General features: G+C 50.8%; 39 protein-coding genes (1 of these 39 cut by a window edge). 13 read left to right on the top strand and 26 right to left on the bottom strand.

Annotation, left to right across the window (positions count from 1 at the left end; genetic code table 11):
• From ACTJJS_RS11070 to ACTJJS_RS11040, 7 genes are all read right to left on the bottom strand, one after another.
• Positions 1-1,195, bottom strand: partial view of an aminotransferase class III-fold pyridoxal phosphate-dependent enzyme gene (locus ACTJJS_RS11070; RefSeq protein WP_440663740.1) — the 5' portion only. It extends 1,109 nt beyond the left edge of the window; 1,195 of the gene's 2,304 nt are visible here — the first part of the coding sequence; its start codon is at positions 1,193-1,195; the stop codon falls past the left edge of the window.
• A 10-nt stretch (positions 1,196-1,205) separates the two neighbouring features.
• The gene (locus ACTJJS_RS11065) at positions 1,206-3,152 is read right to left on the bottom strand and encodes an MGH1-like glycoside hydrolase domain-containing protein (RefSeq protein ID WP_440663739.1); all 1,947 of its coding nucleotides are present in this window, start codon (positions 3,150-3,152) and stop codon (positions 1,206-1,208) included.
• The gene (locus tag ACTJJS_RS11060; RefSeq protein ID WP_440663738.1) at positions 3,145-6,255 is read right to left on the bottom strand and encodes a glycoside hydrolase family 2 TIM barrel-domain containing protein; all 3,111 of its coding nucleotides are present in this window, start codon (positions 6,253-6,255) and stop codon (positions 3,145-3,147) included. Before ACTJJS_RS11060 ends, ACTJJS_RS11065 begins: the two co-directional genes overlap by 8 nt.
• A gap of 77 nt (positions 6,256-6,332) precedes the next feature.
• Positions 6,333-7,856, bottom strand: a complete 1,524-nt coding sequence (locus ACTJJS_RS11055; protein ID WP_440663737.1) for a RagB/SusD family nutrient uptake outer membrane protein — start codon at positions 7,854-7,856, stop codon at positions 6,333-6,335.
• Positions 7,857-7,866: 10 nt separating this feature from the next.
• Positions 7,867-11,163, bottom strand: a complete 3,297-nt coding sequence (locus tag ACTJJS_RS11050) for a TonB-dependent receptor (protein WP_440663735.1) — start codon at positions 11,161-11,163, stop codon at positions 7,867-7,869.
• 119 nt (positions 11,164-11,282) lie between these two features.
• Complete coding sequence (locus tag ACTJJS_RS11045) at positions 11,283-12,293, bottom strand: FecR family protein (RefSeq protein ID WP_440663734.1); 1,011 nt, start codon at positions 12,291-12,293, stop codon at positions 11,283-11,285.
• A gap of 53 nt (positions 12,294-12,346) precedes the next feature.
• Complete coding sequence (locus tag ACTJJS_RS11040) at positions 12,347-12,988, bottom strand: RNA polymerase sigma factor (protein ID WP_168872988.1); 642 nt, start codon at positions 12,986-12,988, stop codon at positions 12,347-12,349.
• A gap of 189 nt (positions 12,989-13,177) precedes the next feature.
• On the opposite strand from ACTJJS_RS11040, the gene ACTJJS_RS11035 reads away from it, so the two are divergent.
• Entirely contained in the window at positions 13,178-14,797 is a 1,620-nt protein-coding gene (locus ACTJJS_RS11035) for a M28 family metallopeptidase (protein WP_440663733.1), read from the top strand.
• A gap of 6 nt (positions 14,798-14,803) precedes the next feature.
• Complete coding sequence (locus tag ACTJJS_RS11030) at positions 14,804-15,592, top strand: zinc-dependent peptidase (protein WP_440663731.1); 789 nt, start codon at positions 14,804-14,806, stop codon at positions 15,590-15,592.
• On the opposite strand, the gene ACTJJS_RS11025 is transcribed toward ACTJJS_RS11030, so the two are convergent.
• From ACTJJS_RS11025 to ACTJJS_RS11010, 4 genes are read right to left on the bottom strand one after another with little or no spacing between them, the layout of a single operon-like run.
• Positions 15,593-16,306, bottom strand: coding sequence for a hypothetical protein (locus ACTJJS_RS11025; protein ID WP_440663730.1), 714 nt, complete (start codon positions 16,304-16,306; stop codon positions 15,593-15,595).
• A gap of 49 nt (positions 16,307-16,355) precedes the next feature.
• Positions 16,356-17,873: a hypothetical protein gene (locus ACTJJS_RS11020; protein WP_440663729.1), complete on the bottom strand. Its 1,518-nt coding sequence runs from the start codon at positions 17,871-17,873 to the stop codon at positions 16,356-16,358.
• Positions 17,812-18,810: a FecR domain-containing protein gene (locus ACTJJS_RS11015; RefSeq protein WP_440663728.1), complete on the bottom strand. Its 999-nt coding sequence runs from the start codon at positions 18,808-18,810 to the stop codon at positions 17,812-17,814. The genes ACTJJS_RS11020 and ACTJJS_RS11015 overlap by 62 nt, the downstream gene beginning before the upstream one ends.
• A gap of 18 nt (positions 18,811-18,828) precedes the next feature.
• The gene (locus ACTJJS_RS11010; protein WP_440663727.1) at positions 18,829-19,371 is read right to left on the bottom strand and encodes an RNA polymerase sigma-70 factor; all 543 of its coding nucleotides are present in this window, start codon (positions 19,369-19,371) and stop codon (positions 18,829-18,831) included.
• A gap of 134 nt (positions 19,372-19,505) precedes the next feature.
• Between ACTJJS_RS11010 and ACTJJS_RS11005 the strand changes: the two genes are divergently transcribed.
• On the top strand, positions 19,506-20,708 hold the full coding sequence (locus ACTJJS_RS11005; RefSeq protein WP_440663726.1) for a cytochrome-c peroxidase: 1,203 nt from the start codon (positions 19,506-19,508) through the stop codon (positions 20,706-20,708).
• Between the two features lie 73 nt (positions 20,709-20,781).
• On the opposite strand, the gene ACTJJS_RS11000 is transcribed toward ACTJJS_RS11005, so the two are convergent.
• The 7 genes from ACTJJS_RS11000 to ACTJJS_RS10970 form a co-directional block, all read right to left on the bottom strand.
• Complete coding sequence (locus ACTJJS_RS11000) at positions 20,782-21,255, bottom strand: MEKHLA domain-containing protein (protein WP_168872981.1); 474 nt, start codon at positions 21,253-21,255, stop codon at positions 20,782-20,784.
• 10 nt (positions 21,256-21,265) lie between these two features.
• Positions 21,266-23,005 (bottom strand): thiamine pyrophosphate-dependent enzyme, encoded by a 1,740-nt coding sequence (locus ACTJJS_RS10995; protein ID WP_440663725.1) that lies wholly within the window; start codon positions 23,003-23,005, stop codon positions 21,266-21,268.
• 318 nt (positions 23,006-23,323) lie between these two features.
• Positions 23,324-23,974, bottom strand: a complete 651-nt coding sequence (locus tag ACTJJS_RS10990) for a hypothetical protein (protein WP_440663724.1) — start codon at positions 23,972-23,974, stop codon at positions 23,324-23,326.
• Positions 23,975-24,176: 202 nt separating this feature from the next.
• The gene (locus ACTJJS_RS10985; RefSeq protein WP_440663722.1) at positions 24,177-27,548 is read right to left on the bottom strand and encodes a DUF1080 domain-containing protein; all 3,372 of its coding nucleotides are present in this window, start codon (positions 27,546-27,548) and stop codon (positions 24,177-24,179) included.
• Positions 27,549-27,612: 64 nt separating this feature from the next.
• On the bottom strand, positions 27,613-28,884 hold the full coding sequence (locus tag ACTJJS_RS10980; RefSeq protein ID WP_168872977.1) for a Gfo/Idh/MocA family oxidoreductase: 1,272 nt from the start codon (positions 28,882-28,884) through the stop codon (positions 27,613-27,615).
• A gap of 457 nt (positions 28,885-29,341) precedes the next feature.
• Complete coding sequence (locus ACTJJS_RS10975; RefSeq protein WP_440663721.1) at positions 29,342-30,208, bottom strand: ROK family protein; 867 nt, start codon at positions 30,206-30,208, stop codon at positions 29,342-29,344.
• A gap of 1,035 nt (positions 30,209-31,243) precedes the next feature.
• Positions 31,244-33,643, bottom strand: coding sequence for an ABC transporter permease (locus ACTJJS_RS10970; protein WP_440663720.1), 2,400 nt, complete (start codon positions 33,641-33,643; stop codon positions 31,244-31,246).
• 768 nt (positions 33,644-34,411) lie between these two features.
• On the opposite strand from ACTJJS_RS10970, the gene ACTJJS_RS10965 reads away from it, so the two are divergent.
• Entirely contained in the window at positions 34,412-36,349 is a 1,938-nt protein-coding gene (locus ACTJJS_RS10965; protein ID WP_168872974.1) for an SPFH domain-containing protein, read from the top strand.
• Positions 36,350-36,439: 90 nt separating this feature from the next.
• On the opposite strand, the gene ACTJJS_RS10960 is transcribed toward ACTJJS_RS10965, so the two are convergent.
• Positions 36,440-36,847 carry a DoxX family protein gene (locus ACTJJS_RS10960; RefSeq protein ID WP_440663719.1) on the bottom strand — a complete coding sequence of 136 codons (408 nt, stop codon included), beginning with the start codon at positions 36,845-36,847 and terminating at the stop codon, positions 36,440-36,442.
• Positions 36,848-36,983: 136 nt separating this feature from the next.
• Between ACTJJS_RS10960 and ACTJJS_RS10955 the strand changes: the two genes are divergently transcribed.
• Positions 36,984-37,367, top strand: coding sequence for a winged helix-turn-helix transcriptional regulator (locus ACTJJS_RS10955; protein ID WP_440663718.1), 384 nt, complete (start codon positions 36,984-36,986; stop codon positions 37,365-37,367).
• Here ACTJJS_RS10955 and ACTJJS_RS10950 read toward each other — a convergent pair.
• Positions 37,364-38,251 (bottom strand): NAD(P)-dependent oxidoreductase, encoded by an 888-nt coding sequence (locus ACTJJS_RS10950; protein WP_440663717.1) that lies wholly within the window; start codon positions 38,249-38,251, stop codon positions 37,364-37,366. The genes ACTJJS_RS10955 and ACTJJS_RS10950 overlap by 4 nt on opposite strands.
• A gap of 162 nt (positions 38,252-38,413) precedes the next feature.
• Between ACTJJS_RS10950 and ACTJJS_RS10945 the strand changes: the two genes are divergently transcribed.
• The 5 genes from ACTJJS_RS10945 (at position 38,414) to ACTJJS_RS10925 (ending at position 44,899) form a co-directional block, all read left to right on the top strand.
• Positions 38,414-38,764 (top strand): hypothetical protein, encoded by a 351-nt coding sequence (locus ACTJJS_RS10945; protein WP_440663716.1) that lies wholly within the window; start codon positions 38,414-38,416, stop codon positions 38,762-38,764.
• 168 nt (positions 38,765-38,932) lie between these two features.
• On the top strand, positions 38,933-39,394 hold the full coding sequence (locus ACTJJS_RS10940; RefSeq protein WP_440663715.1) for an Mpo1 family 2-hydroxy fatty acid dioxygenase: 462 nt from the start codon (positions 38,933-38,935) through the stop codon (positions 39,392-39,394).
• A gap of 59 nt (positions 39,395-39,453) precedes the next feature.
• Complete coding sequence (locus tag ACTJJS_RS10935) at positions 39,454-42,315, top strand: TonB-dependent receptor (RefSeq protein WP_440663714.1); 2,862 nt, start codon at positions 39,454-39,456, stop codon at positions 42,313-42,315.
• A gap of 333 nt (positions 42,316-42,648) precedes the next feature.
• Positions 42,649-43,497, top strand: coding sequence for an AraC family transcriptional regulator (locus tag ACTJJS_RS10930; protein WP_440663713.1), 849 nt, complete (start codon positions 42,649-42,651; stop codon positions 43,495-43,497).
• A 73-nt stretch (positions 43,498-43,570) separates the two neighbouring features.
• Positions 43,571-44,899: an amidohydrolase gene (locus ACTJJS_RS10925; RefSeq protein ID WP_440663711.1), complete on the top strand. Its 1,329-nt coding sequence runs from the start codon at positions 43,571-43,573 to the stop codon at positions 44,897-44,899.
• Between the two features lie 126 nt (positions 44,900-45,025).
• Here the strand turns inward: ACTJJS_RS10925 and ACTJJS_RS10920 are convergent, their stop codons facing one another.
• From ACTJJS_RS10920 to ACTJJS_RS10905, 4 genes are all read right to left on the bottom strand, one after another.
• Positions 45,026-46,603, bottom strand: a complete 1,578-nt coding sequence (locus tag ACTJJS_RS10920) for a DHA2 family efflux MFS transporter permease subunit (protein WP_440663710.1) — start codon at positions 46,601-46,603, stop codon at positions 45,026-45,028.
• A 159-nt stretch (positions 46,604-46,762) separates the two neighbouring features.
• Positions 46,763-47,890, bottom strand: coding sequence for an HlyD family secretion protein (locus ACTJJS_RS10915; protein WP_317166432.1), 1,128 nt, complete (start codon positions 47,888-47,890; stop codon positions 46,763-46,765).
• Positions 47,891-47,915: 25 nt separating this feature from the next.
• Positions 47,916-49,277, bottom strand: coding sequence for a TolC family protein (locus ACTJJS_RS10910; protein ID WP_440663709.1), 1,362 nt, complete (start codon positions 49,275-49,277; stop codon positions 47,916-47,918).
• Positions 49,267-49,899, bottom strand: coding sequence for a TetR/AcrR family transcriptional regulator (locus ACTJJS_RS10905; RefSeq protein WP_440663708.1), 633 nt, complete (start codon positions 49,897-49,899; stop codon positions 49,267-49,269). The genes ACTJJS_RS10910 and ACTJJS_RS10905 overlap by 11 nt, the downstream gene beginning before the upstream one ends.
• Before the next feature lie 531 nt (positions 49,900-50,430).
• Between ACTJJS_RS10905 and ACTJJS_RS10900 the strand changes: the two genes are divergently transcribed.
• The 3 genes from ACTJJS_RS10900 (at position 50,431) to ACTJJS_RS10890 (ending at position 53,346) form a co-directional block, all read left to right on the top strand.
• Positions 50,431-50,910: a hypothetical protein gene (locus tag ACTJJS_RS10900; protein ID WP_440663707.1), complete on the top strand. Its 480-nt coding sequence runs from the start codon at positions 50,431-50,433 to the stop codon at positions 50,908-50,910.
• 306 nt (positions 50,911-51,216) lie between these two features.
• Positions 51,217-52,014 carry a helix-turn-helix domain-containing protein gene (locus ACTJJS_RS10895; RefSeq protein WP_168872961.1) on the top strand — a complete coding sequence of 266 codons (798 nt, stop codon included), beginning with the start codon at positions 51,217-51,219 and terminating at the stop codon, positions 52,012-52,014.
• Positions 52,015-52,089: 75 nt separating this feature from the next.
• Positions 52,090-53,346, top strand: coding sequence for an aminopeptidase P N-terminal domain-containing protein (locus ACTJJS_RS10890; RefSeq protein WP_440663706.1), 1,257 nt, complete (start codon positions 52,090-52,092; stop codon positions 53,344-53,346).
• Between the two features lie 91 nt (positions 53,347-53,437).
• Here the strand turns inward: ACTJJS_RS10890 and ACTJJS_RS10885 are convergent, their stop codons facing one another.
• Positions 53,438-55,369: a hypothetical protein gene (locus ACTJJS_RS10885; RefSeq protein WP_440663705.1), complete on the bottom strand. Its 1,932-nt coding sequence runs from the start codon at positions 55,367-55,369 to the stop codon at positions 53,438-53,440.
• A gap of 22 nt (positions 55,370-55,391) precedes the next feature.
• Entirely contained in the window at positions 55,392-57,251 is a 1,860-nt protein-coding gene (locus ACTJJS_RS10880) for a family 16 glycoside hydrolase (protein ID WP_440663704.1), read from the bottom strand.
• Positions 57,252-57,671 lie beyond the last annotated feature (420 nt).

Genomic DNA, 57,671 nt, shown 5'->3' with positions numbered 1-57,671 from the left:
CTACCGGGTGGCAGTGCCCTACGTGGCAGGGGTTGTTCACACAGTCGATATAGGTACGGCCTTTATCATCGTAGAGATATTGTAATGCGCCACGGATGATCTTCAGTGGCTCTTTATAGCTGATGCTCAGGTTACGGCCGATGTGCGCCTTACGCTCCGCCAGCAATGGCGCGTAGTCGGCGGTGTCGTTGATCACCGGCGCAAAGCCGCAGGCAGTACGGAAAGCCTGTTGCATCGCCAGCGGATTGACCGTGATCAGGTGGAAGAGCAGTCTCCACGCGCCATTTTCCGTGATGAAATGAAATTCATTGTCGCTGCCTGTTGCTGCTTTTTCTGCGGAGGTAGTCACGCTGATGCATAAACGTGCAGCGATCAGGTAATACAACAGGTCTGTTTCTTCCGGCGTAAGCGGATATGCTTCATGGTACCCTTTCACCACTGCCACGGCAGCTTCCAGCGGGTTTGTCGCTTCCAGCATGGCATAGGTGCAGGCGATGGCCACATTGTTGATCAGCTGTGTATATACCATATCGCCGAAATCAATCAGGCCGCTGACCAGGTCATTTTGTACGAGGATATTGTAGTCGTTGGCGTCGTTGTGGATATAAGCCTTGCGCAGACGATGTTTCACCGGCTGCACTTCTGTTTCAAACTGCAACAGGAAATAGGCAGCCAGCCGTTTCTTTTCCGGGTCTTTGATGCAATGCAGCAGATCGCGGGCATCGAGCGCGTGCGCCAGGTCCCAGCGGATATCGCGGTGCATGGCCGGATGTGAGAAGTTCTCCAGTGTTTTGTCCATTTTCCCGAGAAGACTTCCCCAGGACCCATACAGATCGCGTGTGCCCTTCACCGTTACAACCGGCTGTCCTTCTAGCCAAGTGTATAAACGGATATAGTACAGTTCTTCCGGCGTGGCAATACGGGTAACCGGTTCATCTTTCACATTGCGCACCACCTGTTGAAAGCGGCCTTTGGTATCACCATTGGCCAGATGTTCCAGTATACGCACCTGCGCATCGAGGAAAGCGGGATGCTGGGACTCGCCGGCAATTTTGCATATCCAGGCGTTACCCTGTTCATCTGTCACATAAAAATTGGCTTCATCATAGCCTTCCAGTTCTCTGGCGGTAACGGTAAGACCGTAGTGCTCCTTCAGCAGGTTAACCACCCCGGTGGTAGAAAATGTATAAAACATAGCGTTTGTATTAAAATTTGTCGGCCAGCAGCATCAGCACATGCGCTGCTGTCCAGCTGAAATTCTCCGCATTGAGGCCTTTGCCTGTACGCGGGTGATAGTTCTCGTGCAACGGCTGGTCATCTTTCATGCCGCCGGCGTGTTGCCATAGTTTGTTGACCAGCGTTTGTGCGGCGGCCTGCTGCTTATATTGCTGCAAACCTTTTACACCAAAGTAAAACTGGTCGATCCATACCGGTCCGCGCCAGTACCCGCGTTGCGGGTCAAAAGCTTTTTCGCTGGCGTCCAGCACGGGCAGGGGCACTAAAGTATTAAAAACAGTGGTATCCAGCATGTATTGTGTCATCTTTTTTACGCGGGATGCCGGAGCGATGCCCGCCCACAGTGCTACCCAGGCTTCCGGTCCTTTTACGCGCACCAGCGCTCCGTTCAGACGACGGTCATAATAATATCCACTGGCAGTATCGAAGAAAAGTTGGTTGATCTGTTGGTTTAAGATGGTAACCTGTTTGCGGAAGGCAGCCGCCGCAGCTGGTTTGCCTAACACGATCGCCATTTGTGCGAGTACCGTTTTTTCCTTAGACAGATAGACATTGAGATCGACTGACTCCTGGTCGAGCGACCAGGCGCCGGGGCTGTTTTGCAGCATCTTTGCTTTATCGAAGCGCACGGCGTTGTCCATGCCGCTTTCCCAGGCTGCCGCGATGCGGGTGCCGTCCGTAGAGCCAAACTCACAGAGGCCGTTGCGGTCGTGGTCACGCTCCGCGTACCACCAGTGGTGATAACGTTCCAGCGCGGGGAACATCTCATGGAGGAAAGCGGTGTCGCGGGTGGCGGCAAACACTTCCCACACGGCCCAGGCGGCCAGTGGCGGCTTGGTATCGCGGAAGTTGTTCTCTGTGCTGTCTGCATACACGCAATCTGGCACCATACCGTTGACGGTTTGATAATCGAACAGTGAGCGGATATTGTCCTTCGCCAGTGCAGGCGCAAAGTAAGCCAGTCCTACGGCCTGCTTCCAGCTGTCCCACGACCAGAAGCCATAGAAACCCTGGTACGACGCCGAAGGGAATACGCCATCGTGCCGTAAATGCCCGGAAGCACTACGCCAGTTGGTGAGCAGCGTGATCATACTTTTTACGGCCAGCCTGCTTCGGAAGCTGTCTTTTTCATTAAAAGGCATGCGGCGGAACAGCTGTTGCAGATAGCCGTTCCAGCGTTGTTCATTATGTTGCAGCACGATGTCAAACTCCCGCTCCGAAGTCGTCACCATATTCCCTTCCGGCCAGAAGCCCTGTGTTTGCAGGTCTTCCAGTTGACCGCCTGCCGGTATGGACACATTTCTGGCGGCCGTGTATCCATCGGCGGTAGTCCGTATGTCCCATGGAGCCAGAGCACACCAGTGCAGCCGGAAAACATGTTTAGTACCGGCCAGGCCTATACGTACAGCATTACCTTCGCGGGAAAACTGTGCTCTTTTCAGCAACGCAGCTCCCTGCCATTGCAGCCGCAGCTGCAGCGGTTGCGCACCGTTATTACGAATAATGGTTTGTACTGCGGTTTCGCGGTTACTGCTAAACACCAGCTGCATCTGTACTTGCACCTGCCCTGAACGAAAGCCCAGTTTTAACATGCCCGGATAATAATGCGTGGCCGTTGTGTCCTGCTCCAGTGGCAGTTCCCGGCCATCGGCGTACAGGTGAAGCTGTGCGATGGAGGTAGACAACCACTCCCCTTTCATGTCCATCAGCAGGGGACCGGTGAAGCCGGTAGCTGCGCCGGCCACCGGCAACGCATAGGCATGCCAGGCGCCGTTATCTGAAAAGAAAGAAGCAGCGATGCGGTTGGTATCTTTTACTGTATAGTGGATGTCCAGCACATCCGCAAAATGGTCCCGTTGTGCGCTGGCCGTTTGTTGCATCAGCAGTAACGCCAGCAGCCATTTGATTTTATTCATATCTCTCTTTCGCCTTTTCTGTTGGTTCTTCGCCAGCCCCTAAAGGTCTTAACGTAAATTGATATTGATAAGGTTTGTACACCAGCGTATAAGGCGCATGAGGCTTTGCCCCCCAGCTATTATCACCGCCCAGGCCTGCCTGTTGGAAGTCGATGTTCCACCAGATCAGCGGGTCGTTGTTCATGGAGCCGCCATGTACATTGTGTTTACGGTTGAAGTTGAGCCGGTCCATATCGAAGTGCAGCACGCCCATGTTCAGCAGGGAATCGGTGCGGGCCATCCATCCGTTGCCGGAGGCGGAACGCAGCGCCAGCCAGTGTACATCGGAGCGGTAGCCGCTTTCCTGCGCGCGGGGATAGGGATGGAACAGCGAGTCCGCCGGCAGCGTGTATACGTCTACATCAGCAGCATACTTACGGTCCTGGTAGTTATCGAATGGGCCGCGGCCTAGCCAGGTCACTTTGTCCAGCGCAGGATTGAGCACCATGCGCATGCCCATGCGAGGCAGCTCAGGCATGGTAGTATCACCAGGCTGGAAGTTGACTTTTACGTTCACGTCTCCATTGGCGAAAATCGTATAGTCTACCTCGAAAGTGGCGGCCACCAGCGGCAATGCGTGTTTGGCAAGTATCTGCACCTGCTGCCTGTCCTGCCGTACAATGCTGGCAGACAACAAGCGGGTACTGTCGCCGGCATGTTGCCATACTGCACAGCGCATCTGTTGACTGTTACCGATGTCGTTATCAGTGGCGGCGCGCCAGAAATGTGGCTTCAATGCTTTTTGCATATAGGCGGTGCCGTTAGCAGTAAACTGCTCCAGCCAACCGTTTTTAATGGTAGCAGTAAAAGCGGGGTTGCCTATCTCCCAGCCACCATCCAATTGTTTTACCTGTAAGGCAGTCCCGACAATCGGCTGTTTTTTTACCGGCGCATACCACGGCAGCTCAAACTGATCGGTGGCCAGCGTGAAGCCGGCAGGCAACATGCCGTCCGCTTTCTTCAGCGCGGCTTTCAGGTGCAGGAAATAACGCACACCTGGCTGTGGCTTCACTACCGGCAGGGCTATACGCAGGGTGTCCTGTTGGTGAGGCAGCAATGGCCGGTGCGGCAAATCAGCTGAAGCGAGCACTTTCCCATCTCCCTTCAGTACCCAGGTCAGGCGGATATTTTCGAGCTGGTTAAAGTCATACCGGTTGGTGATCTGCACGAGATCGGCGGACAAACCAACGGTGGCAAACTGCACCGGCTGATATACTTTCTTTACTTCAAATGCCTGCGGATGCGGCGTACGGTCGGCAGCCAGCATACCGTCTGCACAGAAACTGGTATCGCTGGTAGCGCCCACGGTGCCCATATCAGCGCCGTAAGCCCAGATAGCCCTTCCCAGCGAGTCGCGCTGCAGGAAAGTCTGGTCAGAGAAATCCCAGATAAAACCGCCCTGCAACTGGTCATATTTATTGATCAGGTCCCAGTCATCGCGGAGGTTACCGCCGCTGTTGCCCATCATGTGTGCGTATTCGCACTGGACCAGGGGCCGGTCGCGGTACTCTTTCACATACTCCTGCATCCAGGCGATGGATTTGTACATGGGCGCCACGATATCGGTCCATGGTGTATTACGGGCCGGCTCATATTGTACCGGACGGGTATTATCTCGTTGTTTGGTCCATTTGTAGGTGTTGATGAAATTGTCGCCGAATTCACTTTCATTACCGAGTGACCAGGTGATGATGCTGCAATGGTTCTTGTCACGTTCCACCATTCGGCGTGTACGATCGAGGTAGGCCGCCTGCCATTCGGGTTTATCGGAAAGGGTTTTCAACGGGTGCATGCTCATGCCGTCGCACTCGATGTTGGCTTCGTCCACTACATAAAGACCGTACTGGTCGCAGAGCGCGTACCATTCTTCCCGGTTGGGATAGTGGCTGGCCCGCACCGCGTTGATGTTGTATTGCTTCATGGTGAGGATGTCTTTCAGCATTCCTTCACGGTTTACCACCTTAGCGGTGTGCATATCATGCTCATGGCGGTTCACGCCTTTGATGGTAATAGGCTGACCGTTGACCATCAACAGGCCTCTTTTAATTTCCACGGTACGGAAACCGATAGCGTGCGTAATGCTTTCCACCGGGCGGCCTTGTTTGTCTTCCAGTGTGATGAGCAGCTGGTATAGGTTGGGCTGTTCCGCTGTCCAGGATTTAACGCCAGGCAGCAGCTGTTGCATATGTAACATGCTGTCACGACCTATGGGCAATACTTTGGTAAAAACGGGCGCACCGTTGTCCTGCAAGGTTACGCGGATACGTTTATCCTTGTCCGTTGCAACGGGTATTTTATTAAGTGCCAGGTCCAGTTGCAGGGAACCGTCTTTGTAATTATTGACCAGCAATGGTTTGGCGAAGAAATCATAGATAGATAAAGGAGCACGGGCTACCAGGTACACGCTGCGTTCTATGCCGCTCAGCTTCCACATGTCCTGCCCTTCGAGGTAGGAGCCGTCGCTGAAGCGGAACACCTGCAGTGACACCGAATTATTGCCTGGCTGTAGCAGCGGCGTCACGTCAAATTCGGCTGGCGTTTTACTGTCTTTGCTGAAACCGGCGTATTTACCATTTACCCATACGTACACAAATGCGTTGGCTGCGCCGATGTGCAAAATGGTCTGTTTGCCTTTCCAGGTGGCGGGCAGCTGGAAACTGCGGCGGTAAGAACCGACGGGATTTTCTTCTTTAGGGACAAACGGCGGATTGGGCGTGAAAGGGTATTCCACGTCCGTAAAAATATAAGGGGCATAACCTTCCGTTTGCCAGTTGGCAGGCACACGGACCGTTTTCCAGTTTGTTACATCATAAGCGGGTTGTTCGAATCCCTGTGGCCGGGCAGCTGGATTGGCTGCGAGGTGGAATTTCCAGATGCCGTCCAGCGAGAGGGTGAAAGGCGAGCTGTCGCCTTTTATGGCGGAAGCGGCGTCCGGGAAAGGAATAAAATGTGCGTGCGGGAAAAGCGTATGCTCGGAAGGTTTCTGCGGGTTTTCCCAATCGTTGGACTGGGCCAGCAAAGTAGCGGGCAAACACATCAAAGCAAGTAATACAGTTTTCATCATGGTACCGTTGTATAAAACCACCGGCGGCTGCGAGGCCGCCAGTGGGATCATTTAACCGTTATGTATTCTAAAAATTACTATTGTGCCAGTGGGTTGTTCAGCGTTTCCTTCAGTGGCAGCGGGTAATAGCTTTTATCCAGGGTGAAGGTCCTGCCGGCTTCCTGCATCTGTTGCGTCAGCAGGCCCCAACGGCGAAGATCGTAGAAACGGCTGCCTTCCAGGGTGAACTCCATCACGCGCTCATGTACCAGCTGCTTGAACACATCGGCGGTGCTAGTCAGGTTCAGTGGCGGCATAGCAGAACGGGCACGCACATCGTTGATCTCCGCCATCGCTGTAGCGGTAACGCCGATGGCGTTCTGCGCTTCGGCGTACAACAACTTCACATCTGCGTAGCGGATGATCGGGATATTGATAGCGTTGGCGTTTCCCAGTTTATCGAGGCTGGCCGGTATCCATTTACGGAAAGCGATGGTGTTGTTTTCAAACACTTTACCATACGTATAGCCGTATACGCGGGGATTGGCGGCATCGTTAAAATAATCATCGTTAAAAAATACGGTATTGTATACACGATGATCATAGAGTCCGTCGGTGGCCACTTTTCCTTCTTTCAGCATTTCGGTCAGCAGCCGCGGAGCGCCATAGATCTCACCATAACCGCCCAGTTCAGAAGCGGCCATCCAGTCGCTGAGATAGGATTTGTAGTAAGCGCCGTTGGACTCGTCCATGGTTTGTTGCAGTTCAAATACTGACTCCGCGGTATTGGCCGTGGTACCGTTGAACATAGACAGGTAGTTGGGCACAAGGCTATATTGTTTGGAGTCGATCACTTTCTTCAGCCACGCAGAGGCCTCAGTGAAGTAAGTGTTAGCGTTGGCTTTGTCTTCACCGGCACGATAGATGAGCGCTTTACCAAGGTAAGCCTGGGCAGCGCCTTTGGTGGCACGGCCCAGTTCCGTGGCGGCTCTTTCGCTGCGCAGCGGCAGGTCTGGTTCTGCAGCTTTCAGGTCAGCGATGATCATGTCCCATACTTCAGGACGGGTAGAGGGGGCTTTCGGCAGATCTGCTTCACCATTAGGTACTTTATCACGGATGATCACTTTCTCGAAGTTGGTGATCAGCTTAAAATAATAATAGGCGCGCAGGAAGCGGGCTTCCGCCAGGATCATTTTTTTGCTGGCATCATCGATCTGTTTATCGGTCATCATGCTGACATTCTCCAATACCTGGTTGGTGAAGTTGATGCCGCGGTAGTTGTCCCGCCACAGCAGGTCGATAGCATAGTTACCGGAGTTATAGCTATAGTTATAGATCTCCATCCACCAGCTGTAGTTGTAGGCGTCGGCGCCTGGCTCTACATAATCTTCGCGGTAGTATTCGCGGCAGGAACGGGCCTCCACGAAGTTATCCCAGCCGGCGAAGCTTTCTATCCTGGAATAGGCCGCGGCCAGGCCGGTGAGGGCGCGGTCGCGGGAGGTCCAGAAGTTATCCGATGTGAGCTTGTCGGGCGATGCCTGTTCAAGCAGCTCTTTTTTACAGCCGGTATTAAATACCATGGCTGCGGATAATAAGGATATATATAACAAAGATTTTTTCATAACCATTTTTTTAGAATTCCAGCTGTGCGCCAGCCATCAATACTTTGTTTTGCGGATACATCAGGCGGTCCAGGCCACTGTTGAGAATGTCTGTACGGCCAATCTCAGGATCTGGTCCTGAGTATTTGGTGAACGTGAGGATATTCTGTGCGCTTACGTACAGGCGTAACCGTGTGACTTTTATCTGTTGCAGGAGTTGCGGCGAGAAAGCATAACCGAGGGTTACGTTTTTCAGGCGCAGGTAGCTGCCGCTTTCGAGGAAGCGGGTGGATTCGCGGTTATTGTAGTTGGGATCGCCCAATACGGCGCGAGGCACGTCGGTGTTGGTATTCTGCGGCGTCCATGCGTTGAGGGTGCTTACGTCGAAGTTACGGCCGGCGTCCATGCCTTGCAGTTCATATTTATTGCCGTTGTAGATTTTGTTACCGCCTACGCCCTGCCAGAAGAGCTGGAGGTCGAAACCTTTCCAGGCCACGCTCATATTCAGGCCATATTCAATTTTCGGAAAAGAGCTGCCTTTGTAGGTTTTATCTGCGTCGTTGATCACGCCGTCGCCGTTGCTGTCTTTAAAGCGAACGTCGCCCGGTTTGGCATCCGGCTGCAGCAGTTCACCTTTGCTGTTTTTATAAGCCGCCACTTCAGCAGCCGACTGGAAGAGGCCATCCGCTTCATACAGGTAGAAGGCGCCCACTTCGGTGCCTACCTGCGTGGTGTTAGGAACGGGACCGGTGCCGTATTTGAGGCCGGTGCCATACAATTTCTGTCCGTCGTTGGCGAGTGCCAGTACTTTGTTTTTCACCTGGCTAACGGTACCGGTTACACTGTAGCTCCAGTCGCCTTTTTTATCAGCCCAGGTCATTTCCAGTTCCCAACCGCTGTTTTTGAAGCGGCCTACGTTCAGGATCGGGTTGTTCAGTCCATTGCTGGGGGCCAGCTCTCTTCTGATCAACACGTCGGAAGTGATGTTATTGAAGTAGTTGAACGCACCGGTAAGTTTGTTTAAAATAGCGAAGTCGAAACCTGCGTTGCGACTGGTATTGGTTTCCCAGCGCAGGTCTTTGTTACGCAGCTCCCAGGCGGCGCCGCCGGGCCATGCTGTGCTGCCGGAGCCCTGTACAGAGCCACCGCCCCACAGGTTGTTGATTAAGATCAGCTGCTGGTGGTCATAGGCGTTCAGCACTTCTTCATTGCCTAGTTGGCCGTAGCTGGCACGCAGCTTCAGCATATTAAGCCAGGTAAGGCTTTGCATGAATGATTCGCTCTGGATATTCCAGCCCACGGACACGGAAGGGAAAGTACCATAACGGCGGTTGACACCAAACTTGGAAGATCCGTCGCGGCGAACAGCCAGCTGCAACAGGTATTTACCATCATAGGCGTAGTTGACACGGCCCAGCCAGGAGAGGCGGTCAGTCTGCCAGCGGGTGCCGGTAGCGCTGAAGGTACCGCCTTTGGCGCCGTCCATAGTATTAAACAGCGGATCGAGGAAACCACCCGGTACGATGTCGGAAGAGATCTGACCATCTTTCACAGAATAGATGGTGGTTTTACCGTCAGCAGTAGTGAGTACGTTATTGTAGGTTTTTTCGAGCGCGGTGTAACCGGCCAGCAGGTTCAGGCTGTGTTTACCGAAGCTGCGATCGTAGTACAACAGGTTTTCCATCAGACGCTGACGTTCATTGCCACGGTTGTCCTGCAACTGTGCGAACGGAATCAGCGGATCATTGGCGCTGGCACGGTACGGCGGATGATAGGCATAGGTGAAATAGTTGCTGTTGGCCAGGCTCAGGTTGGTGACGAACTTCATGCCTCTCAGCAGTTCAAGCGACAGGCGTGCGTTACCATTAAAATATTGTGTTCTGTTGCTGTTATCATTGTAGAAGTTCACCCCTACCGCGTTCTCAAACTTAGGCAGCTGGTTGATCTGCAAAGCATAACCATATTTTTCCTTCTCGTCGTATACCGGTAACAGCGGTGACTGGAAATAGGCGTCTTTTACGCTGTAAGGCACGTCGCGGCGGTCTGTTTCTGCGTATACCAGGTTGGCTTCCACGGTGAGGCGGCCTTTTTTGTATTCGTTACGGGAGCGGATGGATTTCTTCTTGAAGTTGGAACCCAGGAAAGTGCCTTTCTCATTGGTGATGTTACCACTGAGGCCATAAGTGAAATATTCGCTGCCACCAGTGAGGTTAAGGCTGTAGTTTTCGCTGTTGCCCTGTTGCAGGATTTCATCCTGCCAGTTGGTATTGGCGGTGATACCGCTTTTCAGGTAAGCAGGTCTTTTGGTGCTGGGCGGTGCAGCGTCGTACATCATGGTATGTACCTTCAGGTAACCATCGGCATCGAGCAGGTGTTGTTTGCCGGTAGGGTTTACAATGCTGTACCAGGTGTTGAATTCAATTTTCGGCGCACCTTTTTTGCCTTTTTTGGTGGTGATGAGGATAACGCCGTTGGCAGCCACGGAACCGTAGATAGAGGCTGCGGCGCCGTCTTTCAGTACTTCAATGGAAGCAATATCGTTGTTGTTGAGGTAATAGGGATCTGCGGGGCTGCCGTCTACGATAAACAGCGGCTGGTGTGAGCCGAAGGTGCTGATGCCACGCAGGCGGATATCGGCCATGGCGCCGGGAGCGCCGCCGGTGTTGGTAACGGTGAGGCCTGCCACTTTACCTTGCAGGGCATTAACGGGGTTGTTGCTGGCAACATTGGAAATTTCGTTTCCTTTTACGGAGGTGATGGCACTGCTCACGTTGCGTTTGCTTTGTGTGCCGTAACCTACCACCACCACCTGGTCCAGCACTTTGGTAGAAGCAGCAAGGGTAACGGCCAGCGGTCCGTTTCCGTTGACTGTTACCTCTTGTGTTTCATAGCCGATGAAAGATACTTCCAGCACCGCGCCTGGCTGCAGGTCGGTGAAGCGGAAGGAGCCTTTCACGTCTGTGAGCATACCGCGGGGCGTGCCTTTTACCCGAACGCTGACGCCGGGCAGGGCTTCGCCGGTATTGGACTTCACCACGCCTTCCACCACTTTTTCCTGTGCCGGTTGCGCGGCTGTCAGGGAAGAAGTGGCCGGCGCCGCTTTCACCAGGATGATGTCTTCTGTCATCCTGAACTGCAGCGACGTGGCATGGCCTATTTCCTGGAGTAAACCTTCTACTGTCCTTTCTTTTTTATCGATGGTTACAGGTTTCAATTTTTCCAGATCATCAAGATTGTACGAGAATTTCAGGCGGGTGTTTTTCTCGAGGTACTGAATAACACTGAGTACCTTTGTCTGCCTGAATCCCACGTCAATCTTATCTTTCAAGCCCTCTGCTATTTGCGCCCAACTTAGCAAAAGGGATGATAGGAGCATGGCACAGCATGCCCTCAGAAGGGATGTCTTCTTCATAACGCATTTTGGTTGTTTAGATGTACCTGTGTGGACTATTTACTGATTGGTTGCACAAATAAAGTGTCGTTTTTTGTCACAGACTGCAGTCCATTGACAAAGCAAACTGCTGCCAGCACTTCATTCAGCGGTTTGTTGTTGAATACGCCGTTAAAGCGGATAGGTTTATTTTTACGTGTGATTACTTTTACATTGATACCATACCAATATCCCAGCGTGGCCGCTATCTCGTCAGGAGATGCGTTGTGGAAAACGAGGCGTCCGCTGCGCCAGGCTTTTTCTTTTTCAGGATCGAATTTGTTTTTTACGAAGCGGGCGTGTGCTTTTCCTGTAGTCAGTTGTTCACCGGGTAATAATTCAGCGACGGCTGTTTCCTGTGCCACGCGCACTTTCCCTTCCACGAGGGTGACGGCCGCCTGTTCATCATAATGATAAGCGCGCAGCTTAAAAGCTGTTCCCAGCGCCTGTACCTGCAGGTTGCCGGTATATACCGTAAAGGGCTTGCCTTCCGCTTTGGCCACTTCAAACAGTGCTTCTCCTTCCAGTATAAGGTCGCGTTGCTGCCCGTTATAGTTGGCCGGCACTTTCAGCGTGCTGTGTGCATTCAGGACCACGAGACTTCCATCTGCTAACATGACATGGCGCCGGAGACTGTCGCCGGCTTTGAAAAGCGTATAGGACCCGACATCTTCCCTGGAAGCAGCAGTACGGTTTGCGGCCAGCCACCAGGTAGCGGCGGCCAGTGGCAATACCACAGCGGCAGCGATACGGGTTATCCTTTTCCAGGAAATCCTTTTTACCGGCGTGTCAGCAACGGCAATAGCAGCTTTCAGTTTACCGAATTCGGCTTCCTTTTCATCCGGCGTGATACGCAGGCCTAAGCGGAACAGCCATTCGCGGGCTTTAGCCGCTTCCTCCTGCTTATGCGGGTAGCGTTCCAGCCAGTCTTCCCAAAACAGCACGTCCTTTTCGTTGCTGCGCAGGCAGTAACGGACGAATGAATCGTTCAAAATAAAGTCTTCCGCCTTATACTGCTGTAAGTCCATGCCAGGCATTTAACTATAAAGAGGGGGGTACGTTTGTTTTTTTACCAAAGAAATCAGGAAAAATTTTCCAGATCGATCAAAAGCAGCAGCAGTGCGACAAACGTGGCATCAGTGTATACCTCCCTGATGCGTACGAGGGCATTGTGAATGGTATTATAAATGGTGCGGGGAGTGGCGGCCGTTTTAACGGCTATTTCTTCTATGCTCAGGTCTTCGTAAAAACGCATCCTGATAAATTCTTTCTGGCGGCTGGTGAGCAGGGCCAGCATTTTTTCCAGCTTTTCCTTTACCAGGCTGTCTGTTTCCTGGCGTATGAGCACTGTTTCGTAAGGTTGCTCTTCGGGCTCGGGGAACAGCTGACTATCGGTCAGCACCGTGCCTTTCTGGTTTTTGGTTAACAGTTTATATAGTTTTCTCTTAAAGCAGATAAAGAGGTAGGCCTGAATGTTTTCAGGCATGCCGAGCTGATGGCGCTTACGCCAGATGTCTACAAAAACATCGTTGATGGCTTCTTTCACCATGCCTTTGTCCAGCACAACGGAGATACCGTAGTGATAGAAATTGTCATAGAGGTCGTGGTAGATTTTATACAGTCCCTGTTCATTGTCCTGCTGCATTTCGTACCAGAAGCCGGCATAATCCTTTTCACCGTACCGGCCAGCGCTGGATTCGGTTGAGCGATGTGCATTGAGCATACAGCTGAGCATTTTGGTTGGCCCGTGGGAGCAATTGTTGTTCTGATTCCGACGGCAAATTAATGGTTTAGATTGAAACAACCACCTCTTTTCTTGCAGGCGGCTGACAAAACCGCATCGGGCTTTTCGTATTTTTAATTTTGTTATTTTTATCAAGAATGGTTTTTGTTTATTATCAATCCTCTTAATTTGAAAGCACCCATCATCTTTAGCATGGCCGCCTCCCTGTTGTGGCAGGGCGTAAAGGCCCAGGATTCGTCCGCCATCCGGGCGATCAATGCCAACAGCTTCGCAAGACACATACAGGTATTGGCGTCTGACGCCTTCGAAGGCCGTAAGCCCTTCACCCGCGGGGAAGACAGCGCCATCCACTACCTGGCGGCCCAATTCAAAGCGCTGGGACTGAAACCCGGCAATGGCAACAGCTACTTCCAGGAAGTGCCCATGGTGGCCATCGGCTCCAAACCTGCCGGTAATATGGTGATCAAAGGCGCCAGCGGCGAGGTGTCCCTGCAATATCTCGACGATTATGTGGCCGCCACCCGCCGCGTGCAGGAACAGGTCAGCATCCGTAATTCAGAACTGGTATTTGCCGGGTATGGCATCGTGGCACCGGAATACGGGCATAACGATTACGCGGGCCTCGATGTGAAAGGCAAGACCGTCATTGTGATGATCAATGATCCCGGCTTCGCAGATAAAAGTCTTTTTAAAGGCCGTACCATGACCTACTACGGACGGTGGACGTACAAGTTTGAAGAAGCATCGCGGCAGGGCGCCGCAGGCGTGATCATCATCCACGAAACAGCCGCCGCCAGCTACCCCTGGAAAGTGGTGCGCAGTGGATGGTCCAACTCCAAACTGCATCTGCAGACGGCCGACAATAACATGTCCAGGACCACCATGGAAGGCTGGATCACCCAGGAAGCCGCCAGAAAGATCTTCCAGCTGGCCGGTATCTCCCCCGACATCATGGAAAAAGCAAAACAAAAGGACTTCAAACCGGTAGACCTGCACCTGCAAACATCGCTGGTGATCAACAATACCATCAAAAAATCCACTTCGCATAATGTGCTGGCCATACTCCCAGGCGCCAAAAGACCGGATGAATGCGTAGTGTTTTCAGCGCATTGGGACCACTTCGGCATCGGTGAACCGGTAAAAGGCGATTCCATTTACAATGGCGCCGTAGATAATGCCACCGGCACCGCCGGGCTACTGGAACTGGCCACCGCCTTCACCCAACTGAAACAAAAACCGGCGCGCTCCGTGCTGTTCCTCTCTGTCACTGGTGAAGAACAGGGCCTGCTGGGCTCCGAGTATTATGCCGCACATCCGGCGTTCAAGGCCGAGAAAACCGTGGCCGACATCAACCTGGACGTGCTCAATACTTTTGGCCGCACCAAAGACGTGACCGTCATCGGCATGGGCCAGTCAGAACTGGACGAATATGCACAGCGGGCTGCCGCCAAACAGGGCCGCGTTACGGTGCCGGAAGCCAATCCCGAAGGAGGTTGGTTTTTCCGCTCAGATCACTTTAACTTTGCTAAAAAGGGTGTCCCCGGTTTATACCTGGGCCCAGGCAACGATATAGTGGGCAAAGCTCCCGGCTCCGGAAAAGAAAAAACGGCAGAGTATAACCGTTTACGTTACCACTCCCCCGCTGATGAGTTTAACCCCGATACCTGGGTGATGGACGGCATGGTAGAAGATGTACGCCTCATGTTCGACGTTGGTTATACCCTCAGCAACGAAAGCACTTTCCCGCAATGGAAAAAAGGCTCTGAGTTCAAGGCGTACCGGAAATAAGGTAAAATGATCATGGTACTATTCGGATTAATTATGATAGGGCTGATCCTGTTCTTATACTTCAAGAACCTGGTCAACCGCCACCAACTTAAGAAAACAGCAGTTCCCGATGCCTACCGGGAACTGCTGCAAACACATGTACGCTATTACCAGCAACTCACCGACACGGATAAAAACCGCTTTGAGCAACAGGTACAACGCTTTCTCAAAAGAACGCATATTGAAGGCGTAGGCACGGAAGTAGAACCGCTCGACCGCGTGCTGGTGGCTGCCAGCGCCATCATCCCCATCTTCGGCTTTAAAAACTGGGAATATTTTAATCTCACCAATGTGATCCTCTACCCCGACACGTTCGATGAATCATACCAGTATGAAGGCAACCGCCGCAATATCCTGGGCATGGTGGGCAGCGGCGCGCTCAACGGGCAGATGATCCTCTCCCGCTCCGCGCTACGGGAAGGCTTCTCTAATACCACCGACAAAAGCAATACCGCCATTCATGAGTTTGTACATCTGCTCGACAAAGCAGATGGCACAGTGGACGGACTGCCCACTAAACTGCTGGAACACAGTTATAGTATTCCCTGGCTCAAACTGGTACACCAGACCATCCAGGAAATGGCAGAAGGCCGTACAGATATTAATCCGTACGGTGCTACCAATGAAGCCGAATTTTTTGCAGTGATTTCAGAATACTTCTTTGAACGGCCGGACCTGCTTTCAGAGAAACATCCCGAGCTGTATAAAATGCTGTCGCATATTTTCCAGCAGGACCCGGCTAAAAGCACCGTTTGATCAGGGTTTGCCAGCTTTATCCGCGAGCGCTTTCACGGTGGCTTTCAGTACTTCTATTTCTTTTTGTTGTTGAAGGATATACAACGTAAGCTCTTCGATTTTCTGCATTTGTTTGCGCTGCATATCGCCAAGGTCCAGTCCGTCCCGTTCTATGGCGGCGGCGGAAGGAATGTCAGGAAGGTGTTTGTGCGTGTTGATGTGCTGCTGCACTTCCGCGAGCGATGGCAATTTGTAATCGGGCTCGAAAACATAATCCGCCCAACCAGTTAAGGTCACTTTCATTTTTTTTGCGGTGACAGTTCCCACTACTGCCAACTCAGATTGCGGCCTGGCTGTGCCGATACCAACACGGCCATCATCCGTGATTGTGAAGCGGCCTGCGCACATTCCGCCACCTGTACATCCGGCGTTGTCATAAGCCCAGAACTGCAGGCTGTTTCCATAACCACTGCCGGTCATGTTGTAGATGATCCAATCTTTTGCCTGGCCGGGTTGATTTTTTGCAGGATTAGAGATGAAAACGCGTCCTCCGATGTTGGCGTCGCTAATAGTGCTCATCAGCGCACCTCTGGCAAGAATATTTCCATTTACATCCAGTCTTTGCGTAGGTGCTGTAATACCACCGATACCAACGTTGCCGTTAGCATCTGTTTGGACTTGCGCAGACAGGAACACAGGAAATAACATTCCTAAAAAGGTAAGGGAATACTTCATAGTTGAATACGGGTTATATTGTGATTAATCAAACTTCCTGTAAGATCTATTATTTCCTTCGGAAATCCAAACGGTAAGATACGCCCAGCTGCACGCCTATCCACGCTTTCCGGCTCTTTGGCTCTCCGGCGTTAAAGTTATCACTGATGGTGTATAATGGCTTAAAATAACGCACGTCTTTCAGGGCTGTTTCTTCAGGTCTGCCCAGTGGCATAAGGTCTTTAAAAGTGTAATATTCCGCATTCAGTATGTTCAGGGATATGCCTCCCTGTACAGCAAAATGATCGTTCAGCCGCCTTTCCCCGAGGAGGACCAGCTTATGCCAATGCATACGGACCTGTTTTTGAACAAACGTCGAAGAATCATAGTCAAATTCCATTCTTCCTGTGGTGGCCTGGAAATGTAGGCGCCAATCCTCGTTCATTCGTACGGAAGTACCGGCGCCATAACGCAGCCCGGATGCGCCGCGCCCTGTTCCCCAGGAGGCGATGGCATACAGGAAAGGCATGCCTGCCTGCAACCGGCCGTTTATATAAAAGGATTCTTCCAACGTGATACCTGCGCTTACAAAGGGAATGAGGCCAGGCCCGGGGCCGTCGCCGGCATTGCGGATGCCGGTAAAGGAACTGTTGGAATGGCGGAACCAGTTGGTGAGAAAAAACGAATGTTCACGTTTATTCTTAGCTGTTATACGTTGGGAAGCGGAAACGTCAGTCGTTTTTTGTGGCGGATTATTGGCGGCCGGCTGTTTTCGTATAGCCTCAGCAGTTAGAGGCGGGGCGGCTTCTGCTCTCACACTGGTATCGGGCCCGGGAAGGATGCCAGTGTACCCTTTCTTTTCTTCGCGGGAGAAACTGATATTTACTATCCCATCTCTGCTTTTTTCTTTTTGCCCTTCGGGCGATTTCCTTAGCGATAAGTTTAAGAGGCCGGAATCCGGCCTGTAAAGCACAGTATCTTTCTTATTGACAGCCATGGCGGCTTTCAGGGTATCTGGCCTGATGATGACAGCATCGGGAGATTGTGGAGGACGGGCGATGACGGAGTTTTTAGTCAGCACCGGCATTTGTGGCATAGCAACGTTGTCCGCCGTCTGTGCATTATTTCGAACAGCTTCCGGTATTTTCCGGGAAACGGCCCGTTTTTTCACGATAGCCGTAGCGGGTTTTAGTGTCGCCGCAGCGAGTGCCTGTTTTACCGGTGGCGCATCTACGAAAATAACGTGCCCGCCCAATAAGCGGTAACTGATGCCGGTTTGCTGTTGGATGTCCTCCAGCAAAGCGCCCAGCGGCTGTATTTTTTTATGGAGATGAATTAAGCGGGAAGGCGGGAATTTGCGGGTGTTCAGCGAGAAGCGGGCCCCGGTCTGTTGCCCTACTGCCTGTAACAATTTATCCAGTGGCATTTCCTTTGCCTTGATGGTAATATTTTTTTGAAGGTCAACGGCAGATGACTGACTATAGCCCCGTACAGCTCCTGTCAACAAAAAAACGGTCAGCAGCCATCTACCCACCACAGCCGGCGCCGCTGATAAAAACCTGGTCCTTTTCAATTCTGCATGTGACATTCAGCGTAACAGATATAACCTCAAAAACGTATTCGATAGGTTTGTTTTCAAATGTGCTGCTCATGGTACAACCTTCCAGTGCCTTATTTTCAAATACCACACGAACGCCGTACGCCTTTTCCAATTGTGCGGCAATCTCTTTCAGTGTCATATTTTCGAAATTAAATACCCGGGTGGCATATCCCAGCTGATTGGTATGAAACGCACCGGCAGTGAGCCCCAGTTCCTTCCGGGCGATGTGATAAACACCTTCCTGGCCGGCTTTCACCTGTATGCTGCTATCGCCCCGCGACATGCGCACAGCACCGGTCTTCACCATGACAGCAATGGTGGTGTCGGACTGCCGTACGTTGAAGGAGGTGCCCAATACCTGCACCCTGACATCTCCTACTGACACAATAAACGGTTTATCCGGCCGCGAAGTTACATCAAACCATGCTTCACCCAATAATTTAACGGCACGAACTGTATCTTGAAAACCTGATGCGTATTGCAAAGAAGAATGACTGTTAAGCACCACTGTTGACTGGTCCGGTAATGTGTCCCTGCGTATAGCCTCATCCGTGCGTTCCAACACCTGGGCCAACGTGTTACGCGTATGGTGAGACCGAAGAACGAAAAACAAAACAGCGGCAACGCCTGCCAGCAAAGCCACAGCCGCTGCGACACGGCCTATTCCTGTCATACGGCGGACGGTCGGCCGGGGCGTCAGCCGCGCCTGCAGTTCCTGTAATGCCGTGGCCCTGTCGGGCAACTGGTAGCGTTGTTGTAACGCCGCATCATCCCATATCGCCGCCACCTGGTCATACACCTTCCGGTGGTCGCGGTGTTCCCTGATCCAGTCATCCACAGCCATCGCCTCTTCCGGGGTAGCTTCCCCGGAAAAATATCTCCCTAACAACTCATATGGCAGGTTTTGGTTTTCAGCAGTGCTCATTTTCTGTAAAATTGTAACTTATAAAAACAAACAGGCAAACAATATCATCACCATCACGTCAAACAGCTTGGCTCTCAGTATTTTCAAAGCCTTACCCATCTGTACTTCCACGGTCTTGACCGACAAGCCCAGATCAGCCGCTATCTCAGCATACTTCCGTCCTTCAAAACGGCTTTTGCTGAAAATGAGCCGGCATTGCGGGGAGAGATTATCTATATGTTCCATGATCCGCCGATGCGTTTCTTTGCTCACCAGCTCATTACGGTGCTCAAAAACCGGCGGACGTTGCGCCAGGTAATTGTCTTTCACTTTCTCATGCCGCCTGACATTGAGACAATAATGATATACCGCCGTGTAGAGGTACGACTTGATGGACTGTTGTTCATCAATATCCGCCCGTTTTTCCCATAACTTCAGAAAAACGGCCTGTACGGCGTCTTTTGCCTCGTCATTATCTTTCAGTATCGTGAAGGCATAACGGTGCAACCCCTCAAAGTAGGTATGAAAACATTCTTCCACCAGTTTATCCTGGTCATTTGTCTTGCCAAAATGTATATCCACCTTAATTGTTTCAATAACTACCGCTAATACACCTTCACTTTAAAATACCCTTATCCGGCGGCAAAAATAAATTAATTTCTTTCCCGTAAGGGGAAATCCAGGGCAACGTGTATTATGGGAAACCCAAGCACACCATGCGTTATTTAACATTATCATCGCTGTTTTTGCTGTTCCTGTTATTTGCCTGTAAAAAAAATGATCCGGCACAACTGCCGGGCCATGATGGAAACGGTCAGAGCCAGGAGCCACCTGCCAACACATCCGGCGTTCCTCACCTGCCGACTGCCCTGTATGATTATGTGGGCACCATCAATAACATGCCGCCCTATATGAAGGCGTTCCTTGCCAGCCGCACTGACCTTGACAATACGCCCGGCGCCAATCCTATCACCAATGCCGGCGCCACGCTGGGCCGCGTATTGTTTTATGACAAAAACATGTCGGTCAACAATACCCGCTCTTGTGCTTCGTGCCATCACCAGGACAAAGCATTTACGGACGGTGTGGCCCACTCCTCCGGGTTCGACAACCAGGTCACCCGCCGCAATGCCATGCCGGTGGTAAACCAACGTTTCTTCGGCGCCAAAACCATGTTCTGGGACATGCGGGCCGCCGACCTGGAAACACAAACGCTGATGCCTGTACTGGACCATATTGAAATGGGCATGCCCTCGCTCGCCGCACTGGAAACAAAGCTCAATGGTATTCCCTATTATCGCCCGTTGTTTAAAGCGGCGTTCGGAGATGAAAATGTGACTTCGCCCCGTATTGCTAATGCACTATCTCAGTTTATCCGCAGCATCGTGTCTTTTCAGTCCAAATACGATCAGGGGCTTGCCAGTAATCTCAGTAACCTCAGCGCCGATGAAAAGAACGGGCTACGGCTGCTGCAGGTCAACTTCTGTACCGAATGCCACAGCGATTTTGCTACTGCGCAATATGGCAAGCTCCCCTCTTTTCTCGTTTCCGACAATACCGGCATCAATACCGGCTTCGGTTCCAACAACGGACTGGAAGCCGATTATACGGACAAAGGCATCGGTGAAATCACGCACAAGTCCGCTGACCAGGGTACATTCAAAATACCCAGCCTTCGTAATGTGGCGCTCACTGCACCGTATATGCATGACGGCCGCTTTGCCACGCTGGAAGACGTATTGGAACATTACAACCATGGTATCAAAGGCAATCCCAACCTGGGCATACAACTCAGTGCTGTGGCTGGGTCTGGCGTCCCTTTAACCCCAAAAGACAAAAGCGATATCATCGCATTCCTGAAAACATTAACGGACGGGCAGCTGATCAAAGACCCGAAATATGCAGATCCGTTTAAATAAATATGTGTGTATGAATTTTTAAAAAAGGGCCAACCACTACAGGTTGGCCCACTGACAACAGTAGTTTCCATTCTTATTTCACACCGGTATACCAGTCAGGTCTTTCCGTTTCCTTCAGCCAGAAAAGCGCCGCCTGCCCCAGCGGTGTTCCGTCTTCCTGCGTTAACCGCCATACCACGCCGTCATAAATGGTAAAAGTATTACCGTACTTGTCAACGCGCGGACCAGTATAATGGTAGGCAATACCATTGAGCGTCACATCGTGCAACAGGCGTTCGCGTTCGCTTCTGTCCTGCGGCGCCGCGCTTAAGCGGGAAGGCAGTTGTAGCAGCTCTTCCGGAGTGTACTTAAAACAGGACAACGCATATTGATTAGCATAAATAAAATGCGGATCAGCACCGGTGCCATGTGCCAGGATACTATAGGGCGCCTTTTCGTGCAACCACTGCGCCCTGGCTGAAACATCCGGCGGCGACGGAAGCGCCTTGCCGTTCCTGGTGAAAAAATTATGATCTATCTGTGTGATTAAAGACAAAAAAGAAGGCATGATATATTGGTTATAGATTTTTGAGACGAGGATTCTGGCCCAGCTCCTGCTGGTGGTCTACGGGCACTTCTATGAGCAGGGAACGTTGCCCTTGTGTTTCCATCCGGAGTAACAGCTCTTCCAGGTTGCCCAGGTCAGGTTGCAATCGTGCTGCGTCCCAGCCACATGCCCTGGCGATCGCACAATAATCGATGGCGGCAACGCGCGCGTGATAATGCGGCGCTGCGATATCAGGCAGTACTTTTTCCAGTCCCTGTTCCACGATAGACAAGGATTCATTGTTCAGCAGAAAAATGACAATGCCCAGTTGGCTCACCTCTCCTAAAGAGCCGGAAAAAAGGCGGAAACAACCATCTCCCGTAAACAAAAAAACAGGACGGTCCACATCCGCCAGCTTCGCGCCCACCGCTACGCCAAAAGCGCCGCCCATAGCAGAGCCGCGGTAAAGAGAATAGAAATTGATATTATCGTTGGGGCGTTGTGTTACGTACTGACGGTCTTTATAAGCCAGGCAAACATCATCCACTCCCAGTGAATGTGCCGGCCACCATTTGTTGAGCCGCTGGTATAACGTAGCCATATTTACATAACCTTCCCTTGGCATGGCAAACGGCCTGTCGTTCAGATCTGCCGGCGCTTTTGCAACGGGCCTGTTCACAAAGGGGTAACGCTGCTCTGCGCTGATCAATGCGCTTAATAAAACATCCAAAGGACCGTGAACATGATCATAGCCGCCGGTGGCCACATGGCGCAGACTGTTGTCCACCAGTCCGTACGCTTCGAAAATGTTGCCCAGGAAATAAGTATGGGCCGCCTTAAAACCGCTGAAGTTAATAGTGTATTCATCCGGGCAGGCGCCCAGTACTACCAGCACATCCTGTTCACCGAGCGAATTGAACAGGGCCATTGCCTTATCGTTTCCACCGAAGGAAATATAGCCGTAACCGTAAGGGTTGTCATTGCTTACGGCGTTGGCGCCGTTGATGCTCCAGATGGCCGCAGCCTGCAGTTGTTCGCACAACTGCGTTGTGAGCAGCTTCGCCTGGGGATAACGCGCCATTTCTTCTCCTACTAACACCACCACCCGTTTATCGGCGGTTGCTTTGCGGAAGGAGGCCACAAAAGCATCCAGGTAATCGTCTTCTGCAACGGTCTCCTCTTCAGGCAGGGGCATGGAATATTCCATCAGCGGGGCGCCTACTGCTTCGTTGTCCAATACCAACACCACTGGCCGGGAACGGTCCAGCATCGCTTTGGCAGCGGCCAGCTGTGCGGTCAGTGACGACGGATCATTCAATACAAAAACAGCATCTCCCAATTCCGCGCGTAACTGCGCTACGGCATTACTTCCATATACGGAAGTATCCTGTAAGGGAGAAAAACCCTCGGTATGACTACCGGAAACAGGTACAATAAAAACCGCTGGTATATCGTGCAGCTTGGCATCACTTAATCCACAAGTGATCAACTTGGTAGCAGCCCCTGTAGTGGCCACCGCAGCGGCAATCCTGCCACTGGCCAGGTAATAGCCCAACGGAACAAAGCCCGCGCTGTATTCCCCCAACGTTAAAAATGAAGGATCATGGGAAGGCAGGTCTTCGAGGGGCTTAAGATATTTTAACAAGTGAATAACGCCGCCGCCTGTAACGCCGGTGTACAAATGAATACCCCATTCGGTAAGGGTGTCAATAATAAGCTGATAATTATCAGCCACGCATGGAGGATTTCCATAAAGGTTACTGAAGGTCATAGAATACGGATTAAAATTGATGTATCGCGGTTTTCTTAAAAGGTCTGCATGAGGATATAAAAGAGGGATTTTTAAGAAGAATGATAGATAAGGTTTTCAAAAAAAGATATACGGTGCATTGCTCACACTCACTGATAATACAAGATAAATTAGTATTTCTAACAAAGCAAATTTTCCATGATCAGCATCATGATCATTAACGCGCATATGCCTGATTTTCTGCGCTATGGAAGGCTATTATTTTTTTTGTTATGCGGAGATTAAGTAGTTATCCTTACTTTTTTCGTCACATCAGTTCTACACAATGTAGTACAACTACTACATTCTTTTAGTGGTATCCGGCTGAGCGTATTGTTTGTCTTCTGCCGACACGGGCCCTGTGTACCTGAACTTCCTTTGTTCATCATTCAGGTTGATAACGCAACTGTCTTCCAGCAGAAAAGGCATGTTATGAAATACCGGTTTACCTAATCCATCACCAGGCGCGATCACAACTTTATTGACATTTGCCGGCAATACATACTCAGAGAACTCCGCATCGTACATGGTATGGACCAGCCACAGCTGGCGGGAAGCGGGCATATCGACCAGGGTTTGAAAACCTTCTGCCACTTGTGTCATCCCAGGATGCGCTGTCACTAGAGGTTGTGAGGCAAAACTAAAGTTGATGTACGGTGCGTGTTGATAACCGAATTTAAATACCAACAACATTTTACCAGCAGGTACTTTTTTATCTAAAGAAAAAGCAAGAAAATATTTGCTCTTCACTTTATCAGTAGAAAGATAAATAGTATCGTGCTGCTGTGTCCATGCTCCTCTCACAAAAATATCCAGGGCGCCATAACTCATGGCGTACACAAAGCGGTTGTTTTCAAAAATACAAAGCTCTTCGGCCACTTCCATCCGGCTGGCATTGTAATAGCCGGGTATTACCCGGGGCTGCTTTTGCCCATGTGCAGTATTTTCCATGGTCAGCAAAAATAAAATCAGTAAAGCGGTCAGGTATCTCATGTTGAAGTGTCTGCCGTTGGGGTTTACAGTTGTTGGCAGACGATCAAAGGTACGAAAGACGGGCGATGTGGTATGGTACAGTTTCCTAATGGCAGAATAACATAAAAAAAGCGCCGGCTGAAATTTCAGCCGGCGCCTCACAAATCGTGTAGTATAAATACTACAATTCTTTCACCCTGATATTACGGAAACGGACAATAGATCCATGTCCCAGGAAACCGATATGGCCGGTTTCATTTTTCAGGCCGGGATGGTTTTTATGGTCCAGTGTGCCTTTTTCGCGGGCTTCAGCGATATCGCCATCAAGGATAACAGTACCGTTGAGGATGACTTTAATATGAGTACCATCTACGATAGCCTCTTCGTAGTTCCACTCTCCCACTGGTTTAAGGAAACCTCTTTTAGCGGGGATTACACCATACACGGAGCCATGGTACTGGTAGATGTTCAGGTCTTTGTAGATATCTGCTTCGTTGTCCAGGATTTGTAATTCCATGCCCTGGTAGGCGGCGTCGCCGGTCAGCGGGGCACGAACGCCCAGACCATTGTTGGCGCCGGGAGTAAGCTGGAATTCAAAACGGAAAGAGAAGTTCTTGTATTCTTTCTTCGTGTAGAGGTTACCGTGACCACCATTAGTAGGATAGATCACCAGGTCACCTTCATCGATCACATAATCTTTGGTATTGCCAGTCCATTCATGCATGTTGGTGCCATCGAACAATACCTTGTAACCTGCTTTCTTTTCCTCGTCGCTCAGCACGAAAGGTTTCACGCGGGGTAGTTCTTTGATGTACAGGTTACGGTAAGCCACGTAAGTACCGTGTGCCTGCAGTTCGATCTGGTCTTCCGCGGAGACAGGCAGATTGCGGTCCCAGTAGTTTTCCAGGATGGTATTGTCTGTCACCAGCTGACCATTGAGGTAAACGGTCACGCGATCTCCTTTCATAATGATGCGGAAGTGGTTCCACTCCCCGATGGCGTTATCGGCCAGTTTCAGCGGTTTGCTTTCATTCTGCTGGTTGTTGTACAGGCCACCGGAGCCTACCTGTGCGCCCACATCAGTACGGGAAGTGTCCCATATCTGTACCTGCGGCGTACCACGGAGATAGATACCAGCGTCGCCGTTGGGTGTAATTTTCCAGTCCACCAGCATTTCAAAGTCGCCATATTTTTTATCGGTGCAGAGGTTGTCGCCCTGACCGTTGAAAATAAGCAGGCCGTCTTTTACGGACCAGCCTTTGCGCATGGTCTCGTTGGCTTTCTCCTGTGCTTTGCTCAGTGTTTTAGCGTCCATTTTAGCGCGCGCGACAGGATTTTCCACCAGTCCTTTCCAGCCGCTGAGGTCTTTGCCGTTGAACATAGACACGAAGCCGTCGCCTGCAGGCATTTCCGCGAGGTATTTGCGGATGGACTGGCGCTGGTAGTCGGCGTCGCCACCTTTCAGTGCAGCAGCAGCTTTGTCGAGCAGCTGACGTACCGTATTGCCGTTATAGGTTTTGTTGGCCAGCGCGATGTTCATCACCGCCATGGCAGCTTCCTGTTGAACGGCTGCTTTATCGAGGTATTCACCTGCCAACAGTAAGGCCGGGAAAGTTTTGCATTGTTCCAGTGCCGTCAGCGCCTGTTTTTGCACTGCGTCAGATGGATTCAGCTCCAGCGCATTGCGCAGCATTAACACTTTCTGGTCAGCGGTGTATCCTGATTTTTTAGTCAGGCCGATATAGCCGTTCAGTGCTTTTTCGCGATAGGCGCTGTTGGCGGCGTCACGGGCTATTTTCAGCAGAGCCGGTGCGGCAGAAGCGTCTTTCCAGTCGGAGAGCGCAGCCACGGCTGCATTTTTCGTAGCATCGTCGCCGTTAGCAAAGGCAGTCATCACCGGTTCCAGGGCAGCAGGCTGACCGATGCCTGCCAGCACGCCGAGGTAGCGCGACTGGTTGGCAGCAGACGCTTGTTTCATCTGCGCCATTACATCACTGCTGGTGGCACCGGCGTTGATGAGGGCAGTCTGGATATTACTGATCTCCTGTGGAGCGCTGGCGTTATTTAGCAGGGAGAAGAGCGCAGGCAGGTTGTTTTTACCGGCAACGTCTTTCAGTGCTGCGAAGGCGGCAGCTTTCACGTCAGCATTGCTGCTGGCGGCCAGCGGCAACACATCGTTTACGCGGTTGTCTGCCTTGCGGGCGGCGAGCACTTCGAGCAGCGCTGTTTGTGCGGGAGCAGGCATGGTGGCCAGCGCGGCGCCGGCCTGTTGGGTGACTTCTTCTCCAGGTATCAGGCGCAGGGCTTTTTTCACCGCGTTGATATCAGCAGCTGAACCGGTCTTCATGATGCCCAGCAGCGTTGGCAGCGTCGAAGCGCCGCCGATGCGGGCGGCGGCAGCGATAGCAGCCAGTCTCACCGCATCGTTGCTGTTTTTGGTGAGGGCGGTAATAGCAGGCAGTGCGGAAGTCACTTTATTTTCGCTCAGCATGTTGATGATGGCCGCTTTGGTACCATCAGTCGCTTTTTTCAGTTGCGCCTGCCAGGTGAGTGACGAAGCACTGGCAAACGGAGCGGCAAACTTCAAGGCAGCATCGCGGTATTCATCGTTTTTATCAGCGACGGCCTGATTGAGCCAGGGCTGGCTTTTTTCACCGAGGATATCGACCAGCAGTTTGAGGCCGGCGGTGCGGGTATGTACCTGTCCATCGGCGGTGCATTGTTTCACCAGGGCTTCCGCGATTTTTTGCGCGGCAGCTTTATTGCCGTTGGCTGCCAGTTGATTGGCATAGTAGAGGTAAGAGGAAGTAGCGTCTGTAACATCGTAGGAATAACCGGCTTTGGCAGCAGCGTTGCCCAATGCAGCAGCAGATGCCGGGTCGGCGATCTGGGCGAGGGCGTACTGTGCCACTTTCACCAGTTTTTTGTCGCTGCTGTTCAGTTCAGCGTTGATAGCCGGTACTGCTGCGGTATAACGGGCATCGCCCAACGCTTCCGTGAGGGTGATGCGGTTAGCAGCGTTAGCAGTGGCGAGGGCGCCGAGTAATGTCTTCTGAGCAGCTGTTGTGTTGATCTTCACCAGCACCCGGGCGGCAGGGTCGCAGAAGCGGTCTGTTGTCAGCAGAGGCAGCAGTGTGCTTACCGCATCGTTGTCACCGGTGGTTTGCAGTTGAGTGATCAGGAACACTTTGTTTTCCGGGTCTGCAGCTTTGGCGATAGCCTTACAGAAAGCAGCTGCTGCTTCTTTCCGTTTGGCTTCCTTGCCAGGTTGTGTAACGTAATAGGCGTAACCGGCGAGGGCGTATTGCAGCTGGGTATTATCACCTTTTCCTTCAGGCACCAGCATACCGGCGATGGTCACCACGCCTTCTTCGCCGAGGGCGCTGATGGCTTCCATATTGGTATTGAACTGTCCTTTATTGGGAGCGGGCATAAGGGCCAGCACATCGGCGATTTTGGTATTGAACGCGCGCTGGTCTGACGGCCCCTGTGCGATGGCCAGGCTGTTCCAGCCAACCACCAGTGCAGTAAGTATGTATGCGATCTTTTTCATGTGTTCATTTTCTTGTTGGAGACAATTACTATTTAGTCATTCTAATATTTAAATATTGAAATGACTAAATGGTCCAGGGGCCGCGCATGGGCTGGAATATCAGGGCATTGGCGCCGGCGTCATCGATAAACTCCTGTTTCACCGGGTCAAATTTGAGGGAGCGGTTCAGGCGAAGCGCTATTTTGCCCATGTTCACCAGGGTGCAGGAACGGTGGCCATTCTCTTCATTGAGCGCAAATTTTTTCCTGTTCTTCACGGCGTCCACAAAGTCGGTCTGTTGCGGCAGCGGGTCAGGGAATGCGGCCAGTTTTTTCTCCAGGTCTGGTATATCGGATTTGAAGCCGGGGTACAGCTTACCTTTTGGTCCTTCGATGTAGGCGGCTTTTTCGTCTTTGCCTTCGCCATCGAGGATGATCTGGCATCCGTCGGCGTAGGTGTAGGTGATCCTTCTCCAGGTGCCTACCGCGTCGGGATGCTGTTGTGGCGCGTCTATTTCCACGCTGACCGGGCTGGTATCGTCTTTACCGAGGAAATATTGAACCGGGTCGAGGTAGTGCTGGCCCATATCGCCGAGGCCACCACCGTCATAGTCCCAGTAGCCGCGAAAGGTCTGGTGTACGCGGTGGGGGTTATAAGGGCGGAACGGTGCGGGCCCTAGCCACATATCATAGTCCAGTTCTTTGGGGACGGCTACTGTTTCCAGATTGGTTTTACCCACCCAGAAAAATTTCCAGTCGAAGCCGGTATGTTTGCTGACGGTGACTTTCAGCGGCCAGCCAAGCAGTCCGCTTTCCACCAGTTTTTTGATTGGTTTTACCGTTGTTCCCATGCCATAGAAGCGGTCTTCAAAGCGGAACCAGGTATTGAGACGGAAGATGCGGCCGTGTTGCTGTACCGCTTCCACTAGGCGTTTACCTTCGCCGATGGTGGCCGTCATGGGTTTTTCGCACCAGATATCTTTGCCTGCACGGGCGGCGTCGGCAGCGATAATTCCGTGCCAGTGCGGCGGAGTGGCAACGTGGACGATGTCCACTTCAGGGAGGGTAATGACTTCACGGTAGTCGGAGAAAGTTTTGACGCCTTTGTCGCCGAGCTGGTCCATGGCCAGTTTGAGGTGATTGCGGTCCACGTCGCAGATCGCTACCACGCGGGTGCCGGCATAGCCGAAGTGGCCGCGGCCCATGCCACCGGTGCCGATCACGGCTTTGGTCAGCTGATCGCTGGGTGCCAGATAGCCACGTCCCAGCACATGCCTGGGAACAATCGTGAATGCAGCAAGCGCTCCCAGGGAATTTTTAAGGAACGCCCGCCTTGAATCGCTGTTTTGTTTTGCCATATATATGTTTGATTGAATACGTGTACGTGTATTGATCTCCGTTAGTTCACTGGATAATTATTCACTGTAAAAAACAAGTTCCTGGTTGATGTTTGGGTAAGATAGAAAGTCGGTAGGGCAATTGCAAGCGGAGCGGCTGAAAATAGTGATAAACGGCAAAAGGAGGACGTTAGCCATGGAGGATGGCCTGCGCAGCTATATATAAAGCAAAATGAAGCCCGGCGCGGACATGGTTGTCTGAATACCGGCTTTTTATATTGGATTTAGGGAGATGAAAAAGCCCGCTATTTTTTTTATGGTCTTTAGGGAGAAATTTATGCAGATGCCCTGCCACAAAGCGTATCAGATACGCTTATTGCTCCCGGAAAGGGCTTTTTCATCTACCGCAGGGGGCTGCTGACAGCAGGAGGCAAACCCACCTCTCCATAAGCAAACCCATCAATCGTCATTAAATATATTATTCGTACCAGATGCTGGCAGCGCCGAGGATAGCGGCTTGTTCGCCGAGGGAGGCAACCAGCAGTGGCAAATGGTAGTTGTGTTTCGCCAGTTCACGTGTGACTGCAGGGAAGAACAGGTCTGCAGCCTGTGCAATATTACCTCCGATAACGATGGCTTCCGGAGATTCATCGCGGATAAAACCGGTCAGGAAGGCTGCCAGATTAAAGGCGAATTCGTCGAATATCTGCTGAACAGTAGCGTCTGTATGAATATAGGTGGTCAGTTCTTTTACGTCTTTCACTGTTTTACCGGTCAGTTCCTGGTATCTTTTCACGAACCAGCGGGTTGACAGGTAGTCTTCTGCGATGCCATCGCGGTAGGGTGTGCACCAGCGGTCAGCATCCTGTGCCAGGCCACCGTGGAAAGTTGCGGAGCCGAGGCCGGTGCCGAGGGTGAGGCCAATCACATGCTGATAATTGCGTCCCGCGCCACTAAAAACTTCTCCCTGCAGGAAACAACCTGCGTCATTGATAAAACGTATCCTGGATGGGTCCAGCTCCAATTTGGCCGCCAGCATATTCTTTACGTTGAGATCATAGAGCGCGTCATATTTATGCTGGTCTTTCATTCGGCTGATACCCAGCTCATAGTCAAAAGGACCGGGCATACCAATACCAATGTACCGGTCGCCGGCAGGTGTATCCTTAAAAGCGTCATTGATCACGACCGCCCATGCGTCAATTATTTCCGTTGCGCTGCCTTGTGAGTTGACGCGCGTACGGTGCCAGGAATGCGTATCAATTGTTCTTTTTTCCAGGTTCACCAATGCTGCTGTGATATGAGACCCGCCGATATCAATTCCTAAAGCCATGGAACTTTTCATAAACAGTTTTAAAAGTATAAAAAAGCTAAATCGTTTTAGCCTCGACAAATATAAGATTGTTTGGTTGACAATGTCAAATAAATCGTTTTAGCAAAGCGAAAATATGAGTCTCAATATAGTCTCTTTTTTGAAAATGCAAAAAGAAAAATATCAATCCTGCGGCCGGCCCGGGGAGAATTACCTCTCAAATTATCCCGGACTGTGCCAACAGTACTGCAAACGATTGCTTAAATGCCGATTTGCCATTCCTGTTCAGGCGCTGCGAAAACACTCCAAATATTGGTTTATACCTTCGAGCTCAACATGAGCGAAAACACTCCAAATATTGGTTTAAACCTTCAGGCTTAACATGTGCGTAAACATTCCAAACATCGATTTATACCTTCGGGCTCAATGTGTGCGAAAACACTCCAAATATTGGTTTAAACCTTCGGGCTTAACATGCGCGAAAACACTCCAAATATTGGTTTAAACCTTCAGGCTTAACATGCGCGAAAACACTCCAAATATTGGTTTAAACCTTCAGGCTTAACATGTGCGTAAACATTCCAAACATCGATTTATACCTTCGGGCTCAATGTGTGCGAAAACACTCCAAATATTGGTTTAAACCTTCGGGCTTAACATGCGCGAAAACACTCCAAATATTGGTTTAAACCTTCAGGCTTAACATGCGCGAAAACACTCCAAATATTGGTTTAAACCTTCAGGCTTAACATGTGCGTAAACATTCCAAACATCGATTCATACCTTCGGGCTCAACGTGTGCGAAAACACTCCAAATGTTGGTTTGCCTCCCGGCCTCAACAGCAGTCCCCTTTTCAAAGCCGCTACCCTACATCACTAACCTGAAACACCAGGCCACTACACGCAAAGCCCGCATTTTTATTCCGGTAATGACTCCCGGGTACTAAAGCTCAACACGAAAAAAGCTTCTCGTCCGCTATACCCAACAATATGTCATAACGCTGAAACAGTAACGGCCGGAGCACACTCTCTCCGAGGCTCCGGCCGTCAACGGTTGACGTAGTCAAATTACTCTGCCTTCAGACTCTTCACCGGGTTCACTACCGCCGCTTTCACCGCCTGATAGCCGACAGTCAGCCACGCAATCACCTCCGCACTGAGAATGGTCAGTAAAAATATACCGACACCAATATTTATCCGGTAGGCAAAATGCTGCAACCATTGATGCATGAAATAATAAGCCAACGGTGCGGCAATTAAAAACGCGATGCCTATCAGTAACGTGAATTCTTTGGAGAACAGGTAAACTATGTTGATGACAGATGCGCCCAATACTTTCCTGATACCCACTTCTTTGGTACGCTGTACTGCCATAAATGACACAAAGCCATACAAGCCAAGACAGGAAATAAAAATGGCGATGCCTGCAAATATCTTGTACAACTGCGAGAGCTGGCTCTCCCGCTTGTAAAAGCTGGCAATCTTATCATCGAGGAACTGGTATTCGTATATAAAATCAGGACTCGCCCCGGTCCAAATCCGCTCAATGGCGGCCAGGGTTTGCCCCATATGCCCGGCTTCCATCTTGATATTGATTAAGCGGTATGTTGTTTTGTATGAGGCAAGCACCATAGGCATCATTTCATCCTTCAGCGACTGCCCGTTAAAATTTTTCACGACCCCTACCACCGGCGCCTTTATAGTGCCATCCCAAAAGTCAATTTTTTTCCCAAGAACATCTTCAGGATTCTTAAAGCCTAATTTCTTCACCATCATCTCGTTGATCACAAACCCGCCTACAGTGTCGGCCTGGTTATAAGGTACTCCTGCGATGAAACGGATATTATACGTTTTAAAATAGTCAGCATCCGCCCATTTCAGGTCCGTCATGAAGCCCGATTTTTTTAAAGCGTTATCAAACCTGAAATCACTTTGCCAACTGGCCAGGTCCATTGGACTGAAAGCACTTAAACTCACGCTTTTAACACCGGCCTGTTGTTGCAGCCGGGCCTTTAATGTCTCCATTTTTGCCTGACGGGCCGTGTCGTTGGGAATAGGTACCATTACAATGGCGTCTTTATCAAACCCCATGTCTGTGTGCTGGAAAAAATCCATTTGACTGACAACAATGAATGTCCCAATGATCAAAGCCTGTGCAATGGCAAACTGGAAAATCACCAGTCCCCTTCTCAGGGAAAGTCCCCCGGTGGCCCTGTTGGTAAACTTACTTTTCAGCGCGGTGACAGGATTAAATCCGGACAAGACAATCGCAGGATAAATACCGGACAAAAGCGTAACAGCAATGGTGATGCTAAAAAGAAACGCCACCAAAGAAAGATCGGGCTGTATTTTTAGCGGTGTTTGCAGAAGATTGTTAAGCAATGGGATTACGAGCAACGCTATTAAAACAGCTATCGCTACCGAAATAAGCGTGATCAGGAATGTTTCACTCAGAAACTGTATGATCAGTTGCGCCCTGCTGCCTCCCAAAACCTTCCTGACACCAATTTCCTTGGACCGGCCTACGATCTGGGCCGTAGACAGATTGATAAAGTTTATGCATGCAATCAACAACAGGAACAAACCTATTGAACTGAGCGCGGTAATCAGTTCCCTGCTGAAAGTGGCTCCGCTGTAGGTCCCAAACGCACTCTCATAGTGGATATTACTTAACGGCTGCAATAAATACCCCTGATTGCTATATTCGGGAGGCGTATGTTTTTTTACAAATTCTTTCAGGTTATCATCAAAATGTGGCACTGTCATATTCCGGGGAAGTACGACAAAAGTATTTAACGATCCATCCTGGCTGACCCAGTCATTAGCGATATCTTCCTGCCCGGCATTTTTAAAGGAAAAAACCACTTGCACGGGAAAATCAGTGTTAGCCGGGATATTTTTCAGAATGCCTGTTACTTTGCAAACCTGGCTGTTATCATACCTGATGAATTGCCCAAGGGCTGCATGCCAGTCTCCAAAGTATTTTTCCGCAATAGCCTGGGTAAGCACTACAGTATTGGGTTCTGACAGGGCAGTCTTTGCGTCGCCGGACAGGAAAGGAAAATTAAAAATGTCAAACAGCTGCGGTTCGGCGAAGAATATATTTTCCTTGAACTTTTTCGTAGTGGCGTGGGAGTTATCGTTTACCACCGCTACCTGTTTGCCCTTTCTTTCATAGATGCGTGCCACATGTTCCAGCTGAGGATAATCAAGCCGCAATGCTTCCGCCACCGGAAAAGCGCTGCCCATGGAATAGTTTATACCAGCCGGCGTTTGGGTTGCCGATACTACCCTGTAAATGCGGTCCCTGTTGTGATGAAAATTGTCAAAGCTGGTTTCATATCGAATCAATATAAAAATAAGCAGACAAGCAGCAATGCCCACTGCCAACCCGATCGTGTTAATTACAGCATATGACCTATGGCTGCGTAGTTTTTGCCAGGCTGTTTTCAGGTAATTTTTAAACATAACAGGTGCAATGTTAAGTGTTAAGCTAAAGAACGTACCCCAAAAGCCAATAAAAATGCCACTTACTTATTATACTAAAAATCAATATAATAGAAATATAAAAAATAGTAACCTGTGCGTTTTTGGTACACCGGACGTTCATTTACAAATAACTCCTACTCCCTACCGCCGGAGAGTCAGTCCACCATCATCAATTCCGGCCGCCAACGTTTTTTCCATTACAAACCGGGAGCATAGCCGTTTTACGGGAAGCACCCGGGCATCGCCAACAAAAGACCGACACCTAAAACATCCGGCGTCACCTTATATATCCGGAAGCCTCATCCGCTGTAACCCGCAGTAAATAAGGGAAAAATATATTTCACCGCTCTTTTTTGAAAATTTCATCAATAAAATCATCCTTTTTTGCAACCGTGAAAAAAACAAGGCCACTGCGTCCATCATTTTATCAATCCGTTTAATCGCCTGCCAGCAGGGCATTTTGACGGATGAAAAATTATATCCATTTTTACATCCTCAATCAACATCACGATGGCACTCCGTCAATTCCTGTTCAGCATTAACCTGACAGACTACATAGCGACCAACTTCAACACTTCTCCTCCAACCTGCTAAATTATTTTTCGGGCAACTGACCGGCTGTTTAACGGCATTTCATATGGCCGAATGACTATTGCTGTGCCACTGTATCATCTGTGCTGCCATGGCATCGCCGTGTCTTGTCTGTAATCTTCATACGCACATACCTAAACATCTAATACCAACAACATGGAAAACACCCCTGTATTAAAATGGGCATTGCTCATTGGCCTGCCTATTCTATGCCTGATTATGTACAAAGTTATTCTTCGTATATTCTTCGGCGTTGTCATTGTCCCTGAAGACCGTATTGGTCTGGTAACGAAAAAATTTGTGCTGTTTGGTAAACAGGAACTGCCTGAAGGGCGCATCCTGGCCACTCAGGGCGAAGCCGGCTTCCAGGCGCAAACACTGGCCCCCGGCGTATATTTCTGGAAATGGATGTGGCAATACGCCATCACCTTTCAGCCTTTTACCATTATTCCCACCGGTAAAATAGGACTAGTGCTCGCAAAAGACGGCGCAGAACTACCTACCGGCTCGATCCTCGCCCGCAAAGTCAGCTGTGACATGTTCCAGGACACCGTGGCCTTCCTCGAAAATGGCGGCTGCAAAGGCCGGCAGACAGGTATTATGACACCCGGTTCTTACCGTATCAATACATTCATTTTTGAAGTGGAAATCACTGATATGGTGTCCATCCCGGAAAATGCCGTCGGTATTGTGACCACGCTGGAAGGGAAAGCCCTTGAGGTCGGCGCGATCGCTGGTAAAACCATCCCGCAGCACAACAACTTCCAGGACGTGGACGCTTTCCTCGAAAAAGGCGGCTATAAAGGATTACAAGAACAAGTCATCCTCGCAGGTTCCTATTTTATCAACCCCTGGTTCGCTAAAATGGAGATCGTTCGCATGACGGAAATAGCCATCGGCCACGTAGGCGTCGTGATCTCTTTCGTGGGCAGCGACGGTGTAGACATCAGCGGCGTTGAATTCAAACACGGCAACATCGTGGCGAAAGGCACCAAAGGCGTATGGGCAGAACCGTTAGGCCCTGGTAAATACCCGATCAATCCGTACATCATGAAAGTGGAACTGGTGCCAACCACCAACCTGGTGCTCAACTGGGCCTCCGCCAGAAGCGAAGCGCACCAGCTCGATAAAAACCTCTCCACCATCACTGTACGGAGCAAAGACGGTTTTACTTTCAACCTCGATGTATCACAAATCATTCACATCCCTACTACGGAAGCACCGAAAGTGATTGCCCGCTTTGGTAATATGAGCAACCTCGTCACACAGGTACTGGAACCCACCATCGGCAACTACTTCCGCAACTCCGCCCAGGGCGCTGACGTGATCAGTTTCCTGACCAGCCGTAAGGAAAGGCAGAACGCAGCCAAAGAACACATCGGCCAGGTGCTGGACCAGTACAACGTTTTCGGTGTAGACACCCTTATCGGCGACATTGTGCCACCGGAAAGCCTGATGAAAACACTGACCGACCGTAAAATCGCGGAAGAACAAAAAGTAACCTACGAAACACAGCGCCAGGCACAGGAAACACGGCAGTCCCTCGAAAAGGAAACAGCGGTGGCAGAAATGCAGAAAGAGATCGTGAAGGCAGACCAGGGCGTGCTCATCGCGGAAAGAATCGCAGACGCCTCTGTGAAAAAAGCCACCGGTGACGCCAACAGCGTACGCCTGCAGGCCACCGCTGAAAGCGACAGGATGAAACTGCTGGCCAGTGGCGAAGCCGAAAAAGTAAGGCTCCTCGCCAAAGCCGATGCAGACCGCACCGAATGGACAGCCAAAGCGGAAGCGGAAAAAATATCCCTTACCGGTAAAGCGGAAGCGGAAAAAATCCTCGCTATCGGCCAGTCCAGCGCCGAATCCTATAAGCTCGCGGTGGAAGCCATGGGCGGTGAAAATTTCACCCGGTTAAAAGTGATGGAAGCTATCGGCAACCAACATATCCGCATCATGCCGGATGTGCTGATCGGTGGCGGTGAGGGCGCTAACGGCCCTATCAGTGGACTGCTGGGACTGAAATTACTGGAAGAGATATCCAACAAACAAACGACGATAGCCAATGCTTCTCCTTCCGCCGATTCAGAAACTAAATAAAGCTATCGTCCCTATACCCACTTTCACCATTCATGTTACCCTGAATTTCAAAAAAAGGCTGTCTCCTGCGAGACAGCCTTTCATGTTTTATCAAGGTCTCTTGTCTATATTACCTGAACTGTTATCTATACTCAGTGGCCCTGCACCGAAGTAAGCGATCAGCAGCGCACTGCCTATGAGCGCCACATTTTTCATAAACATGGCCATCTGCATCTGTGCTGCCATTGGATCAGGTATACCCCAGAATTTGTGCATGGCAAATGTGACCGGCACCAGGAATATCACGACCAGCCAGGCCCCGATTCTGGCCTTATAGCCCAGCAATACGCTCAGGCCGCCTACCAGCGCGAGCAACCCTGCCAGCCGGACCATAATGTTAGCTGCCGGTACGCCGGAAGCTGCTGCATAGTCGGCGCCGGCGCCGCCAACGTGATTGATACCTGACATTACAAAGATGAGCGCAAACAGGATACGCCCCAACAGTGGAACAATTTTCATAGTGAACAGTTTTATGATATACAAACGTATAGATATTCAATAATGTTTTATAGTAGAGTTACCGGAAGGAAAGCACTATCCTGTGGGATAGCGTTCCGTGAAATCGTATATTTATGTCAGAAACAAACCAGTATCTATGCGGAAAGAAAACTCAACGAATGCGATCAATGAACGGATACTCAATGGCTTATGCCAGACGGCCCATACCCTTTCCGTGATCGGCGGAAGATGGAAACCAACCATACTCTGGCGATTGCTGGAAGGCAAAATGCGCTACCATGAACTGAAAAAATCTATATCTGGTATATCTGAGAGAGTGCTGGTGCTGCAGTTAAGAGAGCTGGAAAATGATCAGCTGATAAAACGGATTATTTATCCGGAAGTGCCGCCCCGCGTGGAATATGAATTAACCCCACTGGGACGGTCACTCGAAAGTTTATTGGAACATATGTGTACCTGGGGCGAAATGCACCGGAACGCCACCCGGCAGGCAGGGGAACTGGCAGTCAGCAAAAACTAGCTCTTCAGGCCGGCATCTTCCAACGCACCCATTGCCAGAGCGGTCCAGTCAGCATCTTTTACGTCCCGCGCTACCACGGTTATGAGCCGGGACTGTACCAGCTGGGCCAGTGGCATCGGGGTATGAGAACGGGTAGCAGTCTGCAATACCAGGTTCATGTCTTTTAATCCCAGCGGAGCGCTGAAAGCCGGATTACCTACATACGTACGGTCTATCACCATGCTGCCGTAACCACGGAAAATGGGCGTCGCAAACAAGGTAGTGGTCAGCATTTCATAAGCCACTTTCGGGTCTACGCCGTTTTTCTCTCCCAAAGCAAAAGCTTCCGCCATCATTTCGATAGCCCCGGCAATCATAAAGTTGCCCATCAGCTTCAGCACATTGGCACTTCCCACATCTTCCCCCAAATCAAAAATATTTTTGGCAAAGCCAGCTTCCAGTAAAGGTCTTATCCTTTCTTTAGCGGCCGCAGGACCGGATATCACCGAATTGCCCACCTTCGCCGCCGCCGCTTCCGGACGGGCAAACACCGGCGCCGCCACATAGGTAACACCCTGCTTCTGGTGATGTGCCGCCAGTACACGGGAAGTATCCGGCGAAATAGTACTCATCGATACGTGAATACCGCCATGACCGAGGGCCTGCAATAACTCATCCCCCGCCACGCTCTCTACCGCCTTATCGTCGGCCACCAAGCTGATCACAATACCTCCCGGCACAGCCGTCGCCGCCGGGCTGCTCACCAGCTCCGCCCCCAGCGCTTCCAGTGGCAACGCTTTCTCACGGGTACGGTTGTATACTTTTACTTTATAGCCTGCTTTTAACAGGTTGGTCACGATCGGCGTTCCCAGATTACCGGCACCGATAAATCCAATGGTTTCCATGCTTTTGTAAGATTTGTAGGGGAAAGTTATCGATAATTGTTAACTTAAACTATAACCCGTTAAATACCCTTTGCCTTGAAACATTTATTGCTGTTACTACTATGCTGCTTTTGCGTGCTCACGCACGGATTTTGTCAATCAGCCAGTGGTCGGCCCACGTCGATGACTAACCGAAATCCCGATCAGACCGCCGCCCGGAAAACAATAACGGACGAGGTAAAATCAGAACGGCCACCCACCCCTGGAGGGACAGGGCTCCCTCGTAACCCGGGAGACACCACCAGGAAATGGAACGGTTGCAGATGCCTCGGCAGCTACGCTGCAACATTGCCACTCATTATTTTGGATGGCAAAGTATATGAAGGCACACTGGAATCCATCGACGCCGCTACCATTGCCCAGATCCTCATCCTAAAAGAGGTCACCGCCAAGGCACTTTACGGCACAAAGGCCGCCGCCGGAGCCATCGTGATTCAATCATCCACTAAAAAAACACCTGCGCAACGGCAATAACCTGCTGCAGTTGCGCAGTAATACTATAACGTCAACGATTAAACGACTCCCTGCGATCACACTACAGTCTACCGAAACGGTCCGCTTTTTTCTGTTGCACCGGAATGAAGCAGCTAATAATCACAGGCAAATAAATTATATTAGTAACAGCGTAAAACAGCTTCCACCATGAAAACGATCCAACAATGGCTGGATGACTACGGCACCAGTCATCGCAACGAGACCAACAAACTCATTCACTGGATTTGTGTACCGGCTATATTCTTCAGTATTGTGGGCTTTTTATATGCTATCCGCATTCCGCTGCCCGGTACAAGGACAGTGCTGACAGTAGCGCAGATAGCGCTGGTATTGCTCATCATTTATTATGTACGGCTGTCGGCCTCGCTGGCGGTGGGCATGACTATCATCGGCATCCTTTGTTTGTGGCTGTGGCGGCTGATTGCAGCCACCGGCTCGCCTATCTGGCTGGTAGCTCTTATCATTTTTGTGCTGGCATGGATCGGGCAGTTCATTGGTCATAAGATAGAAGGCGCCAAACCCAGCTTTTTCAAGGACCTGCAGTTTCTGCTCATCGGTCCGGCATGGCTGCTGAGTTTTATCTACCGGAAAGCGGGCATCAAACTATAATTATAATAAAAAAGGACTATATGGGATTTTTTCCTTAAATTAAAGGAAAGTCCCCTCTTATGCACCTCAAACTCCTGTTTTTTTTAACCAGCATCCTGCTATGCTCCCCTGCATTCAGCCAAAATCAACATGTTACCGGTAAGGTAACAAATGCTTCCACCGGCACTCCCCTGGAAGGCATCACCGTCAGAATCAAGTCTGTTGCCAAAGGCACGCAAACCAACAAGGATGGTATCTATCAACTGGATGTGCCCGCGGGCGCAAGCCTTGAATTCAGCGCCATCGGATTTAACACGGTGGAAACCAACGTAAACGGCCGTACGGAGATTAACATCCAGCTTGTTTCCACTGCCACCGAGCTGACACAGATCGTACTCGTCGGCACCCGCGGCGGTGGACGCGCCAAAACGGAAACGCCTGTGCCGGTAGACGTGATCAGCGTTAACCAGGCAGGACTGCCCAGCGCTAAAATGGAACTGACGTCACTGCTCAACGCAGCAGCGCCTTCTTTTAATTACAACAAACAAAGCGGCAGCGACGGCGCCGACCAGATAGACCTCGCCACCTTGCGCGGGCTGGGCCCGGACCAGACCCTGGTGCTCATCAACGGAAAACGACGGCATCAAACCGCTTTCGTGTCCGTATTCGGTACCCGTGGCCGCGGTAACTCCGGCACCGACCTCAACGCCATCCCGGAAGCGGCCATCGACCGCGTGGAGATACTCCGCGACGGGGCTTCCGCCCAATACGGCTCTGACGCCATCGCCGGCGTTATCAACATCATCCTGAAAAAAGACGTCAACCACCTGACTTTCAACGCCGGTTATGCCGGTTACTACGACCATAAATACAACACCTATTTCAAACGTGAATTACAACAATATGAATACAATAACGCGATAGACGGTAACACCGTTACCCTCGGCGCCAATTACGGCGTGCCTATCGGTAAACACAACGGATTTATCAATTTCTCCGGTAACTTCCTGAGACAGGGTAAAACCTTCCGCCAGGTGCTGGACACCAACCTTAATAACACCAACGGCCTGCCCATCAATACCGGCCGCCGCGCCCATGGCGACGGCTCCGTTACTTCCGGAGGAGGCATGATCAATATGGAAGTGCCGGTTGGCAGCAGCAACACTACCGTATATGCCTTCGGCGGCTACAACTATAAATCGTCTGACGCATACGCCTATACGAGAACATTCCACGGTTTCAATCCGCTTTCCAGCGGGCATGCCGACAGGTTTCCCACCAACCCCAACGGCAGCCTGATATTTTACCCGGGCATTATGGAAAGTATTCCTACCCCCGGCGATGTGCCCGACACCGTTTACAATCCGCATATACAAACGCATATACAGGACCTCTCCCTGGCGGCAGGCGTAAAAGGCAGCACCGGTAACAACTGGAAATGGGACCTCAGCAATACTTTCGGCAGGAATGACTTCCGGTTCTTCGGCGACAAAACCTTTAACGCGTCCCTGGGCAGCAGCACCCCTACCCATTTTAAAGATGGTGGTTTCTCTTTCACCCAGAACACGGCCAATCTCACTTTCTCCAAAGATATTCCACACATCGGCGAAGCGTTCAACCTGGCCATCGGTGCAGAATACCGCTATGAACAATACAAAATATACGCCGGCGAAGAAGCCTCCTATACCAACTACGATCCCACCTTCAACAAAGCCACCGGCGCACAGGGCTTTCCCGGATATCGCCCCTCGGACGTGGTAAAAGCAGACCGCTCCAATTTCGCGGGATTTGTAGACGCCGAATGGGACATTACCCGGAAATTCCTGCTGGGCGGCGCCGTAAGAGTGGAAAACTACAGCGACTTCGGTTTTACCAGCAACTACAAACTGGCGGCACGCTTTAAGGCAGCACGCGGATTTAATATCCGCGGCTCCGTCAGCACCGGCTACCGCGCCCCTTCCCTGCAACAGATCAACTACAGTTCACAATTCACTAACGTACAGGGTGGCCGCATCACCGAAGTAAAAATAGCGCCCAACAATAATCCAATTACCAAAGCCGCCGGCATCCCGGACCTGAAACAGGAAAAATCCGTTAACGCCAGCCTCGGCTTCTCCCTTAAACCCATTTCTGATCTTACCATCACCGTGGACGGTTACCTGGTAAAAGTAAAAGACCGCATCGTACTGTCCGGACAGTTCAACGCCGGCGACTCCACGCTGGACAAAGACTTCCAGAACGCGCTGAAGGTCCTCCACATCGACAATGCACAGTTTTTTGCCAACGCCGTCAACACCACCAACTACGGCCTCGACATGGTGGTAGACTATAACAAAAAATGGAACAACCAGCACTTCCGCATACTGTTTACCGGCAACATTCAACACATGAACATCGACAAAATCAATGTGCCCGATAAACTGAACGACAGCTATCTTCACCGGGGCGAATTTTTCAGCGAAAGAGAACAACACTTTGTACTGGCCTCCGCCCCACCGGCCAAGCTGGGCCTCAATGTGGAATACGGCATCAAAAAAGTCAGTGTAGGCGCCCGCGTTACCTACTTCGGTAAAATAGTACTGCTGGGTTACGGCTTCGCCGGCGACCCCGCCAAAGAAGGCACCGGCCTGCCCGGCGATCCCAACCTGGAAGGCACCGGCATCAGCCCCCTCGTAGCACTGGACAAAGACGGTACCCTGGTGCCAGAACAGTTCAACTATAAAGGCAAGGCCGTTACCGACCTGTATGCCAGCTACCGTTTCTCTTCCCATGTCAGCTGGTTCCTGGGAGCAGACAACATCTTCAATGTACACCCGGACCTCGGCTATGTCCCCGGTGCTAAACTGTCAGCCTATGACGGCGAAACAGGCGGCCCCTGGGATGCCGTGCAGATGGGCTTTAACGGCATACGGCTGTTTACGAAAATTGCATTGAGCTTTTGATCGCGCAGGCGTGATGCGTATAACATTTCCGTTGTCCCAGGGCTGAAGCCCTGGGCTACGCTTTGTGTTACGGTTTTTTTTCGGCATAATGCCCGCTTTAATGAGGACTTTCAATAGTCAGGCAACTCATCCCTGTTTACTTCTTTTCCGGAAGACAGCATCTCAACAAGGCTGGCCGGAAAGATGATGTTTAATAGAAAAATAGCTTTTCTATGAACGTGTTAATAGAAAATATATCTTTTCTACAAGCATTCAACTGCAAAAACAGCCCTAACACAAAACGTAGCCCAGGGCTTCAGCCCTGGGACAACGGATTTTTTGTATTTTTCCCTCATGAAGGCAAAGGAGCAGTTTCCGGTATTGGATATCAGGGCATTTCAGGGCGACCAACAGGATGCCTGCCATTTCCTGTACCATGAAATACGCGGGGAGCGGCTGATCGAAAAACCGCATAAACATGATTTCTTTGTTTTTCTGTTGATAGAAAAAGGAAGTGGCACCCACTCGATTGACTTCATTGATTACGATGTGGCGCCTTACCAGATACACCTGTTGTTTCCTGATCAGGTACACAAATGGGAGTTTAGCAAAAAGATGGTGGCCTATCAGCTGATGATCACCCGCCCCTTTTTTGAAACGTTTTCCAATGCGCTGCAATTTCCTTTTGCCGTGTACCAGCATCATCCGGTGATAGACCTGACGGCAGAGAGCTTCCATAAACTATTTTACGAGTTCCGTGCTATACAACAGGAACTGGGGCAGTCAACGGTGTCATGGGAGATCATCCATCTTCGCAGCCGGCTCATAGCCCAGCTGGTCACCCGGGAGGCGGAGCGTAAGTTTGATGACCTGCTGGTGTACAGGGCTAAACCAGCCCTACAACAGTATCATGCACTGATTGACCAGCATTATAAAACACAAAAGTCGGTAGCCTTCTACGCCAGTCAGCTCAACATCTCCCCTAACTACCTTAATATTCTTTGTAAAAGACATCTTCAGCTGTCGGCCATGTTTCTCATACAGCATCGGGTGATCCTCGAAGCCAAGCGCCAGATACAGGCTTCAGGAAAATCGATCAAAGAGGTCGCTTTTGATCTGGGGTTTAATGATCTCTCCTATTTCTCCAATTTCTTTAAAAGCCAAACCGGCATTTCACCCCGGCAATTCAGGGGCCAGTTATAAAAATTACAAGTTCTGGCATAATTCATCCATCATTGCATTCCGCCTGCGTTTTATTTTTGCATAAAACGATCGTATGGCTTCTTCTATTTCACGCAAAGACTTTCTCAAAAGCTCTTCCATATTACTGGCCGCAGGCGGCAGCCTGTTGACAGGCAACGCTGCCGGCGCCACTTCCGGCGCAACCAATACCGCCACTGCCGGCAAAAGCTTCACCCTTAAAAATGTGCGGCTGGAAACAGGCTTCCAGTATGAAGAAGGCGAAGTGACCGGCACTACTACTGATCTTTTCACCATAGAAGTCAGCAATGGAAAAATAAAATCCGTATTGCCCAATCAGCCCGGCGCCAAAGCCATTGATGCCAAAGGATGGCTGCTGCTGCCCGCCTTCCGGGACATGCATATCCATCTCGACAAAACATTCTACGGCCTTCCCTGGAAAGCACACCTGAAAAAGAACAAGTCAGTAAAAGACATGATCGCCTTTGAACAACAGGTGATACCCGAGCTGCTGAAAACGTCCACTGCCCGCACCGGACAACTGATTGAGCTGTTGCAGTCCAAAGGCACCAGCTTCGCCAGAAGTCATGTCAACATAGAACCCTCCTCCGGGTTAAACTCGCTTAAACATCTTGAGAAAGCGCTGGAAAATAAAAAGGACGGTTTCTCTGCGGAACTGGTGGCCTTTCCGCAGCACGGCATTTTTTATACGCCCTCGGCCGAACTGATGAAAGAAGCCGCCAAAATGGACATCGACTATATCGGCGGCCTGGACCCTTACAGCATTGACGGCAGTATCGAAAAACATATGGACTTCGTGGTGCAACTTGCACTGGACCACAACAAGGGCATCGATATCCACCTGCATGAAGCAGGCGAATCCGGCGTAAAAACCATCGAATACCTGATCGATAAAGTCAACGAGAATCCGGTGTTGAAAGGTAAGACCTATATCAGCCACAGCTTTGCGCTGGCCAAAATGGACAATAACAAACTACAGGAAGTGGCCGAAAAACTGGGCAATGCACGTATCGGGATTATGACAACTATTCCTTTCGGCAGCACTATTATGCCGATTCCCACGCTGTATAAATATGGGGTGGACGTACAGGCCGGCAACGATTGTATCATTGACCACTGGAGCACTTTCGGTTCCGGCAGCATCCTGCAGAAGGCCAACCTGATGGCGCAATTATATGGTTACCGCACTGAATTTGATTTATCCAGATGCCTGAAGATAGCCACCCACAATATTCTCCCGCTGGATGACAAAGGCGTCCGTCAGTGGCCGAAGGCCGATGATGCCGCGGACATGGTACTGGTAGATGCCAGCTGTTCAGCCGAAGCAGTATCCCGCATTTCCCCTGTGAAGTCGCTCATTCATCAGGGCAACGTCGTTTTCTGATTTTCCTTCTCCTGATAAATGTTGTAGAAAAAAATAAAGCCCCGATGAATATCGGGGCTTATTTACCTAAACCTACAACTGTTACACTGTTATTGCAACAATAATTTATGTCGAAAAACGAGACCGTTAGTGCATAGCTGACGGGTCCAGTTTTGCAGCTTTCTTAGCTCTTACCATCAGTACAAACGGGATACAGATGAGGAACATCAGTCCCAGGTACAGGAACACGTCCATGTAAGACATTACAGCCGCCTGTTTGGCGATGCTATAATCCAGTACCTTGTATCCGCTTCTGACAGCAGTGCCGGCGTCCATACCTTTGGCGGCGAAGCCATGTGCCAGGCCGTTCACGCGGTTCATGACGTCTGGGTTGTTGGTGTCCAGTTTAGACACCAGGTCGCTTCTGTGTACCATGTTCTGACGGGCCATAAAAGTGGTGATCAGTGCTACCCCAAAGGAACCGCCGAGCTGACGCATCATACCGGTGAAGGCAGCGCCCTGGCCAATCTGCTGCCCTTTAAGGGAAGACAACGCCAGTGTGGTGATTGGGATAAAGAGCAGCCCCATACCTACCCCACGCACGATCAGCATCCAGAAGAACGCGTCCGCGCCGGTATCAGAAGGGGTGATGATCAGGTATCCCCAGAAACTATAGACAAAGAACAATAACATTCCCAATGCCACCAGGTACTGTTGCGGTACGCCTTTCTCCAGCAGTTTGCCGATGATCGGCATCATAAAGGCCGTCGTAAGCGCTGCCGGTATCATCAGCATACCGGACTGGGTGGCGGTCCATCCCAGGGTACTTTGGGTGTACAGCGGAATAATGAATGTAGATCCATACAAACCGAAACCCAATATAAACGAGAGGATGGTACCGACCCTCAGGTTTCCGTTCTTCAATACCCTCAGTTCCACGATCGGGTTCTTATAGGTCAGCTCCCGCCAGATGAAGAAGAACAGGCCCAGGGCGCTCATCACAGATAAGAGGGTGATCGTTGGATCACTGAACCAGTCATCTTCCTGGCCACGTTCCAGTACAAACTGGAGACAGCCTACCGTGATGGCGAGTAATATGATACCTAGAAAGTCGATTTCATTGATGGCTTTCTTCTCTGCATATTTCGGGCTGCGTACAAACTGCAATGTGAGCAGGGTAGCGATGACACCGATAGGGATGTTGATATAGAAGATGTAAGGCCAGGAATAGTTATCGGTAATATAACCGCCCAACGGAGGGCCCAATGTAGGGCCGATGATCACGCCGAGGCCGTAGATGGCCTGGGCAACACCGCGTTTTTCGGGAGGATAACTTTCTGTAATAATTGTTTGTGATGTTACCAGTAGCGCACCACCTCCGAGACCTTGTATGAAGCGGAAAAGTATCAGCTCCCACATGGCCGTTGCGTTACCACAGAGGAAAGAGGAAACGGTGAATATGATGACAGAAGCAGCGAAGTAGTTACGGCGGCCGAACTGTTGGGACAACCAGCTGGTCATCGGTACAATGATTACGTTACCGATCGCATAAGCGGTGATCACCCAACTGATCTCACTGAGTGTGGCTCCCATGTTGCCGCGCATGTCGTTCAATGCCACGTTCACGATGGTGGTGTCCACGATTTCCAGCAGCGCGCAGAAGATAGCGGTGATCGTGATGATCACCCTGCGTGAGCCGTATTCTACCAATGATTCTTGTTGCATGCAGCGATTTATTTTGAATGAATGCAGGTTGACCAGGAATTAATAATCAAGCCGGTGGTTCCTGTCTTTGAGGTCTTTTGTTGAAGCTGATGGTTTCCGCCGAAAATAACTTGGACCGGTTCAACTATTAACCCCTGGTCATGATGCATTCATATATGATTAGTTGAGATGCACGTCTACCAGCACGTTCATGCCCGGGCGCAACTTTTTGATCAGTTCGTTGTTCGGGTCATCGAATTCGATTTTCACCGGAAGGCGTTGTACTACTTTTACGAAGTTACCGGAAGCGTTGTCCGGAGGCAGTAGTGCAAACTTAGCGCCGGTGGCTGGTGAGAAGGAAGTCAGTTTGGCTTCCAGCGGAGTACCCGGGAAAGCGTCGATATGTACGGTCACTTTCTGCCCGAGCTTCATTTTTTCCAGCTGTGTTTCCTTGAAATTGGCCACTACCCATGGAGCGGTGTCCATTACCACGCTGAAGAGAGACTGGCCGGCAGTGATATATTGACCGGGCTGTACGAATATTTTTGACAGCACGCCATCTTCCGGAGCGGTGATCACGGTGTAGGACTGGTTCAGTTTAGCATCGTCCACATCGGTTTCACGTTGTTTGATCGCTGCGTTGGCGAGATTGATCTGTTTGCCGGTAGCGCTGCTCTGGGAGCTTACTACGGAAGTCTGGCGAACAGCGGCCGCTTTTTGTCTTACCAGTACATCGAGCTGGCGCTCAGCTGTTTGTTTGGCAGCCAGGGCCTGTTCGTATTGTTGCTGGGTGATGGAGTGGTCTTTGATCAGGTTGGCGTAACGTTCGTAATCCTGATTGGCTCTCCAGATGTTCACCTTGGCGGCTTCGATCTGGGCGTCGATAGTACCGACATTGGCCTGAGCGGTGCTGATGCCTGTTTCCGCTGCGCTGGTGGTTGCTTCTGCAGCACCCAGGTTAGCTTTAGCGGTAGCGAGGGCGTTTTCAGCCTGTTGTACTCTGATAGCCAGGTCACGGTCATCGAGGACCACGAGGGTGTCTCCTTTTTTCACATGCTGGTTATCTTTTACTCTTACTTCTTTTACAAAACCTGACACTCTTGGAATAACGGGGCTTACATTCGCATCGATCTGCGCGTTGTCTGTTTCTTCGTGATGCAGACTATGGATGTATTTTGAGATACCGAACGCGCCGCCACCCAGCACCAGAGCGGCCAGTACGATCACGAACCCTTTGCTGCGCTTTTTAGGCGCGGATGTTTCCTGCATGGTAGATATATTATTAGTAGCTTTTGTTTGCGTTTCCACAGCTTTGTAGTTTATTGGTTTGTTGTTATTTGTTGTTGTCGAGTATTCCCGATGCCTGTAACAATTTGTTGTAGGCCACCAGTGCATCTGCTCTTGCGAAGGTGTAGTTCAGATGAGCCTGGAGGTTGGCCACGTCCGCATCCAGCAGGTCAGTGGTGGTAGCCAGATTGTTATCGTGCTTGTTCTTCGTGATACGGTAGTTCTCTTCTGATTGTTCTATCGCCTTGATATAAGTGTCCATTTTTTTCCTGCTCAGGAGGTAGTTTTCGTAAGACCTCACCACATCGAGGTGGATAGCGTCTGTCAGGCTGGCCTCATTGGCCTGGAGTTGCGCGAGCTGTGCTTTTGCGCTGGCCACCTTGCTACCTGTTTTCCAGAGGGAGGAAAGGTTGTATTTCAAGCCTACCCCGCCCATTACAGCGTTGGTGATGGTCACTACGTTTGGAATGTAAGCGGCCACATAACCACCGGTTACCGCGAGAGAAGGATAGTATTCACCTTTCACTCCTTTTATGTTGGCGAAAGCAGCTTTCTCTTTAGCACCGAGGGAAGCAGCGTCTTTACGGTTCTGGTAAGCCAGTTGTTCAAATTCCGCTACGCCTCTGCCGTCGGTTTTATCGTCTACTTTAAACACCGTGGTGTCCAGTTGCAGCGTTGTGTTGTCTGGCAGGCCCAGCATGATGTTCATGTTGAGGTTGGCTACTTTCAGGCTGTTCTGTGCGTCCATGAGGGACAGTTCATAGTTGGACTGTTGCAGCTCTGCCTTTAAGAGGTCATTGCGTGCCAACAGGCCGTTCTTTTCCAGGTTGGAGAAGTCTTTGACGCGCTGGGTGGACTGCTTCAGGTTTTCCTCCATCAGTTTCACCGCCTGAGTGGCTTTATAGAGGTTGCTGTAAGCGCCGATGGTGTTTTCGATCACGTCATCGCGGTCTTTGTCGGCGTCCAGTTTGGCTGCCTGTGCGAGGTAGCGGGCTGCTTCTTTGCCGCTTTGTATCATCATGCCGGCAAACACAGGGATGGACACATTGGCCATACCATAGGCTGCCTGGTCTACTTTTGGCGCTTCCATGCCTGAACCGCCGCCGGGGTTACTACCTCCTTTGCCGAGTTTCAGATCAAGATTAGGCTGTGTCAGTCGCAGGTAAGAGCCGGATATGCTTACGTCTGGCAGCTGTCTTTCGTTGGCTGTTTTAACGTTAGCGTTGGCCTCTTCAATGCGGGCCTGGCTGGCCTTCAGTTGTTTACTGTTTTGGAGACTCAGCGATATGGCTTCATTTAACGAAAGCGGTTTTACGCTTTGTTGTGCGGATGCTGCCTGAAAAACCAGCGTCAGCACGATTCCGGATGTAAGCGCATATAATCGTTTGTATATGCTTCTAGAATTCATGTGTAAGGATTGCTTTAAACAATTTTTTCAAATGGTTGCTCAGTCTGAGCCTTAAATATTCTTTAAACTCCTCGTCGTTCATGTGTGCGTTTTCCGGGTACGTCCGTAACACATGCTGAGCAGGTATTGTCTGGTGAATGGTGCCAAACAGGGTTGTCAACAGCATTTCCACGTCCACATCGGTGGTAAAAATACCCGCGTCCTGGGCGTTGGTCACGATGGGGCGCATCAGACCAAGCATTTCTGCTTTCAGCTGCCAGATCAGGTCTCTTACCGGGCTTTGTTCTTTATTGAGCTGTTCCCGGCTCATGATGCATTGAAAGTTTTGTTCATTCAGCATTTTATTGATAAACCTGTCGATCAGGGAGTATATTTTTTCCAGGGGGGCCATGGTATCGTTCTGTACCAGTTCGTTGATGAATATGCGGGACGCATTCATCCGTAGCCTGAAAACCGCCTCCAGCAACTTGTCCTTCGACCCGAAGTAGTAGGATATCATGGCAATGTTCACATCTGCTTCCTGTGCGATATCCCTTACAGAAGTGCCATGAAAACCTTTTTCTGCAAACAAACGTTCCGCCACCGAAATGATTGAAAGTTGCTTATCGTTATAGTCTTCCATGTTCCCTTTGTTGTTTTGACGAAGCAAAGTTAAACAAACGTTTAATTAAAACAATCGTTTACTTAAACGTTCATTTAAATTTTTCTTTTTATAAATTTTAACAAACTGATTAACAATGTTTTATAAAATAATTTTAAGAAGATTTTAAGGTAGATGACCAAATCGGGAGATAATTGGGTGAATATTGTATGATAAACACAAATGGCCAAGGGATAAAAACGGGGCCAAGCGGACGGTCAGGGTCGAGGGCTGAAGGCTGAAGGCTGAAGGCTGAAGGCTGAAGGCTGAAGGCTGAAGGCTGAAAGTTGAAGGCTGAAGGCTGAAGGTTGAAGGCCGAGGGTTGAGGGTTGAAGGTCGAGGGTTGAGGGTTGAGGATTGAGGGTTGAGGGTTGAGGGTTGAGGACTGAAAGCTGATAGTTAATAGTTAAGAACCGAGATGCGCAGCACTGACGTAGAACTGCCTCCTCAAAATTTCCTTTGGTTTTTTATGAAGAAATTTTTTAATTTAAAGGATACTATTTCTTTAACACTATGGCTAACACTCGCGCTTTTCCTGTCGGCATTATCTTCCTCACCTGGCTGATAGCCGGTACGCTTGATTTATTCTCCGCCTGCCTGCAGTTTGTATTGGTAACGGGCAAAAGTTTTGTCAACGTGCTGTTGTTCGTTGCCAGCGGCGTTTACGGCACGGCGGCATTCAGTGGCAACCCCGTCATGCCCTGGCTGGGAGTATTGTTCCATTACATCATCGCTCTGGGATTTACGTTGCTGTTCTTCTTCCTGTATCCGCGCATACCGGAGATGCGGAAGATACCGTCGGTATCCGGACTGATATACGGCATCTTTGTCTGGCTGGTGATGAACCTGCTGATATTACCATTGACCAATATCCCCAAAGGACCGTTCCACCTGGTAAACGTACTGGTGGGCATGACCATCCTGATGGTGGCTATCGGCCTACCGATGGGATTGATGGCGGGAAGATTCTATCAATATAAAAGCGCATCATAAGAAAAAAAGGGCGGGCGCTGTCAACATATAAGCCCGCCCCAGCACATCTCAACAAATTGCAAGATGTTGTACCTGTTTATCAACCGTTAACTTTAAATGATTTTACAGTACAGTATGCCCGCCGGCATTCCAATGTATGCCGGTAACAGTATTTTCATGAAAGCCGGGGAACGGCAGGGCTACTGCGGTGATCATGTACGCCCTGATCCGGATTTTCACAGGTAACCTAATTAACAGAACATACGATTAAAATGTTCGGGAGATGATCAAATCATGCATCTGATATCCGTAAATTAGCACCCTGTTATGCAGGCAATCGAATTCATTAACCAGGAATATTTCAACGGCCAGTACCGGTATATCAGCCCGTCGCCTGACCTGGAGCGGCATGTGGTCTACTACTGGCTGCTGGACCTTCGCAGGCCGTTACCGGAAGATGAAGAGTTCCGCGAATTATTGCTGGCCAACATGAACGCTTCGCTGGTATTGAACCTGGGTGCTCCTTTCGATATCTGCAACGCTAAAGGACAACTGTTGCATTCTTGTCACCACAGCGAGTTGATAGGTTACCAAACCACACCTGTCACCTATCGTCATTACCCGAATAATTTCCTCGTCGGCATTAAATTCAAACCTGCCAGCCTGAACTACCTTTTTCATGTAAAAGGCGCCGACATGCAACGGCAGACACTTTCCGCCCATGATGTAATGACACGCCTGCCAGAACTGGAATCCGCAGTGTATGATGCACCGGACATGCAGGTCATCAAAACCCTGCTGGAAAAGTTTCTGCGCCGGCACACCAGCACCACCACCGACAACCACCGTTTTGATTATGTGCTGCAATCCCTTAACGGCCCTGCCTTACAGCAATCAGGCTTCCAGCTGAAAAAACTGGCCGGCCTCCTCTACGTGTCGCCCCGTACCCTCGAAAGATATTTCTCCGATTCCCTGAGCATCAGCCCCAAAAAGTGCCTGGCTATACTGCGCTTCCGGCACGCCGCCGCGCAGTATGTACTACATGGCTACAAAGCCGACTGGGAAGAACTGGGCTATCATGACTTCTCCCATTTCAGAAAAGAATGGAACAAATGGTCGGCATAAAACTGTCGCCTTTTTACACCACTTATTCCCTACCCTCCCGCTAAGTTTGTGACTTCACCAAACTACGTCACCCTTATGTTTTCAGATCACCGTCAACGCCTTATCCGGCAACTGCCTGCCGGTGCCGCGGCTCTCCTGACCGCCAATGACGTCATGCCGACCAACGCCGACGGGACCATGCCCTACTATCCCAATGTGAACGTGTATTACCTGACAGGCCTCTCCGAAGAAGACGCGATGCTCGCCCTCTTCCCCGGTCACCCTGATCCTTCCCTGCGGGAAATACTGTTCATCAAACGGGTAGATCAGATGTTTGTCAAATGGATGGGCAGAAGAGTGGACAAAGCCACTGCCTCCAACATCTCCGGTATCCGTACCGTTTTTTATACCGACGAGTTCTGGGCCGTCATGAAGAAAGTACTGCCGCTGTGCAATAGTATCTATCTGCACACCAATGAACACGCGCGTTCAGAAAACGAAACACAGACGCGGGAAGACCGGCTGCTGCTCGCCTGTAAACAGTACTATCCCCTGCATCGGTATGAACGCCTCTACCCTATTCTGGCCCGGCAACGTAATGCTAAAACACCGGCAGAAATAGCACTGATACGCAAAGCCAGCGAGATCACAGAGAGAGGCTTCCGCCGCGTGCTGCAGAGCATCCGGCCCGGACAGACCGGCATGCAGGTGGCAGCGGAAATGATACACGAATACATGCAGCATGGCGCCACCTGGGCCTATGAACCGATTGTGGCCTTCGGCGCAGACAGCACGATACTGCATCTCCGCGCCAACGAAAGCATCGGCAAAGATGGAGACATCGTACTGATAGACGCCGCGGCCCAATACCGGTACTACAACACAGACCTCACCCGCACCTTTCCGGTGAACGGCCGCTTTACGCCACGCCAGAAAGCATACTACAATGCTGTATTACGGGTACACAAAAAGGTAGCGCAGGAAGTAAAAGCGGGCATCCTCATAAAAGACCTCTGGAAAATTTCCAACAACCTGCTGCTCGAAGAACTCGTAGGACTGGGCCTCTGCACCATTGCCGATATTCAGACACACGGTGCGCAGTATTACCTGAACAAACACTGCTATCATAACGTGTCCCACTTCCTCGGACTGGACGTGCACGACACAGGTTACTATGATGAGCCCATGCCGGAAGGCGCTGTTATCACCAATGAGCCAGGTATTTACAATGAAGAGGAAGGTATCGGAGTGAGAATAGAAAACGACCTGCTGGTCACCGAAAACGGATTTGAAGACCTGATGAAGACAATACCTAAAGAGGCAGAAGAGATTGAGGAGATAATGAACAGCTAGTCATTTGTTTATTTTGATATTTAGTTATTTACGGGCTCCTGTTGTATCAGCAGCCTATAAATAACTAAATATCAAATGACCAAATCAAAAATTATTTGAGTGAGTTGATCCACAGGGCAATCTTGGTGGCATCAGCCTGGGGCACCTGCGGGAACGGAGGCATCGGTGTAGCGTAACCCGGCCAGTTTTCCGGCTTCGGATTTTTAATCAGCGACAAAATTTTGGCGACAGAGTAATTTCTTTTCGCTACTTCCTTAAAGCCAGGTCCTACCTGTTTCTTTTCTGCATTATGACAGGAAGAGCAGGTATATTTATTTAACAGCGGCTGTATCTGCGCTAAAGTAGGCGCTTTGGCCGGTTCGGCTTTTCCTGCGGCAGTTTTAGCCGGTGCTTTAGGTTCCGCTACCGGCGCTTTCGCACTGCTTTTGGTGCTTACTTCAGACATGGCCAATGCCGCGCCTTCAGGAATATTGTTCAGCGTATAATACGCATCCGGATGTACCAGTGAGTAAGATCCTTCCTGGGAACGGATACCTGTCAGCGATAATTTATGAATGTAGTAACGACGTAGACCGTTGACAATAATACGTGCGCTCATGCCGTCAGCAGCCACTTTCACGCCTTTAACAGTCAGGTTTTCCGTATTCACGGTCGGACTGCCGTACACCGGATGATACTTGTAGATAAAGCTTTCCACATGATAGGACGCCAGGTCTTCCGCATACTTTTTGTCTACCGGTTGTGTGAAGGTAATTTCGAAACCATCCGGTCTGGCGCTCACGGTCCTCATTTCGAAAGGCACGCGGTTGTTCCATACCAGGCGTTGCAGGCCCTGGTTGGCATCGCCGGCGGAACCCCATCCACGGTTGGTTTCACCCACAAAGAGCGAACCGTCTTTCGCCCATGCCAGGCGCAGCACGCCTGACTGGAAACCGCTTCTGAAGTCCCAGGCAGCACCCTGATATTCACCATTTACTTTTTCAAGATAAACACGCATGATTTTACTTTGTCCCTGATCGCCTACCAGTACCTGTTTGGCGAACGGGCCGAACGCACCTTCGGGGATGGTCACCACCTGTGAGTTGGAAATGCCCAGCACGCCGTGTGGCAGCCATACTGCCGGCAGTTGCACTTCCGGGAAATATTGTTTCATGTCGAACAGCGTCACGAATTTTTCGTTCTCCACGTTTTCCGGTTTGATAGCGCGGTTGTTTTCATCTCTGCGGAAGCGGGGATCTACTTTGCTGTACAGCTGTTCGGTGGTGAGTTTTACCGGTGAATTAGGCAGGTTGGTCCAGCGCAGGCCGGCAGGATGCCCCACGAAGCTGCCTTTTTTCACGTGTACCAGTCCGCCGGAGCCCATCCAGTCGCCCTGGTTTTCGGTATAGAACAATTCTCCGTCGATGATGCCGAGGCCGCAGGGAGAGCGGAAGCCGGTTGCCCAGGGTTCCATTTTCCCGTCTGCGCTGATGTGCATCATCCATCCGCGCCAGGGAACGCGGCTTTCACCGCGCCACCATTCTTCGTTGCCGAAGGCCACGTTGCCGGATACGAAGAAAGAGCCGTCCGGCGCAACCACGGGGCCGAAGCTGTACTCATGATAATGACCGGACAACGGCCAGGAATATACGGTTTCGAAGCGGTCGATCTTACCGTCCATATTGGTATCGGTGAGTTTCGTCAGTTCACCGCGTTGTGCGCAGTAAAGGGAGCCATCTTTCCAGACGAGGCCCAGTACTTCGTGAAGGCCAGAAGCCACTTTACGGAAATAAGGCTGGCGGCTGGTCGGGTTTTCCACGATGAAGATATCACCGCGGCGGGTAGCGATGCCCAGGTCACCATTGGGCAGCGTACACAAACCACCTACTTCCAGCAGGGTTCCTTCCGGTGAACTGATACGGGCGATCCGGAAGAAGTCCTCTTCTTTGGGCGACTCCTGTGCCAGTACCGGTTGAATAGCAGTCGTCATCATCAACATACCGGCTGCTATCCCGGTAGTTAATCTTTTATAGTTCAGTTTCATAATGTCTTGTGCATGTTTCTGCTTAGAAGATAATGGCGTAACCGATGGCGGTTTTTACCGGTACGATCAGTTCCATTTTTCCCTGTTGACGGCGGATAACGGGTTTCGCGCTGCTGTTGTCCATTTTCACATACCAGGCTTTGTCCCCTATCATGTAAGTACCGTCCGCCAGTTGGGAGATGCTATCGGCTACGGCTATACGGGCGTACAGGTTGTCCTGTGTGCCAGCCACCTGCAGGCTGCGGTGCAGTCCTGTATTGCCGGGCAATACGCGGAAGCTGTCGCTCGCTGCGGCGCCGTAGATATCGAACCGGAAGGAGGGCACTCCTTCTGGATCGAGGTCGTATCCTTTAGGGCGGTAAGCGGTGCCGGCAGTATCCGCAGGCCATTCCGCCTCAGCGGAGGCGAGGCGGGCCAGTGACATCGCCGGTTTGTTGTCCAGTATACGCACCATGCCCATCGGGCGGGAAGAGCCATCGCCACGGTCGTGCCACATAGGCGTGGTGTTGAGGAATTCGCCGCGCCATGCCTGTACCGGTGCTGCATGGTCCATATCGTAGGTGTAGTGCACCTTTGCCGGGCTGCCGACAGAAACGGCATGTACCACGCGGGGACCGCCTCTCAGGTCCATGAAGCTGCGCAGCACGGTATTTTCCGTAGCGGTGACGAGGATGGGATCAGTAGGATCATCTGCTGGCACGTTGAGATCACTGAGGGCAAACTCGCGGACAGCCGCGGAGCGGACGCTCAGCGTCAGCGATGGTTTGGCCCAGTCCACGGTTTTGCCATATAGCACTTCCACCGGGTAGCTACCGGGTTGCAAGGTAATACCACCTTTAGCGTCGCGGCTGTGGGAGCCGTTAAGCACCTGGTCGTTGATTTTGAGCTGACCACCGCCACCGGAGGTGTGCAGGTTGAAATCGTAAGTTCCCGCAGCTTTTACATCCAGCGTAGTGGTGTACCGTACCAGGAACTCGTTGTCCGGCAGGCCGGTAAGATTGGAGGTGAGTTGGGCGGCTTCACCGGTAGCGATAGGCTTGATGGTTTTAAAATCAGGTGGTTGCTGGAAAGAGCCTTTATAGATAGCATAGCGCACCGCTTTCAGTTCCGGTTTAGGTGCGTTATAGGATTGCATTTTAATATTGCGGAAGGCCACGGTGCCGTGGTCTCCCTGGATACGCAGCGGGCCTTCCGCCACTTCGTTGTTTTCCATGCCGCCTCGGGTGGGGCCGGAAAGGACTACGTTTTCCTGGATAGTGACGCCGTTGAGCTCTATTTTCAGGATGACGGCATTGGCAATTTTATTGCCGGCAGCATCGAAGCGGGGAGCCTGAAAAGCGATTTTCATGTGTTGCCACAGGCCGGGCGCGAGGCTGGCGTTCTGGCGGGGCGCATGGCCGTCGTAGCCCTGCTGCCCTTCCGGACGGCTGTTGTCCCAGCGTTCATAGATACCGCCGTTGTCTGACGGCCGTGGTGAGAGGACGCCCCAGCTGTCGAGCAGCTGTATTTCGTACCTGCCCTGCAGATAGATGCCCGAATTGGATTTGGCAGATACCAGGTAGTCCAGTTCGAGGTCCAGGTCCCCATGTTGCCAGTTGGTGTATAGGTCCTGGCCGTGTTTTCCTTTCTCCGGCAGGTTCACCAGGATACCCGTGCCACTGGTGGTGGTCAGGGTGTTTTCTCTTTGCAGGTCGGCATTTACGTCGCCGGCTATACGCCAGTTGGCAGCCGGCTGCTTAAATCCTGACAGGTCGGTCAGGGGAATAGTCTGCTGGGCTATCAGCTGCTGGCTGCAGCCAACGCCCATCATGAAGACCAAAGCTTTACCGGGACTGATGCCCAGTTGTTTCAACTTTGGACGGAACTCATACCATTTGAGCATAGATCTGTTTTGTTTTTTGTTTTGCTAAATCCTTTTAGCAATATGCATCCAATGAAAATAATAGCCTGACTATAAATGTTTAAAAAGATAGGAAGGGGCCTACAACAGACTGACCAAAGAGTATATACCTAACGTGGAAAATATATACAACACGCGCGCAAGCCGGGTTCCTGCACATTGACAGGAATGGCATTAAATAGCATCCTTCTTATATCCGGATTCCAAAATACAACAAAAAGGAAATCTTTCTTTGCAAAATCGATATAGCAGATTAAAAATTACACCAGCGGTAAATGCGGGGAGGTATGTGGCGGGCAAACGGAAAGAATCGGCATCAAACTAAAAACGATAACCGGAAGGTCAGGAGAAACAAAAACATGCAGGCATCAAACTAAAACAACAACCAGAAGGTCAGGAGAA

It is taken from the genome of Chitinophaga sp. 22308 (assembly GCF_052045305.1).
GTDB lineage: Bacteria > Bacteroidota > Bacteroidia > Chitinophagales > Chitinophagaceae > Chitinophaga > Chitinophaga varians_A.
This window is presented reverse-complemented; position numbering and strand designations above follow the sequence as displayed.

Coding starts and splice junctions, on each gene's coding strand:
- ACTJJS_RS11065 (WP_440663739.1), bottom strand. CDS start 3,152: ATGAATAAAATCAAATGGCTGCTGGCGTTACTGCTGATGCAACAAACG.
- ACTJJS_RS11060 (WP_440663738.1), bottom strand. CDS start 6,255: ATGATGAAAACTGTATTACTTGCTTTGATGTGTTTGCCCGCTACTTTG.
- ACTJJS_RS11055 (WP_440663737.1), bottom strand. CDS start 7,856: ATGAAAAAATCTTTGTTATATATATCCTTATTATCCGCAGCCATGGTA.
- ACTJJS_RS11045 (WP_440663734.1), bottom strand. CDS start 12,293: ATGGACTTACAGCAGTATAAGGCGGAAGACTTTATTTTGAACGATTCA.
- ACTJJS_RS11040 (WP_168872988.1), bottom strand. CDS start 12,988: ATGCTCAATGCACATCGCTCAACCGAATCCAGCGCTGGCCGGTACGGT.
- ACTJJS_RS11030 (WP_440663731.1), top strand. CDS start 14,804: ATGATCATGGTACTATTCGGATTAATTATGATAGGGCTGATCCTGTTC.
- ACTJJS_RS11025 (WP_440663730.1), bottom strand. CDS start 16,306: ATGAAGTATTCCCTTACCTTTTTAGGAATGTTATTTCCTGTGTTCCTG.
- ACTJJS_RS11020 (WP_440663729.1), bottom strand. CDS start 17,873: ATGTCACATGCAGAATTGAAAAGGACCAGGTTTTTATCAGCGGCGCCG.
- ACTJJS_RS11015 (WP_440663728.1), bottom strand. CDS start 18,810: ATGAGCACTGCTGAAAACCAAAACCTGCCATATGAGTTGTTAGGGAGA.
- ACTJJS_RS11005 (WP_440663726.1), top strand. CDS start 19,506: ATGCGTTATTTAACATTATCATCGCTGTTTTTGCTGTTCCTGTTATTT.
- ACTJJS_RS11000 (WP_168872981.1), bottom strand. CDS start 21,255: ATGCCTTCTTTTTTGTCTTTAATCACACAGATAGATCATAATTTTTTC.
- ACTJJS_RS10995 (WP_440663725.1), bottom strand. CDS start 23,005: ATGACCTTCAGTAACCTTTATGGAAATCCTCCATGCGTGGCTGATAAT.
- ACTJJS_RS10990 (WP_440663724.1), bottom strand. CDS start 23,974: ATGGAAAATACTGCACATGGGCAAAAGCAGCCCCGGGTAATACCCGGC.
- ACTJJS_RS10985 (WP_440663722.1), bottom strand. CDS start 27,548: ATGAAAAAGATCGCATACATACTTACTGCACTGGTGGTTGGCTGGAAC.
- ACTJJS_RS10980 (WP_168872977.1), bottom strand. CDS start 28,884: ATGGCAAAACAAAACAGCGATTCAAGGCGGGCGTTCCTTAAAAATTCC.
- ACTJJS_RS10975 (WP_440663721.1), bottom strand. CDS start 30,208: ATGAAAAGTTCCATGGCTTTAGGAATTGATATCGGCGGGTCTCATATC.
- ACTJJS_RS10970 (WP_440663720.1), bottom strand. CDS start 33,643: ATGTTTAAAAATTACCTGAAAACAGCCTGGCAAAAACTACGCAGCCAT.
- ACTJJS_RS10965 (WP_168872974.1), top strand. CDS start 34,412: ATGGAAAACACCCCTGTATTAAAATGGGCATTGCTCATTGGCCTGCCT.
- ACTJJS_RS10960 (WP_440663719.1), bottom strand. CDS start 36,847: ATGAAAATTGTTCCACTGTTGGGGCGTATCCTGTTTGCGCTCATCTTT.
- ACTJJS_RS10955 (WP_440663718.1), top strand. CDS start 36,984: ATGCGGAAAGAAAACTCAACGAATGCGATCAATGAACGGATACTCAAT.
- ACTJJS_RS10950 (WP_440663717.1), bottom strand. CDS start 38,251: ATGGAAACCATTGGATTTATCGGTGCCGGTAATCTGGGAACGCCGATC.
- ACTJJS_RS10945 (WP_440663716.1), top strand. CDS start 38,414: ATGACTAACCGAAATCCCGATCAGACCGCCGCCCGGAAAACAATAACG.
- ACTJJS_RS10940 (WP_440663715.1), top strand. CDS start 38,933: ATGAAAACGATCCAACAATGGCTGGATGACTACGGCACCAGTCATCGC.
- ACTJJS_RS10935 (WP_440663714.1), top strand. CDS start 39,454: ATGCACCTCAAACTCCTGTTTTTTTTAACCAGCATCCTGCTATGCTCC.
- ACTJJS_RS10930 (WP_440663713.1), top strand. CDS start 42,649: ATGAAGGCAAAGGAGCAGTTTCCGGTATTGGATATCAGGGCATTTCAG.
- ACTJJS_RS10925 (WP_440663711.1), top strand. CDS start 43,571: ATGGCTTCTTCTATTTCACGCAAAGACTTTCTCAAAAGCTCTTCCATA.
- ACTJJS_RS10920 (WP_440663710.1), bottom strand. CDS start 46,603: ATGCAACAAGAATCATTGGTAGAATACGGCTCACGCAGGGTGATCATC.
- ACTJJS_RS10910 (WP_440663709.1), bottom strand. CDS start 49,277: ATGAATTCTAGAAGCATATACAAACGATTATATGCGCTTACATCCGGA.
- ACTJJS_RS10905 (WP_440663708.1), bottom strand. CDS start 49,899: ATGGAAGACTATAACGATAAGCAACTTTCAATCATTTCGGTGGCGGAA.
- ACTJJS_RS10900 (WP_440663707.1), top strand. CDS start 50,431: ATGGCTAACACTCGCGCTTTTCCTGTCGGCATTATCTTCCTCACCTGG.
- ACTJJS_RS10895 (WP_168872961.1), top strand. CDS start 51,217: ATGCAGGCAATCGAATTCATTAACCAGGAATATTTCAACGGCCAGTAC.
- ACTJJS_RS10890 (WP_440663706.1), top strand. CDS start 52,090: ATGTTTTCAGATCACCGTCAACGCCTTATCCGGCAACTGCCTGCCGGT.
- ACTJJS_RS10885 (WP_440663705.1), bottom strand. CDS start 55,369: ATGAAACTGAACTATAAAAGATTAACTACCGGGATAGCAGCCGGTATG.
- ACTJJS_RS10880 (WP_440663704.1), bottom strand. CDS start 57,251: ATGCTCAAATGGTATGAGTTCCGTCCAAAGTTGAAACAACTGGGCATC.